This window comes from Pectobacterium artocarpous, assembly GCF_046159765.1.
Lineage (GTDB): Bacteria > Pseudomonadota > Gammaproteobacteria > Enterobacterales > Enterobacteriaceae > Pectobacterium.
The window spans coordinates 1-57,671 of sequence record NZ_JBJXVK010000006.1; the positions used below are offsets into that span (position 1 = coordinate 1).

45 protein-coding genes and 3 pseudogenes (1 of these 48 running past the window's edge) are annotated in these 57,671 nt (G+C 48.3%); 11 read left to right on the plus strand and 37 right to left on the minus strand.

Going from position 1 to position 57,671, the window contains the following annotated elements:
* Positions 1-54 precede the first annotated feature (54 nt).
* From ACKQAD_RS05125 to ACKQAD_RS05165, 9 genes and pseudogenes are all read left to right on the plus strand, one after another.
* A pseudogene (locus ACKQAD_RS05125) lies at positions 55-171 on the plus strand (phage integrase central domain-containing protein); the annotation flags it as partial.
* A 65-nt stretch (positions 172-236) separates the two neighbouring features.
* Positions 237-1,278: pseudogene (locus tag ACKQAD_RS05130) on the plus strand (IS3 family transposase).
* A gap of 248 nt (positions 1,279-1,526) precedes the next feature.
* Positions 1,527-2,222, plus strand: coding sequence for an oligogalacturonate-specific porin KdgM family protein (locus ACKQAD_RS05135; protein WP_409159158.1), 696 nt, complete (start codon positions 1,527-1,529; stop codon positions 2,220-2,222).
* Positions 2,223-2,240: 18 nt separating this feature from the next.
* The gene (locus tag ACKQAD_RS05140) at positions 2,241-3,533 is read left to right on the plus strand and encodes a histidine-type phosphatase (protein ID WP_409159159.1); all 1,293 of its coding nucleotides are present in this window, start codon (positions 2,241-2,243) and stop codon (positions 3,531-3,533) included.
* A 136-nt stretch (positions 3,534-3,669) separates the two neighbouring features.
* Complete coding sequence (locus ACKQAD_RS05145; RefSeq protein ID WP_409159160.1) at positions 3,670-5,574, plus strand: ABC transporter permease; 1,905 nt, start codon at positions 3,670-3,672, stop codon at positions 5,572-5,574.
* 1 nt (position 5,575) lies between these two features.
* Positions 5,576-6,655, plus strand: coding sequence for an ABC transporter ATP-binding protein (locus ACKQAD_RS05150; RefSeq protein WP_409159161.1), 1,080 nt, complete (start codon positions 5,576-5,578; stop codon positions 6,653-6,655).
* A gap of 27 nt (positions 6,656-6,682) precedes the next feature.
* Positions 6,683-7,786, plus strand: a complete 1,104-nt coding sequence (locus ACKQAD_RS05155) for an ABC transporter substrate-binding protein (protein ID WP_409159162.1) — start codon at positions 6,683-6,685, stop codon at positions 7,784-7,786.
* Between the two features lie 55 nt (positions 7,787-7,841).
* Positions 7,842-9,281 (plus strand): inositol monophosphatase family protein, encoded by a 1,440-nt coding sequence (locus tag ACKQAD_RS05160; RefSeq protein ID WP_409159163.1) that lies wholly within the window; start codon positions 7,842-7,844, stop codon positions 9,279-9,281.
* A complete protein-coding gene (locus ACKQAD_RS05165) occupies positions 9,271-10,311 on the plus strand; it encodes a LacI family DNA-binding transcriptional regulator (RefSeq protein WP_409159164.1) in 1,041 nt (346 codons plus the stop codon). Before ACKQAD_RS05160 ends, ACKQAD_RS05165 begins: the two co-directional genes overlap by 11 nt.
* Before the next feature lie 306 nt (positions 10,312-10,617).
* Here the strand turns inward: ACKQAD_RS05165 and iolB are convergent, their stop codons facing one another.
* The 10 genes from iolB to ACKQAD_RS05215 all read right to left on the minus strand — a co-directional run bounded on the left by iolB (position 10,618) and on the right by ACKQAD_RS05215 (position 24,901).
* On the minus strand, positions 10,618-11,454 hold the full coding sequence (gene iolB / locus ACKQAD_RS05170) for a 5-deoxy-glucuronate isomerase (RefSeq protein WP_409159165.1): 837 nt from the start codon (positions 11,452-11,454) through the stop codon (positions 10,618-10,620).
* A gap of 88 nt (positions 11,455-11,542) precedes the next feature.
* Entirely contained in the window at positions 11,543-12,433 is an 891-nt protein-coding gene (gene iolE / locus ACKQAD_RS05175; protein WP_409159166.1) for a myo-inosose-2 dehydratase, read from the minus strand.
* A 29-nt stretch (positions 12,434-12,462) separates the two neighbouring features.
* Positions 12,463-14,367 carry a bifunctional 5-dehydro-2-deoxygluconokinase/5-dehydro-2-deoxyphosphogluconate aldolase gene (locus ACKQAD_RS05180; protein WP_409159167.1) on the minus strand — a complete coding sequence of 635 codons (1,905 nt, stop codon included), beginning with the start codon at positions 14,365-14,367 and terminating at the stop codon, positions 12,463-12,465.
* Between the two features lie 45 nt (positions 14,368-14,412).
* The gene (locus ACKQAD_RS05185) at positions 14,413-15,546 is read right to left on the minus strand and encodes a Gfo/Idh/MocA family protein (RefSeq protein WP_409159168.1); all 1,134 of its coding nucleotides are present in this window, start codon (positions 15,544-15,546) and stop codon (positions 14,413-14,415) included.
* A gap of 40 nt (positions 15,547-15,586) precedes the next feature.
* Positions 15,587-16,618, minus strand: a complete 1,032-nt coding sequence (locus tag ACKQAD_RS05190; RefSeq protein WP_409159169.1) for an ABC transporter permease — start codon at positions 16,616-16,618, stop codon at positions 15,587-15,589.
* 12 nt (positions 16,619-16,630) lie between these two features.
* Positions 16,631-18,178, minus strand: coding sequence for a sugar ABC transporter ATP-binding protein (locus tag ACKQAD_RS05195; RefSeq protein ID WP_409159170.1), 1,548 nt, complete (start codon positions 18,176-18,178; stop codon positions 16,631-16,633).
* Between the two features lie 66 nt (positions 18,179-18,244).
* Complete coding sequence (locus ACKQAD_RS05200) at positions 18,245-19,183, minus strand: substrate-binding domain-containing protein (protein WP_409159171.1); 939 nt, start codon at positions 19,181-19,183, stop codon at positions 18,245-18,247.
* 74 nt (positions 19,184-19,257) lie between these two features.
* A complete protein-coding gene (iolG, locus tag ACKQAD_RS05205) occupies positions 19,258-20,244 on the minus strand; it encodes an inositol 2-dehydrogenase (RefSeq protein WP_409159172.1) in 987 nt (328 codons plus the stop codon).
* Positions 20,245-21,001: 757 nt separating this feature from the next.
* Positions 21,002-22,933, minus strand: a complete 1,932-nt coding sequence (gene iolD / locus ACKQAD_RS05210; protein ID WP_409159173.1) for a 3D-(3,5/4)-trihydroxycyclohexane-1,2-dione acylhydrolase (decyclizing) — start codon at positions 22,931-22,933, stop codon at positions 21,002-21,004.
* A gap of 456 nt (positions 22,934-23,389) precedes the next feature.
* Complete coding sequence (locus ACKQAD_RS05215) at positions 23,390-24,901, minus strand: CoA-acylating methylmalonate-semialdehyde dehydrogenase (RefSeq protein ID WP_409159174.1); 1,512 nt, start codon at positions 24,899-24,901, stop codon at positions 23,390-23,392.
* A gap of 440 nt (positions 24,902-25,341) precedes the next feature.
* Between ACKQAD_RS05215 and ACKQAD_RS05220 the strand changes: the two genes are divergently transcribed.
* Both ACKQAD_RS05220 and ACKQAD_RS05225 read left to right on the plus strand, forming a co-directional pair.
* Positions 25,342-26,199: a MurR/RpiR family transcriptional regulator gene (locus tag ACKQAD_RS05220; protein WP_409159175.1), complete on the plus strand. Its 858-nt coding sequence runs from the start codon at positions 25,342-25,344 to the stop codon at positions 26,197-26,199.
* Between the two features lie 46 nt (positions 26,200-26,245).
* Positions 26,246-26,321 (plus strand): annotated as a pseudogene (locus tag ACKQAD_RS05225) (putative quinol monooxygenase); the annotation flags it as partial.
* A gap of 376 nt (positions 26,322-26,697) precedes the next feature.
* Here ACKQAD_RS05225 and licT read toward each other — a convergent pair.
* The 27 genes from licT to ACKQAD_RS05360 form a co-directional block, all read right to left on the minus strand.
* Positions 26,698-27,531, minus strand: coding sequence for a BglG family transcription antiterminator LicT (gene licT / locus ACKQAD_RS05230; RefSeq protein ID WP_409159176.1), 834 nt, complete (start codon positions 27,529-27,531; stop codon positions 26,698-26,700).
* Positions 27,532-27,625: 94 nt separating this feature from the next.
* Complete coding sequence (locus tag ACKQAD_RS05235; protein ID WP_409159177.1) at positions 27,626-29,050, minus strand: glycoside hydrolase family 1 protein; 1,425 nt, start codon at positions 29,048-29,050, stop codon at positions 27,626-27,628.
* 289 nt (positions 29,051-29,339) lie between these two features.
* On the minus strand, positions 29,340-30,962 hold the full coding sequence (locus ACKQAD_RS05240) for a S53 family peptidase (RefSeq protein ID WP_409159178.1): 1,623 nt from the start codon (positions 30,960-30,962) through the stop codon (positions 29,340-29,342).
* A 19-nt stretch (positions 30,963-30,981) separates the two neighbouring features.
* Positions 30,982-31,539 (minus strand): chorismate mutase, encoded by a 558-nt coding sequence (locus ACKQAD_RS05245; RefSeq protein ID WP_409159179.1) that lies wholly within the window; start codon positions 31,537-31,539, stop codon positions 30,982-30,984.
* A 392-nt stretch (positions 31,540-31,931) separates the two neighbouring features.
* Positions 31,932-34,064, minus strand: a complete 2,133-nt coding sequence (locus ACKQAD_RS05250) for a YjbH domain-containing protein (RefSeq protein ID WP_409159180.1) — start codon at positions 34,062-34,064, stop codon at positions 31,932-31,934.
* Positions 34,061-34,843, minus strand: a complete 783-nt coding sequence (locus tag ACKQAD_RS05255) for a capsule biosynthesis GfcC family protein (protein ID WP_409159181.1) — start codon at positions 34,841-34,843, stop codon at positions 34,061-34,063. Before ACKQAD_RS05255 ends, ACKQAD_RS05250 begins: the two co-directional genes overlap by 4 nt.
* Positions 34,844-34,852: 9 nt before the next feature.
* Positions 34,853-35,530, minus strand: coding sequence for a YjbF family lipoprotein (locus ACKQAD_RS05260; protein WP_409159182.1), 678 nt, complete (start codon positions 35,528-35,530; stop codon positions 34,853-34,855).
* Positions 35,531-35,606: 76 nt separating this feature from the next.
* Entirely contained in the window at positions 35,607-35,885 is a 279-nt protein-coding gene (locus ACKQAD_RS05265; protein ID WP_409159183.1) for a hypothetical protein, read from the minus strand.
* Between the two features lie 428 nt (positions 35,886-36,313).
* Positions 36,314-37,720 carry an NADP-dependent phosphogluconate dehydrogenase gene (gnd, locus tag ACKQAD_RS05270; protein ID WP_409159184.1) on the minus strand — a complete coding sequence of 469 codons (1,407 nt, stop codon included), beginning with the start codon at positions 37,718-37,720 and terminating at the stop codon, positions 36,314-36,316.
* 229 nt (positions 37,721-37,949) lie between these two features.
* Entirely contained in the window at positions 37,950-38,846 is an 897-nt protein-coding gene (locus tag ACKQAD_RS05275; protein WP_409159185.1) for a sugar phosphate nucleotidyltransferase, read from the minus strand.
* Positions 38,847-38,937: 91 nt separating this feature from the next.
* The gene (locus tag ACKQAD_RS05280; protein WP_409159186.1) at positions 38,938-40,104 is read right to left on the minus strand and encodes a nucleotide sugar dehydrogenase; all 1,167 of its coding nucleotides are present in this window, start codon (positions 40,102-40,104) and stop codon (positions 38,938-38,940) included.
* 167 nt (positions 40,105-40,271) lie between these two features.
* On the minus strand, positions 40,272-41,495 hold the full coding sequence (locus tag ACKQAD_RS05285; RefSeq protein ID WP_409159187.1) for a lipopolysaccharide biosynthesis protein: 1,224 nt from the start codon (positions 41,493-41,495) through the stop codon (positions 40,272-40,274).
* Positions 41,496-41,504: 9 nt separating this feature from the next.
* A complete protein-coding gene (locus ACKQAD_RS05290) occupies positions 41,505-42,737 on the minus strand; it encodes a rhamnosyltransferase WsaF family glycosyltransferase (RefSeq protein WP_409159188.1) in 1,233 nt (410 codons plus the stop codon).
* A 45-nt stretch (positions 42,738-42,782) separates the two neighbouring features.
* Entirely contained in the window at positions 42,783-43,535 is a 753-nt protein-coding gene (locus tag ACKQAD_RS05295) for a glycosyltransferase family 2 protein (protein ID WP_409159189.1), read from the minus strand.
* Between the two features lie 329 nt (positions 43,536-43,864).
* Positions 43,865-45,055, minus strand: a complete 1,191-nt coding sequence (locus tag ACKQAD_RS05300; RefSeq protein WP_409159190.1) for an O-antigen ligase family protein — start codon at positions 45,053-45,055, stop codon at positions 43,865-43,867.
* Between the two features lie 64 nt (positions 45,056-45,119).
* Entirely contained in the window at positions 45,120-46,565 is a 1,446-nt protein-coding gene (locus tag ACKQAD_RS05305; protein ID WP_409159191.1) for a hypothetical protein, read from the minus strand.
* A 50-nt stretch (positions 46,566-46,615) separates the two neighbouring features.
* A complete protein-coding gene (locus ACKQAD_RS05310) occupies positions 46,616-47,455 on the minus strand; it encodes a glycosyltransferase (RefSeq protein ID WP_409159192.1) in 840 nt (279 codons plus the stop codon).
* A gap of 15 nt (positions 47,456-47,470) precedes the next feature.
* Entirely contained in the window at positions 47,471-48,340 is an 870-nt protein-coding gene (locus tag ACKQAD_RS05315; protein WP_409159193.1) for a glycosyltransferase, read from the minus strand.
* Between the two features lie 69 nt (positions 48,341-48,409).
* On the minus strand, positions 48,410-49,264 hold the full coding sequence (rfbD, locus tag ACKQAD_RS05320; protein ID WP_409159194.1) for a dTDP-4-dehydrorhamnose reductase: 855 nt from the start codon (positions 49,262-49,264) through the stop codon (positions 48,410-48,412).
* Positions 49,261-49,797 (minus strand): dTDP-4-dehydrorhamnose 3,5-epimerase, encoded by a 537-nt coding sequence (gene rfbC / locus ACKQAD_RS05325; protein WP_409159195.1) that lies wholly within the window; start codon positions 49,795-49,797, stop codon positions 49,261-49,263. Before rfbC ends, rfbD begins: the two co-directional genes overlap by 4 nt.
* Before the next feature lies 1 nt (position 49,798).
* The gene (gene rfbA / locus ACKQAD_RS05330; RefSeq protein ID WP_409159196.1) at positions 49,799-50,668 is read right to left on the minus strand and encodes a glucose-1-phosphate thymidylyltransferase RfbA; all 870 of its coding nucleotides are present in this window, start codon (positions 50,666-50,668) and stop codon (positions 49,799-49,801) included.
* Positions 50,669-50,687: 19 nt separating this feature from the next.
* Positions 50,688-51,752 carry a dTDP-glucose 4,6-dehydratase gene (gene rffG, locus ACKQAD_RS05335; protein ID WP_409159197.1) on the minus strand — a complete coding sequence of 355 codons (1,065 nt, stop codon included), beginning with the start codon at positions 51,750-51,752 and terminating at the stop codon, positions 50,688-50,690.
* Positions 51,753-51,788: 36 nt separating this feature from the next.
* Positions 51,789-52,694, minus strand: coding sequence for a glycosyltransferase family 2 protein (locus tag ACKQAD_RS05340; RefSeq protein WP_409159198.1), 906 nt, complete (start codon positions 52,692-52,694; stop codon positions 51,789-51,791).
* A 67-nt stretch (positions 52,695-52,761) separates the two neighbouring features.
* The gene (gene wbaP, locus ACKQAD_RS05345; RefSeq protein ID WP_409159199.1) at positions 52,762-54,198 is read right to left on the minus strand and encodes an undecaprenyl-phosphate galactose phosphotransferase WbaP; all 1,437 of its coding nucleotides are present in this window, start codon (positions 54,196-54,198) and stop codon (positions 52,762-52,764) included.
* A gap of 346 nt (positions 54,199-54,544) precedes the next feature.
* Positions 54,545-56,713, minus strand: a complete 2,169-nt coding sequence (gene wzc / locus ACKQAD_RS05350) for a tyrosine-protein kinase Wzc (RefSeq protein WP_409159200.1) — start codon at positions 56,711-56,713, stop codon at positions 54,545-54,547.
* Positions 56,714-56,728: 15 nt separating this feature from the next.
* Positions 56,729-57,163, minus strand: coding sequence for an arsenate reductase/protein-tyrosine-phosphatase family protein (locus ACKQAD_RS05355; protein WP_409159201.1), 435 nt, complete (start codon positions 57,161-57,163; stop codon positions 56,729-56,731).
* 7 nt (positions 57,164-57,170) lie between these two features.
* Positions 57,171-57,671, minus strand: partial view of a polysaccharide export protein gene (locus tag ACKQAD_RS05360; RefSeq protein WP_409159202.1) — the end only. 636 nt of this gene lie beyond the right edge of the window; 501 of the gene's 1,137 nt are visible here — the last part of the coding sequence; its start codon lies beyond the right edge, outside the window; its stop codon occupies positions 57,171-57,173.

The window sequence follows — 57,671 nt, forward strand, 5'->3', positions numbered from 1 at the left end:
TTTTTAAGTCATTTTAAATGACTCTGAGGTGTCTAACAAACCAATAGCGATTCACTGTTCCCCGACATCGGTAACAAGGACATTGCTGAACTGGATACAGGCGATCTGCTAGCTCCCATCAAAAAGATAGAGAAGCTGGGTTATCATGAAATTATCATGAGGGTGAAGCAGTGATCTTACCCGCCAATAGTGGACACGCGACTAAGTGAGTAAACTCTCTACCAGAGGTGACTCACATGACAAAATCCGCACCAATCAGCAAGAAGCCCCGTAAACAGCATTCACCGGCGTTTCGCCATGAAGCCCTGAAATTGGCTGAGCGTATCGGCGTCGCTGCCGCTGCTCGCGAACTCAGCCTGTATGAATCACAACTTTATGCATGGCGCAGTAAACAGCAGCAGCAAATAACATCTTCAGAGCGCGAAAGCGAACTGGCCGCAGAAAATGCCCGCCTTAAGCGCCAACTAGCGAAAAGGGACGAGGAGGTGGCCATTCTCCAAAAGGCCGCGACATACTTTGCAAAGCGCCTGAAATGAAGTCTGTCTTTATCGAAAAACATCGGGCAGCGTTCAGTATTAAAGCCATGTGTCGGGTATTACGGGTCGCCCGCAGTGGCTAGTATGTCTGGCGATGTCGCCGTCATCAGGTCAACTTGCGTCAGCAGTTCCGGCTTGTCTGCGCCGTCAGGGGCTGCGGGCAAAAACCGCCCGGAAGTTCAGCCCAGTCAGCTACCGGGAGCACGGCCTGCCTGTGTCTGAAAATTTGCTGAAGCGAGACTTTATCGCCAGCGGCCCGAATCAAAAATGGGCAGGAGATATCACTTACTTACGTACAGATGAAGGCTGGCTGTATCTGACCGTGGTCATTGATCTGTGGTCGCGTGCCGTTGTCGGCTGATCGATGTCATCAAGAATGACGGCGGCTCTGGCCTGTAATGCCCTGCACATGGCACTGTGGCGACGAAAACGGCCTCAAAACGTCATTGTTCACACCGATCGCGGCGGCCAGTACTGTTCAGCAGACTATCAGTCCATGCTGAAAAGCCATAATCTGCGAGGGAGTATGAGCGCAAAGGGATGTTGTTACGACAATGCCTGTGCGGAAAGCTTTTTCCACTCACTGAAAGTGGAATATATCCACGGTGAGTGCTTTGCCAGTCGGGAAATAATGCGAACGGTGGTGTTTAATTATATCGAGTGCGATTACAATCGCTGGCGTCGCCACAGTGCATGCGGCGGTCTCAGCCCGGAACAGTTTGAAAACCAGAACCTCGCTTAGGGCTGTGTCCACATTACGTGGGTAGGATCAAAAATATCTCGCTGGCTGTATTCAGAACCACGGTGTGCAATATATTTCACCACCAGGAAACACGTAAAAAAAATCATCATCTAATTCCCTATATTCAAAATACCACGCATTTTTAGGCAAAACACCACATTCATGAAAGTTAATTAAAAATGAAACTTAAATGAAACATATCCTCCGTAAATTTCTGGCTTCCCTAGTTAACTAAAAAAAGAAACATCATGTTGAAGAAACTTATATTACCCGTTATGGCAAGTGCAGGCTTTGTTTTAACATCACACTCCGCTTTCGCCCTGGAGTTAAATTACGAACATAAATATGAGGATATCTCCAAAGAGCATACGGATGAAATTGAAATATCTCATGATTTTGAATCAGGCATCGGCATTGGTACAAAAGTTAAATTTCATCCTGTTGAGCAAGCTAATGGTAATGCAGGTAACTTCTTCGACCAAAGAAAGCTTAGCGAAAAAGAGTTTAAAATTAATTATAACCAGGACATTACCGATCGGTTCAGCATCGAACCGGGAATGTCTTTCACCATTAAAGACGATGAGAAAAAATACAAGCCATCGATTAAATTTAAGTATCGCCTGTTTGATAAAACAAAAATTTCTCTTCGCTACCGTAAGGAAATAAGCGACCGGGATGAAAAACCGACTAAGCGCGTTGATCGGGTTGAAGGGAAGATATCGCAAAAAATAGATAAATTAGAATTTAGCTATACGCTCACCTGGTATCATGGTAATGAGAATTTATATAATAAAAAACGCTATAACACCGAGCATGAAGTGGAGGTAGGCTATAAACTCACCAAACATTTCTCGCCTTATATTGGAGCAAAAAACGAGGCCGTATCGAAAAACGCCTCCGAACGGCAGACGGAATATATCCTCGGCATGACCTACGCGTTTTAATCACCACCAGGAGCTAAAATGAAAAAGTTACTGACCTTAAATTTGCTGCTGGCTAGCATGACCTTCAACCTGATTCCCACTTCCTACGCAGCATCAACCGATAGCGATCGCTACACGCTGGAAAAGGTGGTGATGCTTAGCCGTCACGGCGTTCGCCCGCAAACGAATACCGCCAGCCTGGAAGAAGCCACCGGGAAGAAATGGCCTGAATGGAACGTACCGGACGGTTTTTTAACCGGCCACGGCTACGCGGGAATGTTGACGCAAGGCGCGTATCAGTTGGCTGAATGGCGAGCTCACGGCCTGCCGATCGGCGCTGGCGCAATCTGCCAGGAATCGGGAAAAGTATGGCTCTGGGCGGCACCCGATCAGCGTACGAAAGCAACTGGCGCTGCACTACTTGACGGAATGTTCCCCGGCTGCGGAATGGTCACTCACGTCTCGGGAAATAAGTACGACCCATTATTTGATACGATTGAAATGGGCATTGCCAAACCGAATGAGCAACTCGTGTATCAGCAGGTGAGAGAAAGAACCGGTTCTTCGGAGCAGGCGCAAAAAACTCATGCAAAAGCGGTGGCGGATTTACGTCGCGCGGTGTGCGCTGACGATGGCAAAAGCTGTGAATTTTTGGATAAAGAGTGGGAGGTTAAAATAAATGAAAAAGGCAAAGCGAAATTAAGCGGTCCGGTATCAAAAGGTTCTTCGATTGGCGAAACTATTCGTCTGCAATATAGCGAAAATCTACCGCTATCTCAGGTGGCATTCGGGCATGCAAAAAATGCGCAAGAAGTGACTAATTTAATGGCGCTACATGCGGAAAAATATAATCTGGTTAGCAACACAATGGAATATGCCAGCCACGGTGGTTCGCTGTTAATGCGTCAGTTGATTGGGGCATTATCCGATAATGACAAGGGTTCAAAAAGCACCGTACTAAAACGCCCGCTGATTATTCTGGTCGGTCACGACAGTAATATTTCACAGATTCAAACCATGCTTGGATTTAACTGGCAGCTACCGGTTTATCCCCATAACGATATTCCACCAGGCGGCAGTCTGATTATGGAACGTTACCTGGATAAACAGACCGGAGAAAAAATGGTTCACCTGACCTTTAGCGCCAGAACATTAGATCAGTGGCGTCAGCTTTCACCATTAAACGAACAAAACCCGCTGCCGGTGGCCGAATTTAAATCACCTGAATGCCATGAAACCGCTATTGGCGAGCTGTGCCCGCTGAATAAGTTTATCCAGTTGGCAGAGAAAAATCTGGTCGATGATGGCAAGGATTTAGCCGTATTCCAGTAACGTACCATTCACCTGGAAAATGCATGTCCCCGCCTTTTGCCGACAGCCGTAAATTCCGCTGATGGCACGGAAAAATGGCTGAAACACTCAATCCCCCCGTCTCGTTCGGGGGGATAATATATAAATTCGAAAATATTTGCACATACGTGCAAGAAGTTCGCAAAGCTGTAACATTGCGCCGATATATTCCGCACTGTCTTTCACTGCAAGGGATAAACCCGTGGCTTACCAACCCGAAGTTCGCCGCCATACCGCATGGCCTCAATTCCGCCACAAACTGTCGCTCGTCAGCCAGGAACCCGCCAATCTGCTGGGCGTGCTGCTGCTGATTCTGTTCAGTTGGATAATCCTGGCGCCCGTCATTTCAGTGCTGCTGAACGCGGTTCTGGTGCAAAGCGGCGACGAGGGCCGTACTGGTACAACGGAAGGCACGTTTACCACCTGGTACCTGTTGCGCACGCTGACTTCACGCATGTCCGATCTGCTACTCTGGACGCCGCTGCTAAACACCCTGGCCATCGCCCTGAGTACCGTGACCGGCGCGCTGATCATCGGCATCGCTCTAGCCTGGCTCATCAACCGTACCAATATCGCCGGCAGAAAAGGGTTCTCTACCCTGCTGATCGTGCCGTTTATGCTGCCTTCCTGGACCTTCGCGCTGGCGTGGAGCACCATTTTCAAAAACCACGCCATCGGGGGACAGCCGGGATGGCTGGAAGCGATGGACGTACAGACGCCGGACTGGATGGCCTATGGTTACTTCCCGATTGTCGTCATTATGATTCTGCACTACACGCCGCTGGTTATCCTGATCGTCGGCAACGCTCTGAAGCGCATGGACAGCCAGATGGAAGAGTGCGCCCAGGTGCTTGGCGCATCGCGTAACGTTATCGCCTTTAAAATCATTATCCCGCTGGTTCGTCCGGCGTTGCTCTCCGCCGCCCTGCTGATCTTCGCCGACTGTATCGGCGAGTTCGCCCTGCCTTATATTCTCGGGCTGCCAGTACATTTCGATACGCTTTCTACCGGGCTGTACCGGGCGATTGGCACGCGCCAGTCCGGCGTGGCGGCGGTGATTGCCACGGTGATTATGCTGATGGGAATGCTGACCCTGATGCTGGATATGAAAATGCTACGCGAGGCCCGTCGTTTCGTCACGGTGGGCGGCAAGGGCACGATGGAGCGCCGCCGCAACCTGGGGCACTGGCGCATCGCCGCCGCCGCGCTGCCGCTGCTGTTCGTCCTGCTGGGCGTGGCGATTCCGCTACTGACCCTGTTCCTGTCGACGATAATGACGCTGCCCGGCCGCTTCACCGCCGAGAACTTCACTCTTGCCTATTGGATTGGCCATGACCTCGACACGGTGGCCTTGCGCAACGGCATTCTGCTCACGGCGGAGTTCTGGCACACGGTATGGAATACGCTACTGATCGTCGGCTCAGCGTCCATCGTCTGCGGCATCCTCGGCCTGTTGGTTGGTTACGCGGTGATGCGCTGCCACTTCCGCTGGGTCTCTTCCTTCCTGCGTCAGTTGACCTTTCTGCCCTATCTTGTTCCGGGCATCGCCTTTGCCACCGCGTTTCTGTCGCTGTTCGCGGTAGCCCGCGGGCCGGTTCCGGCGCTGTACGGCACGCCGCTGCTGCTGGTACTGGCGCTGATTGCAGAAAAAATGCCGTATGCCAGCCGCTCCGGTATTGCCGCGATGACCCAGCTAGGTAAGGAAGCCGAGGAAGCCGCGCGCATTGCCGGCGCCGGATGGTTCACGCGTATTCACCGCATCGTTATCCCCATTCAGGCCGCACCGCTGGCAACCGGGATACTGCTGCCGTTTATCTCAGGCATCAAGGGCGTCAGCCTCTTCGTCATCCTCGCGACCCCCGCAACGGATGTCCTGACCACCTGGTCCCTGCGCCTGATTGACTACAACTACCAGCAGGCGGCCAATGCCGTGGTGCTGATGATCGCACTGATTTCATGGGCTGGCACATTGATGATCCAGAAGATCACCGGTACCGGTCTTGCAGAGGGTCTGGAGAAATAAAATGCCGACGATTCATTTAACTAATCTGACGAAAACCTATCCGGGCAGCGATGCCCCGGCGGTAAACAATATCAACCTGACGGTACAAGACGGCGAGTTTATGTGCCTGCTGGGACCATCCGGCTGCGGCAAAACCACGATTCTGCGCATGATCGCCGGGATCGAGCACGCCAGTAGCGGGGAGATTGGTATTGGCGATAAGCTCGTTGACTCGATAGCCCGCGGTATCTACGTTCCGCCGGAAAAACGCGGGATCGGCCTGGTCTTTCAGAGCTATGCGCTCTGGCCGCACATGACCGTGGAGCAAAACGTTGATTTTGGCCTGCGTTTACAGAAAATCGCCGCCAAAGAGCGCATCGCCCGCTGTCAGGACGTGATGGAAAAATTACGCATTGCCGATTACGCCAAACGCTATCCGGCACAGCTCTCCGGAGGCCAGCAGCAGCGCGTTGCTCTCGCCCGCATGCTGGCGGTGAATCCCGGCGTACTGCTGCTGGACGAACCGCTCTCCAATCTGGACGCCGCGTTACGCCTGGAAATGCGCGCCGAGCTGCGCCGTCTGCATGAAACCTTTGGCACCACCATTGTGTTTGTCAGCCACGATCAGTGGGAAGCCATGACCCTGGCGACCACCATTGCAGTCATGAGCGCCGGACATATGCAGCAGGTCGGTACGCCGGATGAGATTTACGCAACCCCGGCGAACCGCTTTGTGGCCGAGTTTATCGGTACGCCACGCCTGAATATGATCCCGCTTCATCAGCCATCCAGCGGGCTGGCGCAGCATCTGCAGCAGCGCTTTACCCTGCACGAACAGACCCGGCACTGCGGCATTCGTCCGGAAGAGATCGTTCTCAGTCAGGAACCGGGCAACAATGGTATCCCGATGATGATCGATAACATTATGCCGACCGGCGGAAGTTGGGTGATTGAACTGATTGCCGGACAGGATCGTCTGTTCCATTCCACGCAGTTGCGGCCGCGCTGGCAGGTTCGCCAGCAGGTGCACTGTCAGCTCCCGACCGCCTCCTTGCATTTTTTTAATAGCAACGGGCTACGTCACAATTTCTCTGTGAATTAACCGCATACTGACTTTTGAGGAACGACCATGAAGCATAATCTGACCGCCATCTCGATTGCCGTCGCGCTGCTAAGCAGCCCTCTGGCCCAGGCTGAAACCTTCGATCTCCAGGCGCTGATCGCCGCAGCAAAACAGGAGCAGCCGATTACGGTTTACGCCTCCACCGGTAAGATCGTACAGCAGGCGAAGGCCTTCAGCGAGAAATATGGGCTGAAGGCCAGCGGCGTGAAGGCCGATGCCCCGCAGATTATTGAAATTATGAGCCGGGAAGCGCTGGCAAAAAATGTGCGGACCGATGTCGCCATCGTTGAGGATGCTCCTGCGGGAATGGTCCAGTTGCTGAATAAAGGCTATGTGCAAAGCTGGGTGCCGGACGATCTCAAAGGCAGCATTGCCGCCCGTTATCAAAACCCGCTGACCGTCGTACTGGCCCCGAACGTGTTCGCCTATAATACCGAACATCACGCCACCTGCCCGGTGAATAATCTCTGGCAACTGACGGAACCTAAATGGCGCGGGCGCGTGGCAATGCAGGATCCTACCAGCAAACCGGCCTACACCGACTGGTTCAGCCAGATGGAAACCCACTACGACCAGCAAGTGCGCGATGCCTATCAGCAGGAATTCGGCAAGCCGCTACAAACCGATGAAAAATCCGCCACGGCGGCCTTTGTCAAAGCGCTGGCGAGCAACGGCGTACTGCTGACTCATTCCGATAACGATGCCGCTTCCGCCATCGGCGCGCCGGACAGTAAAACCGACTTTGTCGGCCTGGTGTCCACCGCCAAATTCCGCGACAACAAACAGGGGATGAAGCTGGGCCTGTGCAACGGCCTGAAGCCGTTTATCGGCTGGAACTACCCTAGCCTCGGCGTGGTTGCCACCGGCAGCAAAAGCCCGAATACCGCGAAGCTGTTTATCCACTATCTGCTGAGCGCCGAAGGTATCGCGCCTCAAGGCGTAGACGGCAAAATGTCCACCAACCAGCAGGTAAAACTGCCGGGCGATGAGGCATCCGGCATTGAAAAATATCGCGGCGAACTGATGGAGTACCTGACTGCCACGGTGCAAGAAGACTGGGATAGCCGCCAGGACTGGCAAGATCTCTGGAGTCTGAACTACAAGAAATAACGTTCAGACTCCATAACGGGACAGTACATCATTCATTTAAAACGGGCAGCACACCTTGACCACTATTGATATTGAACAGCGTGAAACGACACTCAAACGCATTATCGTCGAAGCCGGGGATACCGCCCTGCGCTTCTTTCAGACCCGCAAAGCGGGCGAGTATGAACTGAAAGGTCATCAGGATATCCTGACCGAGGCGGATACCTTCGTTGAAGGACTGATTTCAGGCGCGATTAACGAAACCTTCCCTCAGGATTTGATCCTCGGCGAAGAGACCGCCAGTCAGCCCGCCAGCGCGGAGAGTTTGTGGGTGGTGGACCCGATCGACGGCACCGCCAACTTTGCCCGCGGTATTGCCCATTTTTGCGTGTGCATCGCCTGGGTTCGCCACGGCGTCACCGAGCTGGGCGCTATTTATAACCCGGTAAGCCAGGAGCTCTACCTGGCTCGCCGCGGTCATTACGCGCTGAAAAACGACCGACCGCTGCGCTGTAACGCCATTACCGACACACAGCTAGCCTCTGTGGAGTTGGGCTGGTCTTCACGCCACAGTCAGCGCCACTACCTGGACGTCATGGCGGCAATTCTTAATCTCGGCGCCAGCGTGCGCCGCGGCGGTTCCGGCGCGCTGGCGCTGGCCTGGGTAGCCGAAGGGCGTACCGACGGCTACGCCGAAATTCATATGAACGCCTGGGATTGCCTGGCCGGGCTGCTGCTGGTACATGAAGCGGGCGGCCAGACCGGCATCCTTCCCGACAACGCAGAAGCCATTTTCCGTGGTATTCCCGTGCTGGCCGCCGCGCCGGGTATTGCCGATAAACTGGCTCGCGCGACGGGCATTCCGCTCGCCAGCGCAGCGCTGCCTTCGGCTGCCGAAAAGCCGCCAACGGCGCGCTATCCTCGCCCGCCAATCAGCCTGATCGCGGAAGATTTTCCCGGCTGGGGAATGAATATCTATATTGGCGACTCCAAAGGCGTGAGCGACACGGCACAGTTGGCGAAGCATAATATCGGCATCGTCATTAACTGTGCGGTAAACCTCGATATCGACTGGGTCACGATGCCCGAGTCTGGTAGGGCGGCACACCAGCTCTCCCACGGTTCAGGCCCGGTTCGCTACTATAAGCTGGGGCTTGTCGACGGCGACGGCAACGCGCCGGAGATGCTCCACGCGGGGTATCAGCTGATGCGTTCGGCGCTATTGCAACAGATTCCGGACAAGGCCTCTTACCGCAACCGTAAACGGGGCAATATTCTCGTCAACTGTCGCGGCGGGCGCAGCCGCTCGGTAGCGCTGGTGGCGCTATTTATGCACCTGGAATGCCCCGAACGTTTCCCGACTCTCGACGACGCTATCGCCCTGATCCGCGACAAACGTCAGCTCCATCCGGAAGAATGGTTTGAAACGCCGAAGCCGTCGCTGACCCGCCTGGCCGAGCATGCCATTATGCGCGAACACGCCATTGCTACAGCGGAACAATACCATGAGCAATAACCGCCAGAGCAAGAATACTGGTTTCGCCAGCGCCAGCGAGGTGGCGCGTCTGGCGGGCGTGTCCCGGTCAGCGGTGTCGCGCACGTTTACGCCCGGCAGAAGCGTGTCCGACGAAACCCGGAGCAAGGTGCTCGCAGCCGCAGAGGCACTGAACTATCACGTCAATCACCTGGCGCGCGGCCTCTCCAAGGAGGCCAGCCGCCCGGTTTGTATTCTCGGCGGCAACCTTTCCTCCCCTTATCAATCGCGCCTGCTCGAACATCTGACCCTGCGCCTGCACAAAGCCGGGCGCGCGGTGATGGTGATCAACACCGATGACGGTGAAGCAACCGCAAAAGAGGCATTGCAGAAAACGCTAAACTATCGCTCTACCGCCACTATCGTGCTGTCGGGCAAGCCGCCCGTCTCGCTGATTGAACGCTGCCTGCAAAGCGGACAGCAGGTCATTCTGATCAACCGCCTGGGCCAGTTTCCCCACGCGGATAATATCGATCTCGATTACAGTTCAACGATGAAGGAAGCCTTTAATCATCTGATTACGGCAGGATGTCAGCATCTGGCGATTGTCTCCTCCGCAGCCCGTTCGCCGAGTATGGTGGTCCGCGAAACCCGCTTTCTTGAGGCCGCCGAAGAAGCCGGAACTAAAGTTACGTTAATCCGCCCCGGCAACACTAGCTACCAGACGGGGGTACTCGCCGCGCGCGAACTGTTAAACCAGGAGACGCGTCCCGACGGCATATTCTGCGTCACCGATCTTATCGCCTGCGGCTTTATGGATGCCGCTCGCTACGAGTTTGGTCTGAATATTCCGGAAGATATCAGCGTCATCGGCTTTGATGATATTGAACAGGCCAGTTGGCTGGGCTATCAGCTCACTACCTTCTCGCAGCCGCTGGCCGAGATGGCCGAAGCCGCATGTGAACGGCTGCTCTCCCCCTGCGCAAACAAACCGGGGAGCCAACTGTTTGATGCACGCCTCGTGAGACGCGGAACGCTGCGCCAGGAGGTTAATAACGAGGATATGGTCTGAATACGTCATTAGTGCATAACAGATTTCCATCAAAATGCAGGCCCTGAACCTCCGGGTAACATTATGTGGTGCGACACGAGGCTGTTTCTGTGATTGTTTCAGCCAATGCGGGAACGGGACGCAGGAAGAAGCGAATGAACGGTTGTAATGACTGATATATGGTTTTTTTACCGACCTGATGAAGCTGATTAGAAATATCGAGTAGCCAACTGTTTTTCCGATAATCCATCTCCCCAAATAATAGGGCAGCAGTCTACAGGTTACCTATAATCCACTGCCCATTCTTAAGATTATTTGTCCGTATTGCTACACTTTGCTCTGCCTGTGCTTATCCGCATAGTCGGGGCTGTTGATCCATTGGTGATCCACTTCCCAGGTGAAACGCCACTGGCGCGTAGGGCCTGCCATCACATTCAGATAATAGCTGTCATAGCCTGCGATAGTGGCGACGGGGTGGTAGCCACGCGGCACCTGCACTACGTCCTTGTCGTATACCGCCATGCATTCATCTAATGAACGGTCATCGGTATAGACGCGTTGCAGACAGAACCCTTGCGCTGGGTTCAGACGATGGTAGTAAGTTTCTTCCAGATAAGTTTCCTGCGGCGGATTATCGACATCGTGCTTGTGGCTGGGGTAGGAACTGGTGCAGCCTTCATCGGTGTACACCTCGACCACCAGCAGGCTGTCTGCCGCGTTGTTCTCCGACAAAATATTATGCACATAGCGCTGATTATTGCCGGCACCACGCTGTTCAGCATCAATATCCTGTGGGGCGATAAGCCGGGTCGGGTACGTGCCGCCCCCCGGTGCGGCGCACACCGCCAGTTCCAGCGTCGTGTGCGCCGTTACCGTCACCGCCTCGCCCGCCGTGACATAAACCGCATACGGTTTTCTGCGCTCAAACGGGCTCATTCTGTCGCCAATCTGCTCGAAGCGCTCACCCGGCGTAACCACCGTCGCTTTGCCGCTCACCAGTACCAGACAGCGTTCGTTATCACTGGCGGGCAGTGATAGCACCTGCTCCGGTGCCAGTTGATACACATCAAACCCCACGTATCGCCAGCCCGCCGTTTCCGGCGTGATGTGCTGTGTCCGTCCGTGCTCGTCAGGAGTACGATGGCGTGATAAAAGTCGGGACATCTTTTGGCCTCCTTATCTCCCCCCCGCGTCAAGCTGCCAACGCGTTGGTCGGCTGGCAGCTTGAAGATGCGGGGGATATCTCCACGAATCAGATCAATTCCGCCTGCTGGGCGAAACGCTGCAAGTTATTGTAGCCCAGCGTCGCATACGTCAGCGGGTGCGCAACGACGGGATCCTGTTCCGCTTCGACGACCAGCCACCCGCTGTAACTATTATCCTTCAGGAGGCTAAATACCGCCGGATAATCGACGCAACCATCGCCCGGTACGGTAAAGACGCCGCTCAGCACCGCGTCCAAAAAGCTGGTCTTACGGTTCTTCACGTCTTTCAGCACATCAGGACGAATATCTTTGCAGTGAACATGATTGATACGGTGAATCCACCGCGTCGCCACCGCCACCGGATCGGCACCCGCAAACGTCAGATGGCCGGTATCCAGCAACAGGCCAACCTCTGGCCCGGTATGCTCCATGAGATTGTCCACGTCCTGCGCGCTTTCAATCACCGTCCCCATATGGTGATGGTAGGCAATCTGTACGCCCTGACTTTGCGTATAACGCGCAAATTCGGTCAATTTTTTTCCGTATTCCGACCAGCGCTCCTCTGGGAAACGCGGACGCAAATGGACCGGTTTCTGCTGCTCACCGTGAATCGCCCCCGTGACTTCGGCAAACACCAGCACCGTCGCGCCGAGGTCGCGCAGCAATGCCAGATGCCCCTGTACCGCTTCAATCTCTTCTTCCACTGAACGGGTGAGCAGTTCGCCGGAATACCAGCCGGAGACTAAACGCAAATCGTGCGCTTGCAGGATCGGCCCCAGCACGCTGGCCTGACGCGGGAATTTGTTGCCTAATTCAAAACCAGCGAAGCCTGCCTGCCGCCCTTCGCTCAGGCAGGTTTCCAGCGGCGTTTCCGCCCCCAGAGAAGGCAGATCGTCATTGGTCCAGGTGAGTGGATTAATACCAAGTTGAACGGTCATGTTATGTTCCTCAAACAGATAGAAACGGGTCAACCGCGCTGCCGCCACACGGCGATCAGTTGCAGATAGTTATGTTTAACTTGCTCAATCAATTCGGCGTCATCGATCTCGTTACGCAGCCACTTCTGTGCAGGCTGGGCAAACAAGGTGCGACCGACGGCAAAGCCTTTCACGATCGGGAAATTCACAGCAGCGCTGAAGCCCTGTTGCAACGTTTCCAGCGGCGCATCCAGCCCGAGAATGACCACGCCCCGACAATAGGGATCGCGCTGTGCCAGCAATGGCGTGAGCTGTTCCCAGCCTGCGGCAGACAGCGGCGGGAGTTTCCACCAGTCTGGCCGCACACCGAGGTTGTAGAAGCGTTGAATCGCGCGCAGATAAAGCGCATCGCTGTGCGGCATGCCCGCAGGCAGAATGACTTCGAGCAGCAGTTCATGGCCGGACTGGCGACAGGCCTGATAGACCTCTATCACCTTCATTTCCTGCTCGCGCCGCAGCGCGTGAGCGTCTTCCGGGTGGAAGAACACCAGACATTTCACCACGTGCTCTAGCGGCCAGCTCACCAATTGTGAACCAATATTGCCGCGCTCCATCATTAACGGGCGCGATCCCGGCAGTTCAATCGGTCGGCCAATCCACCAGCCTTTTCCAGTGATGTCGTTCAGCGCATCCTGCCCGAACGTGCCGTCACACAGCAGACCGGCTTTGCCCTCCAGCCCCGCCTGCTGCGCCGCAGCATAGCTGGCACGCAGAATCAGTTTCTTCAGCGCCGGAATACGGCTGATTTCTGTGCCGCAATTCAGCGCCATGTCTTCCAGTTGGCTGCGATGATCGAATGCAATCACGCACAGCTCGTGCCACTGCTTACGACGCGTCGTGACGCGATGCAGATGGGTAAGCTCTTCGTCCAAATCGGGACGAGGCACGCTCGCCGCCCGCGCTAAATAGTTATCCAGTTCGATCTTGCTTGGCATGGCTGGCGCACAGCCGTGGCGCGACACCACCAGCGCGCCGCAAGCATTGGCATACGCACAGGCTTTCTCCCAGCCTTCGCCGTTGAGGTAGCCCCGCAGCAGGCCGGACATAAACGCATCGCCCGCGCCCAATACGTTCAGCACATCCACGCGTACGCCTTTGATCGTGATGCCTTTATCCAGATGATCGGGGATAGTATTGCTAAACACCGAGCAGCCCAGCGCCCCACGTTTGCACACTAGCTCCGCCTGCGTGTACTGCCGCACCGTACGTAGTGCCTGTAAGGTATCCGTGCTGCCGCCCGCAATGTGGAACTCTTCCTCGGTGCCGACAATCACGTCGAACAGCGACAGCACCTGCTGCAACTGCTCGGTGACCGCCTGCGCTTCGACAAAGCGGGTTTCGCCATCGCCCAATGATGTCAGTCCCCACAACACCGGACGGTAGTCAACATCCAGTACCGTTTTCACGCCGTTGCGCCGCGCGTATTGCAGCGCCGTCAGCACCGCTTCACGCGTGTTAGGGTGAGAGAGATGCGTGCCGGTAATCGCCAGACAGCGGGACGACGCGATGTAATCTTCGGTGAAATCCTCCGGCGAAATCGCCATATCGGCGCAGTTGTCGCGGTAGAAAATCAACGGAAAGGTATCGCGATCTTTGATGCCCAACAGCACCAACGCCGTCAGACGTTCCTTATCGGTAATCAAATGGCTGGTATCGCAGCCGACCTGATTCAGCTCTTCACGCAGGAAGCGTCCCATATGCTCGTCGCCCACTCGTGCCAGCATAGAAGAACGCAACCCTTGTCGCGCCGTGCCGTAAGCCACATTGCCGGACGACCCGCCCAGATACTTGGCAAAGCTACCCATATCTTCCAGACGCGCGCCGATTTGCTGCCCATACAGATCGACAGCAACGCGCCCCATACAAATCACATCAAACGTCTTTTCCTTACTCATAGCAGCCAATCCTGTAATAAAGAAGAAGTCACGTCAGCTGGCGTATTAGCCCACCTCATCCGCATTCACCCAACGCGCCGTTTCATGTGACAGCACAATCGCATCCAGCACTCGCGAGACTTTCCAGCCCTCTTCGAAGTCCGGCCACATGGGGACGTCAGCCGCAATACCGTCGATCAGATCGCGCACCTCAACCGTTTTCTGATCGTTAAATCCAATACCGTGTCCGGCGCTGGCGCAGAAGGCCGCGTAATCAGGATGCTGTGGCCCGGTCAGCAGCGTTTTGAATCCCTGACGGTTCTCCGGTTCGTCGTGCCGATAGAGCTTCAGCTCTGCCATACGTTCCTGCGTGAAACTCAGCGTGCCTTTCGTTCCGGTCACCACATAGGTCAGCCCCATTTTGCGGCCGCAGGCAATGCGTGATGTTTCAATCACGCCGCGAGCGCCACTGGCGAAACGCACCATCGCATGCGCCTGATCTTCATTTTCGACCTGTACACGCGCGCGGCTGCCCGCGGCTGCTGGACGTTGCGCAATCACCGTTTGCAGATCGCCGCAGACGCTGGCGATATCGCCCACCAGATACTGCGCCATGTTGACGATGTGTGCCGCCAGATCCCCCAGCGCCCCTAGTCCGGCGGTTTCTTTGAAACAGTGCCAATCGGCGGGTTTGTTTGGATCGGCCAGATAGTCCTCGTTGTGCGTACCGTAAAAATGCACCACCTCGCCAATCTCGCCGCTGGCGATAATCTCTTTGGCCAACTGTGAGGTCGGGTTCTTCATGTAGTTGAAGCCCATCAGCGTTTTCACGCCCGCTCGCTGCGCGGCATCGACCATTTCTCTGGCATCACGCGCGTTCAGCGCCAGCGGTTTTTCCGAATAAACATGCTTGCCGTGCTGGATGGCGGCCATCGCCATCGTCTTATGCAGAAAGTTCGGCGCACAGATATCCACCACGTCTATCTCTGGATCGGCCACCAACTCACACCAGTCTCCCGTTGAGCGCAGGAAACCGAACGCCTGCGCCCGTTTGGCTGCCAGTTCCGGTGACACTTCCGCCAGCATCGCCTTCACCAGGTTACCTTTCAGCGGGAAAACTGTCGGCGCCTGCGCATAGGCGATAGCATGTGCACGACCGATATAGCCGGTGCCGATTAACCCAATACGTACATCCTTCATATCCACCTCAGTACGAAAAAAGAACCGGTACGGGTGCGGCTCAGATAGCGCCGCGACGGCTCTTGGCATACGTGTCGAACGCCACGGCCAGCACAATAATTAACCCGGTGATGATCTGCTGGTAGTAAGCCGATACGTTCATGAGCACCAGTCCGTTAATCAGTATCCCCATGATGATCGAGCCAATAATGGTGCCGCTGATCCGGCCATAGCCCCCCATCAGCGAGGTACCACCGATGACCACCGAGGCGATAACGCGCAGCTCGAAGGAGAGCCCTGCGACCGCTTCCGCACTGCCAAGACGGGCGCTGAGGATAAAGCCTGCCAGCCCGGCCAGACAGCCAATCACGACGTAGACGCTAACCAGTACCCGCTGCACATTGACGCCGGCCAGACGTGCCGCTTCGGTGTTGCCGCCAATGGCGTACACGAATCGGCCCCAGCGGGTTTTATGCAGTGCCAGATACCCCAGCAAGGCGACCAGCGCGAAGATCCAGATCGGCACCGAAATACCGAGAATCTCGCCCCGTCCCCACCAGCGATAGCCGGGGTCAAAGCCGGCAATCGGCGCACCGTCGTTCATCACCAGCGTTAACCCGCGCCAGATGGTCATCCCACCCAGCGTGACGATGAACGGCGGCAGGCGCAGTTTGGTCACGCCCAAACCATGCAGGAAGCCAATCAAAGTGCCCATTGCCAGACAGACGCCTAACGCAACCAGCCAGCTCAGGCCGTACCAGGCATCGGGATCGACGGTGGTGAAGTTGTCACCTTTAACTACCGACGCGGCGGTGATGGCACACACCGCCAGAATGGAGCCGACGGACAAGTCGATCCCGGCAGTCAGAATGACGAATGTCATCCCTACCGCCATGATGCCGTAGATGGAGACTTCGGTCAGAATGTTGGTGATGTTGCGTTCAGATAGAAAGTTGCTGTTCTGCGACTGAAAGAAAATCAGCAGCAAAATCATGAAAATAAATACGCCAAAGCGTTCAAAAAAGGCAATCGGGTCAAAACGTCCACGTGTCGTGGACGGCGTAATAGGCTTAGAAAGCGGCTGCTGGGACATGCGTCACCTCCGTTATGCTGCGTGTAATGCGTCATGGCAAATGGCCATCATCGTCATCAGTGTTTCTTCTGTGGCGTCATCGCCATGAATTTCCCCGCTAATCCGCCCTTCGCTGAGCGTGATAATGCGGTCTGAAATTGCCATGATTTCCGGCAGATCGGACGAAATCACAATCACGGCGACGCCTCGCTTCGCCATATCGAACAGCACCTGATGCACTTCGGACTTGGTGCCAACATCAATGCCACGCGTGGGCTCATCCACAATCAATACTTTGGGATTCAGCGCCATACAGCGAGCAAGAATCACCTTTTGCTGGTTGCCGCCCGACAGCTTGCGCACCTCCTGCTCGCTGTTCACCATCTTGATGTGCAGCGCCTGACGGTAGGTTTCAATCAAATCGTCTTCCTTGCCGGTGTTCACAAACCAGCGCCAGCGCATGAGCGACGAAAGGTTGGAGAGTGAGATGTTTTCTCTGATCGATAGCCCCAGCACCGCGCCCTCTTTCTTACGGTCTTCCGGTACCAGCGCAATACCTTGCGACAACGCATGCCGCGGCGTAGATGGATGATAAGGGGCGTCATCCAGTACAAATTCACCGGTAGAGAACGCGTCGGCGCCAAACAGGCAGCGCGCGATTTCCGTCCGCCCTGCGCCCACTAGCCCGGCAATGCCGAGCACTTCGCCCGCATGCACCTGAAAACTGATGTTCTTTAGCGCGATGCCGTGCGCATCTAACGGCGGTTTTTCCCGGCTTAAGCCCTTCACCGCCAGACGTACCGGCTTATCCTGATGATGCGTTTCTGAAGGCGGACGGCGGTTAAACACCACGTCACGGCCCACCATCAGACGAATAATCTCCTGCACATTGGTGCTGGCGACGTCGCCAGAACCGGTGTAACGACCGTCCTGAAATACGGTAAACCGATCGCACAGTTGGAAAACTTCATGCAGCCGATGCGTGACATACACCACGCTCACACCGCGCCCTTTCAGCTCGCGCACCACGCGGTGCAGGCTGTCAACTTCACTGTCGCTCAGCGCCGCCGACGGTTCATCCATCACAATCAGCTTGGCGTTCAACGTCAGCGCTCTGGCGATTTCCACCATCTGCTGCTGCGCCACGCTCAAACGCGCGACCTGCGTCATCGGCGCAATGTTTAATTTCAGATAATCCAGTACCGCTTTCGCCTCGCGATTCACCGCCATCGCGTCCACGAATACGCTGCTACGCTGCGGCTCGCGTCCCAGGAACATGTTCTCCGCCACGCTCATATTTGGCAGCAGATTAAACTCCTGATAAATGGTGATAATCCCTCGCTTTTGGCGCTCAACGGGCGATTCGAGCGGCATCAACGTCTCGCCGCCAAACCAGATGTCGCCGCTGGTCTGCGGCTGCGCCCCTGCCAGCGCTTTCAACAGCGTCGATTTACCCGCGCCGTTTTCTCCCAACAGCGCATGAATCTCTCCCGGCTGTACGGTCAGCTGTGCGTTGCTCAGCGCCCAAACACCGGAGAAGTTCTTTGTCAAACTGGTAATGTTCAGTAGGGGTTCCGTCATGTTTACCTTCCTCCCGCAAGGCCGCGCAAACGCGGCCTGCTGAATACCGTTTACATAGAAAAGGCTTTATTTACCTGCTTCGCCAATGCGTTCGGCATCGTTCAGGTTCTCTTTGGTAATCATGGTCGGTTGGTAGTCTGCCCCGGTGATCGGCCCCTGACTGCGGATGTTATTGGTCAACTGCGTCAACGCGGTGGTCACGGCGTAGCCTGGGCGCTGATCGGCGGTAACGGCCAGCCAGCCGTCGCGTACACGCGCCAGCGCTTCCGGCACGGCGTCAAAGCCGGTTACCATCACTTCACCGGGTTTCAGACCCTGCCCCTGCAAGGCTTCAATCGCGCCCAGCGCCATATCGTCATTCGCGGACAGGATGACCTGTGGGCGCTTAGGCAGCGACGGCAGGACGCTTTCTACGATGCGCATCCCTTCGGAACGCATCCAGTTCCCCGTCTGATCAGCCACAATGTGGTACTTGCTGCCGCCCGCTTTCAGGCTGTCGCGAATTCCCTGTGTCCGTTCGATGTTAGAAGAAGAGCCCGGCTGGCCAGTCAACAGAATGATCTCTGCCCCATTCGGAAATTGGGTTTTGACATAGTCAGCAATCGCCTGACCACCTTTGTAGTTGTTGGCCCCAAAGTGCGGCACCGCTTTTTCTGTTTTCACCGAACGATCCAGCGTCACCACTGGCAGTTTGGCATCTTGAATTTCTGTCACGGCACTGGAAACTGCATTAACGTCATTCGGTGACACCACGAAGCCCTGCGCGCCGCGAGTAATGGCATTTTCCAAATCGGCGGTCTGCTTCGGTGAGCTACCTTGTCCATCCAGCACTTGCAAGTTCACCCCCAGTTCTTTGGCGGCTTTGATGGCGGTGCGCTGCATATGGACTTCAAACGGCATGGCGAGATTCGGCGTACTGAAAACGATTTGTTCATTTTGGGCCTGAGCAAGACCAGACAGACCCAGTGCGATGGCGATTGCGGAAACGCTGATGATCTTTTTCATATGTCTTTTCTCTGCTTCTGTTATGAGTATGGGTGTAGGGTTGAAAGCAGGTAAAACGCGATGTGCCGATAGGGTTACACGGCGACCTCCTTGCCTTGATCCAGTGATTCAAAGGCTTTATCCGCCAGATTCAGCGCACGCTCACCGTCAAGCCCGGAGCATTCCGGCTGCGTGCGGCCATTCAGCACATCGACAAAATGCTGCCATTCAGCCGCGTAGGCGGCGTGATAGCGTTGCAGGAAGAAATATTCGGGTTTCGCCGCCAGACAGCCGTCATCGGTCCACTGCTCGACCACGTTTTCGCGGATATTGCCCGCGCTGAGCACGCCTTTCGCGCCATGTAATTCGAGGCGCTGATCGTAGCCGTAGCCCGAACGACGGCTGTTGACGATGGTCGCCATCGCGCCAGAGGCGAACTTCAGCACGATAAACGCGGTATCGATGTCGCCCGCTTCACCAATCGCCGGATCGACCAGATTACTGCCTTGTGCAAAGACTGACACTGGCTCTTCGCCCATAATGAAACGTGCCATATCGAAATCATGGATCGTCATATCGCGGAACATACCGCCGGAAACGCGGACATACTCAGCAGGCGGCGGCGACGGATCGCGGGAGATGATCAGGAGAGATTCCGGCTTGCCGATACGGCCTTCGCCCGCCAGCGTTTTGACGCGGCGGAATTGCGGGTCATAGCGGCGGTTGAAGCCCACAAACAACGGCACGTTCTGCTGTTTGACGACGGTCAGGCAGTCGCGAACACGGGCAATATCCAGATGCACCGGTTTTTCACAGAAAATGGCTTTGCCATGCTTCGCAGCCAGCTCAATCAAGTCGGCGTGCGTGTCGGTCGCGGAGGCAATCAGGACGGCATGCACTGCCGGATCGTTCATGACTTCATCCACGGTTTGTACGTTGGTATGGTAACGTTCGGCCAGCGCTGCGGCATTGGTTGGGTTGGGATCCACGACCGCATACAGATTGGTCTCTTTGTGTGCCGCGATGTTCACTGCATGGACCTGACCGATGCGGCCCGCGCCCAGTAAAGCGATGTTAAACATAGATGCTCCCTTGCTGCCTGAGTGGCGTGTAATGCCAGACTGAAAAAGTGACGGATAGCGGCTAGTCGCATTCTTCCCAGCCCCATCACCCGCTCTTTACCGCAAATCCTGATAGATAAAATAAAACATTTATTTCAGTTTTGTATAAATTGAAAATTATGTTTTTGCGCGCAAGTTAACATTTTCATGACATCTTCGCGGTTTTCTGCAACCCCAATCACACATCGCGTGAGAACGTTTGTGGGGATATACATGCGTATCAGGGGGATCGGTTAGGTGCTGGCGCACGGCGGGAGGAAAAATGAAACTGCGGTTTGAAAATGAAATGGATGTTTCAATTAAATTTCTTATTTACAGCAGAAGCGAAGTACCCGACAGAACGAAATCGCAAACACCATTTGCATATGCGATCCCTTCGTCAAATTTTTATGCAGATTCAGAGACCGTTTCGTGCGCCACAATACCGCCATCCCATGCTACCTCGTAGCACGCGCCCGACGCAGGGCGCTCAGTCGCCGCCGCCCTGCGAACCCTGGCTTCCGGCTAAATTATGTCGCTACGCGATGCCTTCGTCGGTATCAGGCTTAACGGACCGCTTGCGACACGCTCCCGGCGTAGCGCAAGCTTGAGCCGCGTCCATGCGGCTCATCCTAAGCCTGCTATCTCCTCAGCATAATTTCTTACGCCGGATTACGCCCAACCTCACTTGCACTCCTGCGTTATTTGTAGAGAAAAGACAGTGTGAAAAGGAGATCATTTAATACTGACGGGCGCGGGAGAGCGCCGCTTTCACGCTATTGGCAGCAGCCTCAATCTCTGGATTATCCGCAACCTGTGCCGTGCCGGTGCGCCACCAGGATTCATAGCCGTGGGTCATGGTCTTCGGCAGCACCTTGATGTCGAGCAGCACGGGCCCCACATGCTGGCGTGATTCCGCCAGTGCCTGCTTAAGCGAAGTTTCATCATGCACCCGCCACGCTTTGCAGCCGTAGCTTTCCGCGTTCTTGGCAAAATCGACCGGAATGAGCGCGCCGCGCAGTTGTCCCGATTCCGCATCGCGGTAGCGGTTTTCCGTACAGAAGCTGCCCATTCCCTGACTCATTTGCAGGTTGTTGATACAGCCGAAGCCCGCGTTGTCGAACAGCAGCACGGTGATTTTGATGCCTTCCTGTACCGCTGTTTGCAGTTCGGTGTGGAGCATCAGATAGGAACCGTCGCCGACCATCGCGTAGACGGGCTGTTGCGGTGCAGCAAGGCGTGCGCCAATCGCCGCCGCAATCTCGTACCCCATGCAGGAGTAGCCATATTCCAGATGGTAGCTGTCCGGCGTTTTCACCTGCCAGAGCCGCTGTAGATCGCCCGGCAACGAGCCCGCCGCGCCAACCACAACGGCGTTATCCTCCAGCTCATCATTCAGGATCCCCAGCACACGCGTTTGCGTCAGATGGGTATTCAGCGTCTGGCGATATTCATCCAGCTTGTCTTCCAGACCATCCACCACTTCCGGCACCAGTTCGCCCTTATCCTGCACGGTAAACAACCGCTGTAGCTCGCGTTCCCATTCCGCGCGAGCCTGTTCAACGGTCTGCTGCCAGTCGCTACGATACGACGCCGTCGCCAGCCGGTCGGACAGTGCTTCCAGCCCGACGCGCGCATCGGCGATCAAGGGCAGCGCATCCAGTTTTAGCGCATCAAATTCGGCCACGTTAAGCAGTAAAAATTCGACGTTCGGGTTCTGAAACAGCGACTTGGAACCGGTGGTAAAATCGGTTAAACGCGTCCCGACACCGATGACCAAATCCGCCTCGTGCGCCAGCCGATTCGCCGCCAGCCCGCCCGTCACGCCGATGCCGCCGCAGTTCAACGGATGTGAGGATACAATCGCGCCCTTGCCCGCCTGCGTTTCGCCAAACGGAATAGCAAACTGCTCGGCAAACTGCGCCAGCGCATCATGCGCGCCAGAATAACGAACACCGCCGCCGCAAATCAGCATCGGGCGACGCTTGCTCGCAATCAGCGCCGCCGCCTCATCCAACCGAGCCGCATCCGGCGGACGGCGTTCGAGGTGATGGACACGCTTGCGGAAAAACGATGCCGGATAATCCCAGACCTCTGCCTGCACATCCTGCGGTAAACACAGCGTCACCGCACCGGTATCGGCCGGATCGGTCAGCACACGCATGGCGTTAACCAGCGCGCTCATCAGTTGTTCAGGACGATTAATGCGATCCCAATAGCGGGACACCGGTTTAAAGCAGTCATTGGTACTGATCGACAGATCGTGATACTGCTCGACCTGCTGTAACACGGGATCCGGCTGGCGGCAGGCGAAGAGATCGCCGGGCAACAGCAGTACCGGAATGCGGTTGGCGGTGGCGGTTGCTGCGGCAGTCACCATATTTGCCGCTCCCGGCCCCACCGACGAGGTCACCGCATAGATTTTCCGCCGCTTGTGCTGTTTAGCAAACCCGACGGCGATGTGCGCCATTCCCTGCTCGTTGCACCCCTGATGCACAGTGAGACGGTTTGCCTCCTGCTCCAGTGCCTGGCCGATACCCAACACATTACCATGACCGAAAATGGTCATGACGCCCTGCACAAAGGGGGATTCTTCACCGTCTACGCTAATGTATTGCTGGTTGAGAAACCTGACCAGCGCCTGCGCCATGGTGATGTGACACGTATCCATTGATCTACTCCTTAAATAAGGATCTGATTTCTATAATAAACTATGCATATTCAGCGAGCATTTCGTGCGCGAAAATTTAGCCATTCTTATGCTACGTTGTAGCACGTGCCCGACTCAGGGCGCTCAATCGCCGCCGCCCTGAGAACCCAGGCTTATGGCGATAAATTATGCCGCTACGCGGCCCCTTCGGTATGTGTCACCGTCATCCGAACCACCAGTGACGTGATTACTCGCCCCATAAACGGGTCTCGCCCTTCGAGCCAGCACAAGTGCTGTTCAAAAACGTCTCTGACGTTTTATCCTCCACGGCACTGGCTTTCGCGACATCCTTGTCGCTCACCCGGCGGTCACGCCACCTCAGCGCAATTTTTTACGTGAAAGGAAATACAATAAAAATCTGCACAATTATTTATCGTAATAAGCTAGCCGGAGGTTTAGTTCTTTCATGACACATCCTCACTCCAGTGTGGGCATGACGAAGCTGCTGGTGTGGTGTTCCAGACGGACGCTGGCGGGCCAGCGGCTGGTGACGGTTTTCATGCGGGTGTAGAAGCGCACACCATCATTGCCGTGAACATTCAGCGGCCCAAAAATGGAGCGCTTCCAGCCGCCGAAGCTGTGGAACGCCATCGGCACCGGAATCGGTACGTTCACACCGACCATACCGGCCAGCACCTCTTCGCAGAACTGACGCGCCGTTTCACCATCGCGGGTAAAAATAGCGGTGCCGTTACCATATTCATGGTTGTTGATCAGCGTTACCGCCGTCTGGTAATCCGGCACGCGTACCACGGACAGCACCGGGCCAAAAATCTCTTCCTGATAGATCTTCATCTCCGGTGTGACATTATCGAACAGCGTCGGCCCAATAAAGTAGCCTTGCTGATGGCCTTGAATAGACAGCGTGCGACCATCGATACGCAGCGTCGCGCCCTGATCGACGCCACTTTGAATATAGTCGGCAATCTTCGCCCGGTGCGCTGCGCTGATCACCGGCCCCATCTCATTTTCCTGCCCGTCCACCAGACCTGGGCCAACGCGCATCGCGTTGATCTGCGCATTCAGGCGTTGATTCAGTGCTTCCGCCGTGTCATCGCCAACGGCCACCACCACCGACAGCGCCATACAGCGCTCGCCCGCTGCGCCAAACGCCGCGCCCATGATCGCGCTGGCGGCCATGTCCATGTCGGCATCCGGCATCAGAATGCAGTGGTTTTTCGCCCCGCCCAACGCCTGACAGCGCTTGCCGTGCGCCGATGCCGTCTGATAGATGTATTCCGCCACCGGTGTCGATCCCACAAAGCTCACCGCCTGCACGCGCGGATCGGTCAGCAGGACGTCCACCGCTTCTTTGTCACCCTGAACGACGTTAAACACGCCGTCCGGCAAGCCCGCGTCTTTCAGCAGTTGCGCTAATAGCAGCGAGAGCGACGGATCTTTTTCCGACGGCTTAAGCACAAAAGTATTGCCAGTCGCCAGCGCAATCGGGAACATCCACATGGGCACCATCGCCGGGAAGTTGAACGGCGTAATCCCGACGCACACGCCAAGCGGCTGCATGAGCGAATGACTATCCACACCGGTACCAACATTCGCCGAGTGCTCACCTTTTTGCAGATGCGGAATACCACAGGCAAATTCAACGACTTCAAGACCGCGCGTCACTTCCCCCACGGCATCGGAATAGACCTTGCCGTGCTCCTGTGAAATCAGCCGGGCCAGCGTATCCATTCGTTCTTCCAACAGCGCTTTGAAGCGAAACAGCACGCGCGCGCGACGCAGCGGAGAGTGTTTTGACCATGCAGGGAATGCCGCGGCCGCGCTGGCAATAGCCTGCTCAACTTCCGCCTTATCAGACATCACAACCTGGCGAATCTGCTCGCCCGTTGCTGGGTTATACACCGCAGCGTAGCGTTGGCTGTTGCTGGGGGTAATCGCCCCTTGAATGAAGTTAGATACGGTTTCCATGTTTACACCTTTGTGGGTTTTGAGGAGACAAACGGCTGATATCGGATTACAGTATATGAAACGAATATTCCATTTAACGTAAAAATAAAATAAATATTGATTATTGTGATCCGCTGCGAATTTTTATGTAAACTTGAAGACCGCTGTCCATAAAGACAGGTAAGCAGCCTAATATCGATCGAGATACACGGGGCGACCACAGGGGTGGGGCCTCCCTACGGGAACCTCCCCCTGTGTTTCCCCTAATAACGGGCTTAAGTCACCAGTATTAGGCGAGCAGCCTCTGAAAATCGCCGTATCGATAACAGGCGTGCCGTCGAAAATGTCATACAGATAAAACAGCCGTATCCAGAAATGAATTTTCTGTTCCGTTTCAGGCGCCAGTCATGAAATCGCCCTAATGGGATAGATTCTTATACGTCTTTGGGAGATAACCCGATATGTCCATGGCAACCAGCCTGAGAGAATTACAGGAACAGATCCGCGAGCGCTATGATTCGCTCAGCAAGCGGTTACAGCAGGTGGCGCACTATGTGCTGGATAATACTAACAGTATCGCTTTTGATACCGTCGCCGTGATCGCCGAACGCGCTGACGTCCCCCCCTCAACGCTGATTCGTTTCGCCAACGCCTTTGATTTCAGTGGTTTCAACGAAATGAAACAGTTGTTCCGTATGAATCTGGTGGAAGAGACGGCCAGCTATACCGACCGAGCGCGGTTATTTCGGGCGATGGAGGCTGACGCCGTGCCAGAAACGCCGTTGGATATTTTGCATGAGTTTGCCCGTTCAAACGCACAGGCGATGCAGCAGTTAGCGGCACGTACCCCGCATGAGGATCTGCAAAAAGCCGTCGATCTGCTGGCACAAGCGGAAACCATCTATATCGTAGGGCTACGGCGTTCGTTCAGCGTCGCTACTTACCTCACCTACGCGCTTAGCCATCTGGAAAGCAGCCCGATCCTGGTCAACGGGTTGGGAGGCATGTTTCGTGAACAACTCAGCCGGGTCAGCGCACGCGATGTGGTCGTTTCCATCAGCTTCTCGCCCTATTCACAGGAAACCGTGATGGTCAGTGAGATGGCCGCGAAAGCTGGCGCGCGGCAAATTGTCATTACCGACAGCCAGATCAGCCCGCTGGCAACGCTCAGCGACGTCTGTTTTGTGGTAAAGGAAGCGCAGGTTGATGCCTTCCGTTCACAGTCCGCCACGCTGTGTCTGGTGCAATCGCTGATGGTGTCGCTGGCTTACCGGCAGGGAAACGGCGCAGAGCAGAGCGAAAAACAGCAGCGCGGCTAGTCAGAACCGTTTAATCAACAGGACAGCATGTAGGGAGAGCCGTTTTATGCTTAAAGTTATCGCACAGGACTTTATTAAGCCGGAGTACATTGAGACTGTCATGCCGCTGTACCGTAAGTTGCACCGGGTGCCGCATAAAAAAACCGCCTTCTTGCGTTACAGGCGGATAAGTATCCCTATCGATGCATAGAGAATGGAAGCAGAATGGTAACATATCATACCGAAAATGAGGCTGCGTCTTGCACGTTCAGACAACCTCCGTGCGGCGGAGAGGCTGACATAGCGCCCCATACGGTTCACTAACGAATAGCGAGAAAAAGAACATGATGACTGAAAGCCTGTCAGCAACAGTGAACCGTTTTTAATTTATTTTGTTACATCACGAATGGATACCGTAAAGGCAGAATAGGTAACACAAATGTTAATTCGCAGTGGTCTTCCCCGTGACTGTCGTATCCATTATAGCCACTGGTGTACCCGCCATCATCTCCTGAGTGATTAAGAAGAAGGTTGTAACCGGTTGATATGAATCGTCAAAAACATGATCTCATCGGTGGTTAACTGGCAGCCGTAATTTTTTTCCACATAGTCATACACTTTCATCGCGCAGGCGTAGGCTCGCGGCATCAATTCGGTAATCCCTTGATAGATGGAATCATCACCGTGGTTCACGGTTTCCCGATTTAACAGGCGCAGAGCGAAGAACTTCAGATGCGTAATCAAACGCTGATAATTGAGAGAATGTTCATCAAACGTGATGTGGAGATCGTATTTCAGAATGGTCAAAATATCTTTAATGATGCTCGCGCTTTGCATCGTGCTCTGCATATCGCTGTTATTCGTCGCATTTGCCAGATGCAGTGCAATAAATCCCGCTTCATCCTCTGGTAAATCGATGTCCAGTCTGGCACGGATCAGTGCCAACGCCTCCAGCCCAACGGCAAATTCACTGTAATAGAACTGGCGAATATCCCATAGCATCAGATTCTTGATCGTCTGCCCTTTCTTATGGCGTTGAATCGCAAAGTTGATGTGGTCACTAAGCGCCAGAAACAACGTGTCCTGCACGTCAAGCTGCAGCGTTTTTTGCGCCAGCGTAATAATTTGCTGCGTCACGGCCAGACAGTCCGGTGGAATGTCCGCCAGCAATTGTGACAGCACATCCGCCATACCATCGCTTTTCTTCACGAACTGGCTTTCAATACGCTGTTGATCGATGAGGTCGCCCACTTTTTTACCAAAGCCGACACCTTTACCTATCGCCACAATTTCCCGTCGGTCATCAGCCAACACCAGAACGGCGTTATTGCTCAATATTTTTTTAATTATCATCGCATCAGCCGCCCTGTCTGATGGGAAGGTACACTGGCCTTCCCTACCGTTTAACGCCTCAACGCAATATCCACGAGGCGCCTTCTTTTATCATTTACGCTTCTGAGCTATCCAGCCCATTGTTTTTAATGACACCAGCATACCAGTATGCGCTTTTTTTACGGATACGCCGCAAATCTTTCAGGTCGAATTCTTCACGATTAACGTAAATAAAGCCATAGCGTTTCGAGCATCCCTGATGGGTGGAAATGAGATCCAGCGCCGACCACGGCGTATAGCCGAAGACATCCACACCGTCGGTGATCGCAAGCTGAATTTGCTCAATGTGGCGTTGCAGGTAGTCGATGCGGTAATCATCGTGAACCTCACCGTTTTCATCCAGCGTATCAAACGCACCCAGCCCATTTTCCGTAATGATCAGTGGTAAATGATAGCGATCGTGCAGTTCACGCAGCGTATTGCGGAAGCCTATCGGATCGATCTCCCAACCAAAGGCGTTTTTCTGTAGCCAGGGATTGGTTGCACCGCGATGCACGCCCTCTTCACCCGATTTAAGGTGCTGATCGCCTCCACGGGCGATTTCATCCGAACCGTCTCCCTTGCTGGCTTCGACTGTCTGCGAGGTATAATAGTTAAACGCAATAAAATCGGGCTTGGCCGATGCCAGAATATCCATATCGCCGGGCAGAATCTCCGGCGTATAACCTTTCTCTTCCATATAACGCCAGGCCGTAGTGTTGTAACGCCCGTATACCGCCATATCCAGATACAGCCAGTTGCGGATCGCGTTATAGTTAAACGCGGCCATCACATCTTCAGGCTTGGATGACGCCGGATAAATCAGCGCAATGTTGGGTGCCGGACCAATTTTCGCACCGGGTACTTTTTCGTGCAGCGCATTCATCGCTTTTGCCTGCGCCACCAGCATGTTGTGATTCTGCTGATAGAGATTCTGTTTCGGGTTTTCCAGCGTGGGATCTAGCGTGCCCAATGCGGAACCGTGCAAAATCATCATGTTCTGTTCGTTGATGGTCAGCCAGTACTTCACTTTTTCGCCGTATTCATCAAACAGTACGTTGGCAAAACGCGCAAACGCCTCCACCGTTTCCCGATTGTACCAACCGCCTTTTTCCTGTAACGCCTGCGGCAAATCGAAATGGTACATCGTGACGATCGGCACAATACCGTAATGCAGCAGCTCATCGATAAGGTTGTGATAAAACGCAATGCCCACTGGATTGACCTCACCGCTGCCATCGGGAATGATGCGGCTCCAGGCGATAGAAAAACGGTAGGTTTTGAAGCCGATATCGGCAAACAGCGCCACATCTTCCTTGTAGCGGTGGTAGTGGTCGCTGGCGACGGTAAAGTCCGTGGTGCCCTCAGGATAGGACGTTCTGGCATCAATCACCGACGGCCCCTTGCCATCCTCATTCCATGCCCCCTCCACCTGATAAGCCGATGTCGCTGCGCCCCACAAAAATCCCTCTGGGAAACATTTAACATGACGGTATTTCACAGTTTTTCTCCTTTCCTTAACGAGTTCATGTCAGTAAGACATCACTAATGTCATGGCGCGTGATAAGGCTGAATTCAGGCAAAAAAAAACCTGATACGAACATGTCTGAATAACATGCGTCGTATCAGGTTTCGCTCGGGCCTTGGCCCGATCACGTCCTTCTTATCGGGTTATATCCGCTATCTACCGTAGACTCAAACCGAGATCGGGCAATCTGTGATGAACATCACCGATAATCTCTTCGCCTGAGTAGGATTTGTCCCCTGCGCCGCTATGCAAGAAATGCGGGCTACTGTTCGTGCCCATCATCGCGTTCCCGTGCGCCGTTGAGCCTCACAAGGCGCTTCAGCAGGCTCAACAACTTCATGCCATCCGGCGACCCCAGCCCCGTACAGGCGTCCCACCCCACAGAGGCCACAAATGCGCCATTATTTCCCTGTACGATATCCTTGCAGCTATTACGATTACGATAAAGTAAAGGAGGGATAAACAACGATGCCGAGTGGGTCAGCGCCAGCATACGCGCCAATAATCCCGCCCACAGCGGCGCGACTGTGCTGGTTCCGCCAACAACGCCTTCTTGTCCGTTAACTTCAACCAGATAGCCAGTTTCAGGATCGGCATTGCCGCTGACATCAGGTACGCCGCGGTGTTGCAAGGGGTGATGATCACCGTATTTGTCTACCAGAGACAGCCCTAACTGCCAGCCGGGCAGCGCAAAGTACTGGCTGACGCCACCGCCTGTTGCGCTACCGTCCTGGTTATGCCAGGTGATTTCTTCCATCGCTTTTTGCAAGCGAGTGCCGCCACAGGCTAAAACATAGGGACTGGATGCAGGAAAATCGACGTGTAAACCATGGGGCTCACCATCTTTTGAACCGCGATCGCCAGAAGCGACGCATACCGTAATTCCTAGCGCGGCCGCGGTCTGAAAGGCCTGGTTGTAAACCTGTAATGATTGCGCTGTCCATTGCGACTCGCTGGCTCCCCAGCTAATCGAAATCACCGACGGCGCATTTTTCTCATCATAAATCGCAGCATTGATCGCTTCTAAAAACCCGGCATCGGTATTCGGGGCAAAATACACCACAATTTTGGCGGCTGGTGCCAGCGTACCTGCGATTTCGATATCCATCTGCACTTCAATATCCATCGGACTCACCTCTTTATCGCCCTCTGACGATGCGAGGGCATTCCTGCCGCCTCCTACACAGATATTGATGACCTGAGGAGGATTAACGCCCATGCGTTTAAAATAGTGCTCCAACTGCGGCAGACGATATCCGCCCCCCAGCTCAATAATGCCAATGCACTGCCCCGCGCCGTCATGTTGCGGAAAATGGTAAATCTCTGCCAGCTCCAGCGGTGTGTAGCCCGACAAACGCGTTGTCGCGTTGGAAAACGCGTCATTGAGACGCAGGCAACAGTTCGTTGCCAGACGTTCATCAAGGCCTAATACGGCAATCACTACGCCCTGTAGGTATTCCGGCAGGTAAATCCCTCCCGCTCGGCCACGAAATGTCCCATTTTTGTGGTCATATCGGGCTAAGCTCACGTGAAACGCCTGCTCCATTTGCCCTACCGTCCCCGTTAAGAAAAGAGTACGGCTGGCAGCATGTTCACCTTCGATAGAGAGCCGATGATGTCGTGCAAACGCACGGACATGCTCGATATCTGCCTCATCAGCGCTGAATTTTCTGGCATAGTCGGCACGCGACAGCGGTCTGTTGGCATTGATACCGCCAAATTGCGGATCGATGCTATCGTGCAGTTCGGTGTAATACTCTTCGTCTGGCGCAGTAAAACGCAGCACCAGCATGACTCTGACGCTTTCATTCACATCACAGCGTTCGCGATACGCCGCGTCAGCGATATTTCCGCGCTCACTCCCTTTCAATAATTGGTAAGTCATCGTCTTCTCTCCCACTCAGCTATTTGCCGTCTGGTTCAATGTGACTCAATGCCGCATAAATCTGGCGTTTGTCGTTCTGTGACAGATGCTCAACATTAATAGAAGAAAGAAATGCGGCCTCTTGCTGAGGCGCAAAATGCCCGCCATTCGCGAGATAACGTTTAATGCTAACCAGAAGCTGGTCATCAATCGTGAGTAACGTGGGTCTGACCGTGTCATTCAGAGAAAGGGGCGTCCAGTCGTTCTCCGGTGTCGCCAGCCAGTCCGCCATGTAACGATATTGAATGGCTTTGCTGGCATTCATTAATGAAGTAAAAAATAGTTGCGTACTCTGAGGGGATAATCCAACGACAGCGGCTTGCCCTCGCACCTTACTCAAAATACGTTCCTCTTGCTTCAGATCCTCAATCGGCAGGTGTTGACGAACCTTATACCCCACGACATCTTTCATCAGCACCATCCTCTGCTGAATCAGTTGATAGATCCCAAGAGAGCTATCCTGCACAGCCGCATGCAGAGGGAGGCACCAGAAAGAACTCATTACTAACGAGATAACAGCGAAAATAGGCAATTTCATCGGGTTACACTCTCCTATGAGCACTAGCATGAAGATCTATGGCGCTATTTTTATTTTGTCATTGCGACAGGAGATAATAGATTTCGCTCTATGAATCTTCCATGACGAAACTATTTCAATCATTACCCACAGGACACACTTCGTCTCAAAAATGTCTCGCCCCAGCGAGATAACCGCGATTAACCTGCTAAATCACAAGCAAATCAGGAATAGCAGCACAGAATCCGTCCTGCTGACTCGACAATGATTAAGATACAAATGACAACCAAATGAAATGGTTCAATTAAGTTACTAATCAGCATCATTCCGTAAAGCAAACGTGCACAAAAAAGCCCGTCGCGGCACTCGGCCATGACGGGCTTGATTCACCCTAAATGAACTGAAGTGGATGATTATTGTTCGGTGAGACCATACAGCGAGCTGCGGCGCTGTAGCATCTGTCCACCATCTCGTGTCAGCGGTACCCAACCAACGCTTCCACGTTTCACCGTCGGTTCAGTGAACAACAAGTCAAACGGTATGGAGATGTAGAAGCCTTTCGTAAAGCTCCCTTCACCATATTCAGCAGAGCTGACATCGGTCTTGGTCGCAAAGGCACCGGCAACAATCCCGCTATCAAAGCGGCGAGACAGATCGAGCGTCACCCCTTTGTCCCCCGCCAGATAACGGCCTACGCTCACTTTCGCGACCGCACCTTCCACAAACGGCAGTTCCCAATACGCGGTCAGATGGCCTGTCACCACATCGTAATCAGCCATTCTCATGATGTCGTTCCAATCGCGCTGTTTGACATAGTTAACATCCATGCCCAGTGCCCAACTTTTACCGAACGGACGATACAACACCTCAGACCCGACCCCCGCGTACATCATTTCCAAATAGCCGCCGTAAACCTGGGTATACCAGTCCTGAGCAGGATTATCTCTGCGGGTCAATTGCAGATTAGTCAATAACAGATCGGAAGAGGTGACGTACTCACGTACCCAGGTTCTGACACGCGGCAGCGCTGCGCCGTCCGCTGGAGGTGTTTTATAGTTGAACTTGTCGTAGTTATTCACCAGATTCAACGTTGCGGTTCCGCCTACGCTCCAGTGATCGCTCAGTTGGTAGTCCGCATTACCTTTCAAGGCGACTTGATACATATAAAAGGATTCAGGGCCACCGAAAGATTGTGTTAGCGTCGGATCTAATGAATACGTCAGGCGAGCAGGTTCTGCGCGCAGCACCTGCTGACCACGCACGTCGGATACCGGCTCTTTGCGGTACGTTTCAGGCTCAGGTTGACCAAGCGGAACGGCAGCTTGTTTAACCTGATGGAAGGCTTTGGCATCCACTTCCGTACTGGCAATCGGTAAACGCTGGCTGCGCTGAACAAGGTGGTATTCATCAATGTTACCCGACACATGATTCGCCAATATCGTCGCGGCACGCTGCGTTGCCTCTTCACTATCACGATACTTTGTCTGATCGGCAACAATGGTGACCTGTTTTTGGTCCGCGTAGATATCAGCGTCCTTATACCCAGCTTTATCATTCAGCTCTTTCGAGACGAGCTGCCAGTTTGTGCTTTTGCCATCCTGCACTGGCGCATAAACGGGTGGTGCATCGTCTAAATAGTTCGGCTTCAGGCTGTTAAAGTTGGTGCGCAGGGTAAAGCCCCACATCAGCGTGTTACCGCGCTGCCACGACAGCGTGGTATCCAGCACATCCCCCAAACGGTAGACTGCGCCAATGTTGAAAGGAGAGTCCTGCTTAATTCTCTCTCTACGCCCACGATCGGCGGCCTCACGGCTGTAATCGTTACCGTCGTATTCGAGCTTCAGGCGCAACGGATCCCAAGGTGTCTGGTATTCAACGCCACCAAACAGTGCCGCCGGGCCGTGAAAGAAGTTTCCTATCTCAAACTCCCCGGTTTCCGTATTTTCGGTGCGATTACAGAAGCTGGCTTTCAGGGAACAAGCAGGGTTCTTAATATTGCCACTTTCAGCCATATTGCCCCAGCCCATCCCCAGCGTGAAATCAAACGGCCCCATACGCTTACTGGCTACCAGATATTCGCTATCAAACAGCCCGGTACCCGCGATATCACGTAATCCTACAGAAACATCCGGCATCCAGTAGCTTTCCTGCCACAAGCGAGCTTTGAGATCGAAAGCCTTATCTTTATAGGTTTGATCGCCACTGAAACTGGAATCATTACTATAAAGGCGAGTGCGAATGTCAGTGTAACGCACCGTGGTTTCCAGCCAGTCAAAGAGCTGGAGGGATACAGAGTAACGCCGATACTCTTCATTATCGCGGTAGTTCAGGCTAAATTCGCCCGTTTCTGCCATACGTGCAGTCGGCATTTGCAACAGGCCGGTGCCACCAAAATCAGACTGCGATACCCCCGCAGGCTGAAAGCGCAGATTTGGGTTTGTCTCAGTACGGCTGCTTCCTGTCTCGGCCGCTATCGCCTGCGCACTCAAGATGCCGCCAATCGCCAACGACAGACAGCTTAATTTAACGTTTCTGATCTTTGTCATTCGAGTGGAGTCCGGTTAGCAAGGTAGTCAGCAAGCTGATCGTTAAGTGATGACATATCCTGTGGTAAATCCGAGGGATTAAAACCGATAAAGATCGTTTCGCCCGCAGCGGGTTCAATATGCTGACGATTCCACAGCGCCAGCGGTACTTTACGCCACTGACCGTTCCCCCGAATCAGGTAGCCGTAACTGTTATCCGCTCCAGCAAGAAGCCGACGTCCAGAGAGATAATTCTCGACCGACCATCCGGCACGCAGTGACACTTTCCCCGAGGTCTCCAGTTCACCCACATCAGCGGAGGTGTTGACCAGCCCGATCAGCGACACTCTGTCATCATGGGGAGCCACATACAGTGCATATTCCCCCACCAGAGGGCGATTGTTTTCTATATGAACACGTACGCGGTCAGGATCCAGATCGGTAGAGATACGGCCTGCAACGTTAATTGGAGTGAGGGTTTTTCTCAACAGCCAGGCAGAAATCGCAAGATCGCCATCACCGGAATTACGCCAGCGCGTTTCCAGCTCAGCCAGCTTTTGCAGTAAAACATCGCCCTGCGTCCGCACCTTCTGCGTCGTCGCAAAGTCAGAAATAAATGCGGTTTGCCAGTTGATATTCTGCGGCCAGGGAACCTGTTCGTAAAATTTTTCCAGACGCGTACCATCGTCCAGCTTAACGACGGCAATCGTCTCTTGCGGGGATTTCACCGTCAGTTGTGCGGCGGTCGCGACACCGGAAACCAGCAGTAATAAGGTAGCGATACGATTGAATGCCAACATTGTAGTCCCTTATTGTACGTAGGGTTTTAATACGGTGAATGTGACCAATGCCATATCCGGCCCCATGTACTGTTGGCTTTGCACCACACTTCCGTTAGCCGAGTCGAGCCAGTAGCTATTGGTATAAGATTCATCCAGAGCAGGAACCGTCACTCGCTCATCAAAGCGCAGCAACTCACGCTGGGTATCCAGAATTTTTATCGTTTCTTTGCCACGAGCCTGAAAAATCGACGTGGTGTCATAACCACCGCGGAAAACCTGAGCCCACTCGATCCGACTTTGCCATGTCATTGGCGTCGATGTCTTCAATAATCCCAGCGCTAGAGGATCCTGTTGCAGGTTGTCCACATAGGTAATGTCTTCACCAAAACCCTGCGTTTTCACTAAACGGCCATGTTGGGTCGATACCATATTTTTATCGGCACCGATCCATTTCAACTGATTCTGCTCGGCGAAAGCGAGCACAACAAACGCCTGCGGTGCTTTCCCTACCTTCAGATAGGCCGATGCATAGGGCGTATTGGCAACCTGTGTCGCTGTCACATGGGTGTCATCCTGACCGAAAAACGCCAGTTTAAACGTTTTCCCCACTTGCTCCACATTTTTGGAACAGCCAGTCAGCGCAACCGATAAAAGAGGTATGGCAATCAGCGCTCTCGCCTTCGCCATTCGTTTTATTTTTGTCATGAAATGCAGTTCTCGTTGAACAGCGCAGCCCGGAAAAAGAAAGGCCACCGAAGTGGCCTTAGCGTAAAGCACGAAATTAACGTGTACCAGTAGTCGTCGTCGTGGCAGTGCCAGTACCACCGTTGTCGTCATTTTCAGCGACAGCAACAGCAACACCGACAGCGACAGCGGCAGCAACACCGACAGCGATCAGGCCAGTAGTACCGGCAGCGAAGCCAGCAGCACCAGCACCAGCAGCACCAGCACCAGCACCAGCAGCAGGACCGGCAGCGTTGTAGCTAGGTACGCCATCAACAGCAAACGCGTTTGACGACATGGCCAGAACAGCAGCCAGCGTGATTAACGTTTTCTTCATTACGATTTCCTTTTAAACATGAAGTACTTCAGGGTGGAGTACCGTCGGGAAGACAATACTCCGTCCTTCATTCCAGCCAGTACAGCGGCAAATACATCCGATTTACCGATTACCGACCGTTACCGGGACTTTCCCAGTAATGAGATACAATCTGATGGCGATAAAACCACCTCTTATTAAGTAACGCCAGAAAGCAAAACTACAACTCAATTTTTGCAACACTGTTAAAAATAGCAAGATCTCGATGTAATAAACAGTAATGATCTCGGTAAAAAAGCAGATTTCTTTAATGAAACTTACAGTATTCCAGAAAAAAGTCATAGATATCTTAACAATATCGATGTGCTCATTCAGCAATATAAAAACGCCAGATATTTTCTAATCTGGCGTTTTATTCACAAACAACACTATATACGCATAAGAAACGGTTATTCCAGCCATTCAGTATGGAATACGCCTTCTTTATCCGTACGCTTGTAGGTATGCGCACCGAAATAGTCGCGCTGAGCCTGGATCAGGTTAGCGGGCAGCACGGCGGAACGGTAGCTGTCGTAATAAGCAATCGCCGCAGAGAACGTTGGCGTCGGGATACCTTGCTGGACAGCATAAGAAACCACGTCGCGCAGCGCCTGCTGGTATTCGTCCGCCACTTTCTTGAAGTAAGGTGCTAGCAGCAGGTTAGCAATGTCTGCTTTCTGCTCATATGCATCAGTGATTTTTTGCAGGAACTGTGCACGAATGATGCAACCCGCGCGGAAAATCTTGGCGATTTCACCGTAGTTCAGATCCCAGTTATTCTCATCGGATGCTGCTTTCAACTGTGAGAAGCCCTGCGCATAAGACACGATTTTACCCAGATACAGCGCACGACGCACCTTCTCAACAAACTCAGATTTATCGCCACCGAATGCCTGAGCCGTTGGGCCAGTCAACACTTTAGATGCTGCAACGCGCTGATCTTTCAAAGAAGAAAGGTAGCGAGCAAAAACGGATTCCGTGATCAGAGACAGCGGTTCGCCCAAATCCAGAGAGCTTTGGCTGGTCCATTTACCCGTGCCTTTGTTAGCCGCTTCATCCAGAATAACGTCAACCAAATATTTACCTTCTTCATCTTTCTTCGTGAAGATGTCGGCTGTGATTTCAATCAGGTAGCTGCTTAACTCGCCTTTATTCCACTCAGAAAACGTTGAGGCCAGTTCTTCATTGCCAAGATTCAGAGCCTGTTTGAGCAATGCATAGGCCTCAGCAATCAGCTGCATGTCGCCGTATTCAATACCGTTATGCACCATCTTGACGTAGTGACCTGCGCCATCCGCGCCAATGTAGGTCACACAGGCTTCGCCGTCAGCACGCGCGGCTATCTGTTCCAGAATCGGCGCAACCAGTTCATACGCTTCTTTCTGGCCGCCTGGCATGATGGAAGGCCCTTTCAGTGCCCCCTCTTCCCCACCAGATACGCCTGTACCGATGAAGTTAAACCCTTCAGCAGAGAGTTCGCGGTTACGGCGAATCGTATCTTTATAGAAGGTGTTACCGCCATCGATCAGAATATCGCCTTTTTCCAGGTAAGGCTTCAGCGATTCAATCGTTTTATCGGTTGCTTCACCGGCCTTCACCATCAGCAGAATACGGCGTGGTTTTTCCAGGGATTCGACAAACTCTTCAACGGTGTAAGAAGGCACCAGTTTTTTACCCGGATTTTCCGCGATCACTTCATCGGTTTTATCGGAAGAACGGTTAAAGATGGAAACGCTATAGCCACGGCTCTCAATGTTCAGCGCCAGATTGCGCCCCATCACCGCCATACCGACAACGCCAATTTGCTGTTTGGACATTAAAGCAACTCCTGTCTGAAGGATAACCTGCCTGCAACGACAACAACGATTCGCGTTGCGACCCCGCAGGCAATTAAAAACAGGTCAACATGGTAACTCAGCTTTGCGTGAGTGGATAGTGATTGGTTTGATAGTGAAAGCTCACTCAACAGGAGCGTATGGTGAGGAAAAGAAAAAACCGCAGAAAGATTCGGCGGTCTACGGTTTTACAGAGTGTTACCACTCAATATTACTTTTTCAGCAGCGCCTTAATGCTTTCTTTAAATTCGGCACCAAACTCAGGGTTGCGTAATCCATAGGAGACAAACGCCTGTGCATAGCCCAGTTTACGACCGCAGTTAAAATTCTTGCCTGACATTTGCACAGCATCAACTTGCTGAGCCGCAATCATATCGGCAATCACATCCGTTAACTGAATACGTCCCCACGCACCAGGAACTGCTTTTTCCAGTAATGGCCAGGCATCGGCCGTTAAGACATAGCGCCCGACAGCAGAAAGATCAGAGCCGGTTCCAGACGGCGCCTCGGGTTTTTCGATCATCGATGTAATCGCTGCGGCATCACCTGGATTCACCAGCGGTTGCTCACAATCAACGACAGAGTACTCTGGCAGCACCTCATAAGGACGATGTTTCACCAGCACCTGACTACGTCCTGTTTCTTCAAAACGGGAGATCAACAGCGCCAGATTTTCCTTCGTCTGATCGGCCGTGCTTTCATCCAACACCACATCGGGCAACACCACCACAAACGGGCTGTCTCCAACGATTGGTCGAGCACAGGAGACCGCATGCCCCAATCCCAGCGTTTCCCCTTGGCGAACGTTCATGATCGTCACACCTTTCGGACAAATAGACTGTACTTCAGCCAGCAGTTGACGTTTGGCACGTTCTTCAAGCAAAGATTCAAGCTCAAACGAGGTATCGAAGTGGTTTTCAATCGCATTTTTTGAGGCATGCGTCACCAGAATAATCTCTTTAATCCCCGCGTTAGCGCATTCGTTAACGATTTTCTCTATTACCGGACGGTCAACCAGCGGCAACATTTCCTTAGGAATTGCTTTGGTCACCGGTAACAAATTCATCCCTAAACCTGCTACAGGGATGATAGCTTTCAATGATGTCATGGATTGACTCTCTTTAATTTGATGGTGTTTATCTGGTTGAACGCATTAGTAGCGTAATGCCATAACGTGACTCATGACACTAAGATTACACCTAATCCGAACCAAAGAGATCCCGTGTATAGACTTTTTCTACTACATCAGATAATTCTGGTGCCATACGGTTTGAAAGAATCACATCCGCGGTCTGTTTAAATTCCGACAAATCGCGAATTACGCGCGAGCGGAAAAAAGTATCTTCTTTGAGCTCGGGCTCATAAACCACCACTTCGATTCCTTTAGCCTTAATCCTTTTCATTACGCCTTGGATAGCGGATGCTCGGAAATTATCGGACCCTATTTTCATGACTAACCGGTAGATTCCCACGATTTTAGGATTGCGCTCAATAATAGAATCGGCGATAAAATCTTTTCTCGTCCGGTTCGCCTCTACTATTGCACTAATTAAGTTATTCGGCACAGCCTCATAGTTGGCGAGTAATTGCTTTGTATCCTTAGGCAAGCAATATCCGCCGTAGCCGAATGAAGGATTATTATAATGTGTACCAATTCTTGGGTCTAAACCAACACCATCAATGATCTGCTTGCTATTGAGCCCCAGAGTTTGTGCGTAAGTGTCCAGCTCATTAAAGTAAGCCACACGCATCGCTAAATATGTGTTTGCAAAAAGTTTAATAGCTTCTGCTTCTGTCGAGTCGGTGTACAGCACTGGGACATTTTTTTTAATTGCACCTTGTAACAACAAACTAGCAAATTTCTTAGCGCGCTCAGAGTCTTCACCAACGACAATCCTTGATGGATATAAATTGTCATATAGTGCCTTCCCTTCCCTCAAGAATTCAGGAGAAAAAATAATATTTTCTGTATTGAATCGAGTTTTTGCCTGCTGAGTAAAACCGACTGGGATTGTCGATTTAATGATCATCACCGCACGCGGATTAATAGCCAAGACATCCTGAATAACCAACTCTACAGAGCTAGTATTAAAATAATTTTTTTTGGCATCGTAATCAGTTGGGGTAGCGATAATGACAAAATCAGCATCTTGATAAGCAATATTTTTATCTGTCGTCGCTAAAAAATTGAGTTCTTTTTTTTCTAAAAAGTCTTCTATCTCTTTATCAGCAATAGGTGACTTTTTATCATTAAGTAAATTCACTTTATCTTCAATAATATCTAACGCTACAACCTCGTTATTCTGAGACAATAACATTGCATTAGATAGACCAACATACCCTGTACCTGCTATTGCTATTTTCATATATTAATTTACCTAAAATCAAAATAAATCATAAGTCAACAATCAGAAAACGGTAAAACGTTAAAGTTAGGGACATTTTATTTAATCGTTCCACTATCCATAAAAATAAATTTACACCTCAAGAGAACATAATAAAACAACCTTATAAAACTCGTGACATTAATTATTTAACAAGAGCGTAACTTCAAATCTTTTACATACTTATTGTAGTAGTATAATTGCGTTAACAAACCCGCAACCTCTGCTAGAACTTCTCCCAAAAGTCCGCCCCATACACCGTAATAATAGCCTAGAATACAGATAGCTGACACACCGACTATCGCTGAAGCTATATTTGCAATTGATATCTTTTTCGACACACCCATAGCAACTAAAGCTAAGCCATATCCTCTCGATGTGCAAATTATAGCGACCACAACGCCGGCAAGGAGTGAATACTCCAGACTAATATTAATTGTATTTGAGTATATATATGGACTAATAAAATAACACGCAATAGTAAACCCTACCATACTAAATAGGCCAACACCCAAATTAATAATAATCGAAAGCTTTATTCTTTTAGCACGTGCATCTGCTGGTGCTGTTCCGATCCAACTCTGCAATCGACTAGGGAATCCACTTAAAACTGACAGTGCCATTCTGAAGAGTCGCTCAATACCGGTAAAAGTAGCCACAGCAGCAGGATTTACAAATCCGATTAACGTAATAGGTAGAGCTGTATAAAAAGTACTAATTACACGACCAAAAACCAACTGATAGTGATCTTTAAACAACAATGTCAACTCATTAAAGTCTTTCTTACCTGGTATCAATGGTACTTTTAAAAAATATGATAAAAGCATCATTGAAATAAAAAAAGAAAACAACATTGCGAGACTATAAAAAATCAAACCACCGTAGAATTTAATAAGAAAAATACTAATACCACACAATATAAGCTTCGGTATAACAATGTAATAGAGAATGTACTCTGGCTTATTTAAGCCGATCAAATACCAATTGGGTAAAAGGCCCCCACAAGTAATAGCGATAGCCATTACAATCGCAGAAAGCAAAAAATCGTCAACCAAAAGAAAGCAAACTAATGTGGCAATAAAGATACAAAAAACACTCGAAATTAGTCGGGATGATAAAGATTTTCCATACCACAACTTTCTCTCATTATCATTTAACCCAGCAACCAATTGAGGGCCTATCACCCCCCAGCCTAGTTCACCTATCACTGCTCCCGCGGTACCAATAGATTGAGCAATACCAATCGCAATAATAACCTTATTTCCATATAAGGCTGTTATTGTCGGGTAAACAATAAAGGGTATAATCGCCGACAACAATGGGAGGACAAAATATAAAAACATTTTCCATATGTTTTGTTTAGTAAATAACATGATCTTATCTCAGTTATGGATATAATTAGAAATAGTCTCAATCACGTCACTCATTGGTCTTCCATAGGATTGTACTAAACTCTCATCATATTCATAACAACCATTTTTATGTAGATCCTGAATAGCGCAAAGCAGTTTATCCGCCAACTTATCAGGAGATGCAGCAGCTACATACATTCGAGGGTGTAGCCCGGTCCTCGTTCCATTAAGATCATTTGTGACGGCATATGCACCACTTGTTATCGCATCCAGAGGGGGATGAGATGGATGCGGGCTATACTGAAGAGAAAAAACAATATCTGTTTCACTAAGTCGGCTAAAATATCCATCCCATGATAACTTACCTAATGAGCGTAATGTAACTTTGTCAGACAAAACTATATCACTGTGTTTTTCACCAGCACTTAAAATCTCTAATTCATAATCAGTGTTATCAATTCTCTTGGCCAGAAGAGTCAGTGCGCCAATACCAATGTCAAATAAATTTCGAGATTTACTCGGTCTTCCATAAAATAACACGCGAATTTTTTTTGACGGCTCCCTATTCGCAGATGATTTTTTCAACATATGTAAATCAATTTCAGGAAAAAACACTAATTCTTCGGAGCAAGGTATATTAGCTTTTTTTAATGCATTAAAGAGTGGATATGAATTTACCACATGATTAAATCCTGTTAAATATGTCTCTTCCGTGAGAGCAAACGCTGTTGACCACGGATGAAATCCAGATTCATAATCCTGAATCAGATAAATGACATTTTGTGGCTTAATGACCCCCAAATGAGCTGCCACAGTTAAAGAATGTGCTGTTGTCCAGTAAGTGGCCACCCATATGTCATCAGCATTTATACTAAGGTTTACGATATCAATATCACTTACAAACTCAACGCGGCTATTAGGGAAAATATTCTTCTCTATCCATGAGCGGGTCGAATTATCTGGTGATTTACCAAAAGTAATAATTCTAATATCTAAGGATAAACTTAATGATAAACGAGAAGAGAATTCTAACGCTGTTTTAATCCCTGCAAAAATTCCATTTGATGGTAATCCTGGTAGAGTTAAGTTTATTTTTTTTTCTACAGCTAAATCTACATTAACACATGATAAGGCTAAACTATAAGTGGTTAATCGCGAATAAGCTGCCGCATTCTCGTATTTAGCACAATTGCTAGTATATAAAGCCTTCAGTTTTTTTTCTTTTATTTTACGAAGGATTTTAGATTGAATTTCCCTTAACACATTAACCTCATCTATTTATAAAACACATCAAGTAAATTTTAAAAATCAATACTTTTTTAAGCACCGTGGATGGCGGCCTAAGAGATATACCTTTACGATATTGTATGCATTATTCCAATTCATTCTCATGGATTCAGCAACAAATTTACGAATAAGTAAATAGTGCAAATGAAACGTTGGATAGCGTCTGGCAGTAATAGCCACATCTAGTGCACGCTCTATATTCCTAAATTTGTTTTTCTTTAGGCTATCATCTAATCGAGAAAGTGAATGTACTAAAAAAGAAGATGTTCTGATTTTTATACTTTCCCCTTCCCCTGAAATTTGGTGAATACGCCGAAAAAGACTATAGTCTACGCCATATAATGCGTAGTTCTCATCAAAAAGCTTTAAATTATGTCTATTAAACTTTTCTATCAAAGTTCTATTTATTATTAAACCAGAACCAATAGACAACACTGATATAGGATCTAAATCTTTATCACATGTAACAACTGCGTCCTCACATATAGGATAATATATTTGTCTATCACTGGATGATATTATCTTGGGAACTTCCAAATCCGCATAACCACTTTTTATCGTTTGTACAAATGAAACTGAAATTTCAGTGTCATCATCCAAGAGAATGAATTTTTCAGCAGATTCATATTTTAGAAAAAGATTGTTGTATATGATACTAAGTGGCATGTTGTTAACGGAGTTAATTAATTCAACTTGATTATTGAAACACTGATTCAGTTGGACAGAAAGTTCACAATCATAGTCTATTTCGTGAGGACCGTTATTTTGAATCACGAGCTTGGTATTACTAAAATGGTGACAGGATAGCGTAGTCAGAGTCGTGGACTCTTGCAGGGTCTTGTTATACATAACTACCAATATGATATTAGTCCACATACTTGCTTACCTCTGTTAAACTTCATGATTCGTGACTAAAGGAAAAAATCCTCAATACAACCTACTAATTATGATTGTTTCATTATTTTTAAGTTAAAATATATTACTACTACTCTTGCTTAAGTGGAAACGTATATGTCATATAAAATAGTGCATTAGTGACTTATAGTCATGTGATAGTCAGTTATAATAAATACACTTATACATTCTTATATAAGATATATAATTTAGCCCCATCCTGGCTTCCTAGAGAGATCATGAAATCTAGCAATAAAAAAAATAATTAATCCTCCCGAAGCACCAAATAACAAAGGATTAACAGAGCCAGAAAAAATCCAAAAAGAAATAAAAATCAGAGGAACAAAAAATCTCATACCTCCATTTGAATCTTTGCAAATAGAATCAAAACATAATTTAATGTATAAAATTAGTAATAATCCCGAACCTAATAACCCCAGTGTCATTAACATAGATAAAGACTGGCTTTCATATAAATATGGCGTATCTTCTGATCTTATTGCGTTAGGTATAAAATACCCTATACCATGACCTAAAATTGGACTTTGCCAGAATGAATTTAATAACATTCTATTTTGCCATATACGCTCAACGTCTGACGATAGATTTGAGGTATTATCTCCCCCAAACCTAGTTTCTATGACTTTCAAAACAATTTCGCCGACGGGTGTTAACGTTAGCAATAAAAAAACACCTGTTAGACCTAACATGACAATTTTAAATATCTTTATTGTATTTGCCTCAATAAAAATTGCTAATGCAATAAAAAAAATAGTCTCAACCCAAAAAGCGCGAGAAAGAGTCAGCAACATTGATATAATAAGCAGGACAAAAACAAAGTATATTGATAGTTTTTTATTTTTTTTCAAAATTATTTCTGTAGTGACAAAATACATAAAAAATGGTACAGCAGAATCAAGAGGTATCTGTAATCTAGCAATAAAAGTTCCTTGTACACCCAGGGACATCATTTGAATATTCCATACATCCCTTATCCAAGTTATGATATCGCCCATGGCAATACCTGATAATAATGAAAATATAAGTATTCCGATCTTTATAATAGCTATCGTTACAAACATCCTCTTAATTGCTTCATATATTAATGCATTATTATTTCTGGAGTATTCACTAGAGCAGATAAGAAAAACAGCAACAATTATTGATAAAAGTATATCTCTTAGTTGCCCAAAAACATTCGAATTAACATTTCCTTGAAAAACAGAATATAGTGTAGCCAATGATAAGAAAATAAAAAAAGGCAAGAGTTTTAGTATCATCCTTTTTATTAAAATAGGATGACATAGAATATATCCACCCATGCTTAAAATAATTAATGGACTTCGAAGAGCCATTAAAAAAACAGATAAACTTATAAATATATTATTTTTTATTTTCATTACAGCATCTCACGTAGCTTGTCTCTAGTATTGCATCTTATTGAAATTACGGTTTTTCTTAATATTAATCAAAAGGCATCGGTGCATGGCTCATTATTTTTTCATCAATGCTTTTCTTGTTATCGAAATGCCAATTGGGGAGATGGCTAGTGTATATAGCGATCGGCTTGTCATCTAGCTCAATACCTTTATCTGCAACTATATCGTGAGTAATATCAAGATTCCATTTTTCTATTGTTACTTTCCCTTTTATACCGTTCAAGAAATTTGTTTTTTTTCCAGGCTGATTACTCCATGCTAGAATAGAATAATTATTCTCTTTTCCTTTCAGGACATATGCTTCTATACCATCTTTAGACAGATATCTTCCAACTAATGACATTCCTTTCATAGAATCAACGGCCATTGCATAAGCCAATAGTCTTAGCTTTGGATTCCAATTGATATCAAATAGTCCTGAAGAATAAAGTTTATTATTTAAAAATCTATCTTGAGCTAAAAAATAATCAACTCGTTTTAAATCATAGAAATAAAAAGCACGAGCGAATATTTTTATTAAATCATATGGATTAGAATCTTTTTGGTAGACAATTGATGTGTCTAATTGTTCAGTATCTAATATTGGTTTAGGTCTTAATGAAAACTTTTTTTGTTCCTGACGAATGAATTCTGGTAAATCATCTTTTGGGTAGACAAAGTGATGTATAGAGTATGAATCAGAATATTTATCTATTCCTAGTCTAAATGCCTCATCAACAAATCTTCGTCCTCCTCTAATTCCTCCCAAAACATCATTTCTAGAATAAGTTGCTGAAAATGCAGTGGTTTTTATATTCTCCCCACTTCTATAGATCGCCTCTTTGAGCATTTTCATTTCTTGAACATATTGACTCGGAGTAGAATTAATCCACCATACTGATGGTGCATCTACCTCATTTGCTAGTTCAGCAAATTCGACGTTATGACCTTTGAGTTTAGCTAAAGTCACATCAAGATAATGATTATATTCACTATAAAATCTCTCACTCACTGCTGATAATTTATTATTAGCCACAGTGAATCTCGCGGGAGGGTATCCAAAGACAAACAGAAGAGAAAACTGATATTCTTTAGCTTTTTGAAGTTGAAAATCTAACTGCTTAAAATTAGTAGGTCTACCGTATTTATCACTCACTCGATGCCAACATGTTTCAAAACTTCGTAATGAATCTACCCCTGCATGTGCTAATAAAGAATATACTTCATCTAATTTTTCAACATTATCATCAACATTTACAGCTGGTATCTCCATCCCGTGTAAACCAAATTGTGTATCTGGATTTCTTCTAGCTCGTAGTTCAGCTAAATCTCTATTCATTATTTTATTGTATACATATTTAGATACATTCTCACTCACATCCTCTTTCGTATTTTTTATTTCCTCGTAATAATTTTGTTCCGATAATGCAGAACAAGAAAATAGAAAAAACATCAAAAAAAAGCACACCGGAGAAAAATAAAGTTTTTTCATAAAATCACCATAATCGATTCTAAAAAGCATCATTGGCGATAGTGGGTTAGCTATTTTCTCTCTAAGAATTTAACCCATATATATTTAGCCAACGCATACGGCAATGCTCTGATTTTATATCTCCAAGCGACATCTACATCATTAATTGCAGAATGATATCTAGCCCAATATGGTATTTCAGATCTATTATTTTTCCATCCTCTACAATGAAATGCACTTATTTCATTTATGACTTTTACATTCCAGCCTTTCTTTTTAACACGGAGCGATAATTCAATGTCTTCTTTATACATATGATAGCTTCGCTCAAAACCAACATTATTTTTTCTGTCAAGGCACTGCTCTAAAGTATGTTTTCGGACTAGCATGAAAGCACCACATACTGCATCAACATCAGAAAAATTTTTCTTATCATGATTATCGTCAACAGGTTCATTAGTCGATAAATCAGACCACTTCCCTACTAGATTGCATGCAATACCTAAAGAATCATATACGTTTAGTGATTTTTTCTGCTCGATATCGTACCTAATTAGAGGTACAGAAAATATCCCAGTATCGCTGAATTGCTCCATAGAAACAGTATCTAATAGTGTATCAAGGTGCTTTCCTTCGACTCTTGCATCTGGATTCAAAAAAAGTATCCAATCATATTCAGATATATTTGTTAGTGCTTTATTATTAGCAGCTACGAATCCAATATTTCCATATTCTTTAATATTAAAATCATGTTTTGTTTTCAACTCATATAAATAATTGGTATCTGTTGAACCTGAGTCAATAATTCTAATTGATAAATTGCTATTTGAAGATTCTAACCCTTCAATAACCCAATTGATATAGTTATTACTATTATGCGTAACAATGATAATTAAGCATTTTTTTGCCACAATCACACCATTAATTCAATCATAACGATTAAAAGGTAAAAACTGCAAAGCGTATTTAGCAATATACTTTGGCGTTCTCTTAGAAAAACTCCAAAAAATACTATCAAGTAATCTTGCCCGTCGCTCCACTGTCAATATTAGAAAATTCATGAAGTCCAAATCATTTCCCTGATATAACTCTTTGTTTCTATCTTTCAAATCGACCAATGCGCTGCTGAAAGGATAGCTTTTAGAAACTCTATGTTCATTTTCTTTATGATCATGGTGCATAATATAAGTTGGAACTTTGAAACGCCTAAAGCAGCCATATTTAAAAGACAATCTTAGCCACGTATCCCAATCTTGTAACCTTTTTACTCTAATATCAAAGCCACCAATTTCTCTTAAATTTCTAGTTTTAGTGAAAATTTGATTTGAAGCTATATTACAAAACAAAAGATCATTGTATTTTTTTTCTATATATAATTCATCGTCCTTGTAATATATTTTTTCTTTTCCATTAGAAAATTTTTCTATAAAATTACAACAAATAAATGATAAATTTTCACTCCAGTTATTTACAAAAAAGCTAATTCTATTCGATGTAAATTCATCATCATCATCAAGTCCTGTAATGAACTCTCCTGTTGCATTGAATATCCCCATATTTCTGACAACACAAGCACCTTCATTCTTTTCATTCCTTAAATATACAACCCTTGGTTCTTTATTAACGAGAGACTCAACATATTCTCTCGTTCCATCAATCGATGCATCATCACATACTAATAGTTCAAAGTTTGGATAATCCTGTTTGAAAACAGAGTCTATCGCTCTTTTTAGTTTATCCATTCTATTGTGTGTTGTTATATAGATGCTAACTTTGGGATTGCTTTTATCTCTCATTCTATATCTCATTATGAAAGAGAAACTAGTAGATATACCAGCTTAGAAAGCTGGTATAAATCACAATAATTATATTTTCTTGATAACAACACTCAGAGCTTGCTGCCAATCAGACAATTCAATATTCAATACCTTTATCTTGTTACCATTCAAACTTGAATATCGAGGACGTCTTGCTGGCGTTGGGTAATTCTCCGTCTTAATTTTGATAACACTAGGCCGTTTAATGATTAAATCTTGCCCACCTGCAATATTAAATATTGAATCAGCAAAATCAGCCCAAGAAACCTCTTCGTCACCACAATAATGATAAAGTCCACCATCCGCTTTCTTCTGTAAAAGCTGAATAATCGCCTGAGCAATATCCCCTGCGTAAGTCGGGCATCCTCGCTGGTCAGAAACGATACTCAACTCATCACGTTCTTTTGCTAAACGCAGCATAGTTTTCACGAAGTTATTACCATATTCACTAAATACCCATGCGGTACGCATAATAATCGCTTCAGGAAGAACATGAGAAACGGCAATCTCGCCGTCCAGTTTGGTTTTACCATACACACCCAGTGGGTTGGTTTTGTCGGTTTCAACATAAGGAACCGTGGCGTTGCCATCAAAAACATAATCCGTTGACACATGAACCAGACGCGCGCCGACCTCTTTCGCCGCCAGCGCCAAATTCTCGGGACCAGTTTTATTCACCAATTCTGCCAGTTCCGGTTCGCTTTCTGCTTTATCCACCGCAGTGTAAGCGGCCGCATTGACAATGGCATCAGGCTGAAACGATTTTACCGCCGTCAGTACCTTCTCATAGTCGGTAATATCCAGATCGGCAGTGTCCGTTGCCCATACCTGCCAGTTAATAGGTAGACGATCCTGAAAACAACGGCCAAGCTGCCCGTTTGCACCGGTAAGTAAAATCTTCATACCACCAACTCCTTAAAGCGTTTACCCAACTTATCTTTTTCAGAAAGCAGAGGATCGGTTACAGGCCATTCAATACCGACGTCTGGATCGTTCCATAACAAGCAACCTTCATTTGCCGGGTTGTAATAGTCCGTGCATTTATATTCAAAATCAGCCACGTCAGACAACACGACAAAACCATGCGCCAAACCAGGTGGAATCCAGAATTGGATTTTATTTTCTTCAGAAAGAAGAACCCCTTCCCATGCACCGTACGTGGGTGAATTTGGCCGAATATCGACTGCAACATCAAATACTTCCCCACGAACGACTCGCACCAGTTTTCCTTGCGGGTTTGATCTCTGGAAATGCAACCCGCGCAATACGTCTTTTGAGGAGCGGGAGTGGTTATCTTGCACAAAATCCAGATCAATATTTAACATTTCCTGATAACGACGCTTTTCAAACGTCTCCAGGAAAAAACCCCTTTCATCACCAAAAACCCTCGGCTGAACAATTTTTACTCCCTCAATACGGGTATCCTTAACTTGCATCTTATTTATCCCCAATCAAGCGTGCTAAATATTGCCCATAATTCGTTTTACTCAACGCTTTTGCCTCTTCAGCAATCTGTTCTCTACTCAGCCACCCCTTACGAAATGCAATTTCTTCCAGACAGGCAACTTTAAATCCTTGTCTTTTCTCAATGGTATGAACAAACTGCGATGCTTCCATCAGGCTGTCATGAGTTCCCGTATCTAGCCATGCAAAACCTCGACCTAATTGCTCCACATTCAGCAAGCCCTTTTCCAGATACATTTCGTTCAGCGTGGTAATTTCCAGCTCGCCGCGAGCAGAGGGTTTTACTTGTTTAGCCATATCGACAATCTGATCGTCGTAAAAATAGAGGCCGGTTACCGCCCAGTTGGATTTAGGCTTCAGTGGTTTCTCTTCCAAAGAAATCGCTCGATTATTTTCATCAAATTCAACCACACCAAAACGTTCGGCATCTACAACTTGATAACCGAATACTGTCGCACCTTCCGTTCGTGCCGATGCAGCTTCCAGTTTTTTACCAAAACTTTGACCAAAATAGATATTATCCCCTAGAACTAAAGCGCAACGATCACCATTAATAAATTCCTCACCCAAGATAAATGCCTGAGCCAGTCCATCAGGACTCGGCTGAATGGTATAACTAAAATTGACACCAAAACGGCTACCATCACCTAAAAGACGTTTAAACGAAGGCATATCTTCCGGTGTAGAAATAATCAAAATATCTTTGATGCCGGCTAACATCAGAATAGAAATAGGGTAATATACCATTGGCTTATCATAAATCGGCAATAGCTGTTTAGATACACCGCGGGTAATGGGGTGCAAACGTGTTCCAGAGCCACCTGCTAATACAATACCTTTCATATTCTTTATATCCCCTAATTTAATGTGTTATGCCTAAGCGTTCACCAGCATAGGAACCATCTTTAACACGACGCCACCATTTTTCATTTTCTAAATACCACTGCACCGTTTTTCGGATACCACTTTCAAAGGTTTGCTGTGGTTTCCAACCCAATTCGCGGTATATCTTTCCAGCATCTATCGCATAACGCATATCATGGCCAGGACGATCAGCAACGTAACTAATGAGCTCTTCATATTTATCAATACCTGTAGGTCTATTTGGCACCATTTCATCCAACAAGCGGCAAATAGTTTGCACTACTTCAATATTTTTCCGCTCATTATGTCCACCAATATTGTAGGTCTGCCCTACTTCCCCTTCAGTTACTACTTTATACAATGCACAAGCGTGATCTTCTACATACAGCCAATCACGAATCTGAGCGCCATTGCCATATACTGGCAATGGTTTACCTTCCAGCGCATTGAGAATAATTAATGGAATCAATTTTTCTGGAAAATGATAAGGACCATAATTGTTAGAGCAATTAGTCACAATCGTAGGTAACCCATAGGTACGCAACCAAGCTCGTACCAAATGATCGCTAGATGCTTTTGATGCAGAATATGGACTGCTAGGTGCATAAGGCGTGGTTTCAGTAAAGAGATCATCAGTGCCATGAAGATCGCCATACACTTCATCTGTAGAAATATGATGGAAGCGAAATGCCTTTTTAGCATTAGTACTCAATGTATTCCAATATTGACGGGTAGCTTCTAGTAAAGTATAGGTACCGACAATGTTGGTTTCAATGAATGCGGCAGGACCATCAATAGAGCGATCAACGTGACTTTCTGCTGCTAAATGCATAATAGCATCTGGTTGATACTCATCAAATATCTGTTCTAAACGCTCGCGTTCACAGATATTGATACGTTCAAATGTGAAACGTTCGTCACCGGATATAGATTTTAATGACTCAAGATTGCCCGCATAGGTTAGGCTATCAATAACTAATACTTCATCATTTGTGTTATTAATAATATGACGAACAACAGCAGATCCAATAAATCCAGCGCCACCTGTTACAATAATTCTCATTCAAACCTCTTATAATATTCAAACCTGTAAACATCATCAATTCCAGTAGCGTTTATGCATACTGAAAAATTTAACTAGTGAACGAGGAATACGTTTATAATTTTGTCCTAATTTATACCCAGTAATCTTCAAGAGGTTATTTATAAAAGCCACTGGTATATACAAAGGATTTTTCTTGAAAAGGAAATGTAATTCTGAAAATATAAATCTCTTACCTTCTCCACCAGCCCCACCAAAACTTTCTCTAATCCAGGGCTCATCGGCATGAAAAACGCCAATATCGAAGTAGCGCTTAAATTCCTCTAGCGGACTATAATTATGAGAATGTCTAGCTATCGCATCTGAAACATAAGCCACTTTATATCCAGCCAAAACGGATTTGGCTGTAAAATACATATCTTCGCATAGAATAGTATTTGAGGGAAACCCCCCCAATTTTCTAAACACACTGATGCGATAAGCAGAGAAAGAGTTGGACATAAAAACAGTTTTCAGCCCTATATCTTTAGCATCATTAAAACTGTAAACACTACTTTTTTCTGGATAATTGAAATATCTGGCATGTTGAGCGACTGGATTTGCATCGTGATGGGGTAACTGTCGACCATAGGCACACCCGACATTAGGGTCATCGAAAGCGGAGAGAATGCGGTCAATATATCCTGGTTCAGGGATTGCGTCTTGAGTTAAAAAAATAACCACATCATAATCACCATTAGCATCAACAAATTGATTACGCGTTCCGCCATGATTAAATTCTTTAGCATCGATATGAATAATATCAAAGTCCAGGTTATGCGCTATATCAACCGTCGCATCCTGGCTACCAGAATCTATAACCTGAACATGCAGTTCATCAGGCCCATAGCGTTTTAGACTTTCAGCGGCTCTCTTCCAAAGAGAACCACCATTATAAGTTGGAACCGCTATAAAGTATTTCATTTTTTACTGACCAATAAATATAAGATCACGAAAATAAATTATAAAAAACTTATTTTAAGAATAAAAATTAATAAGCTCCATCTCTTTTTAATACAACGCTAACCGTTTTAAAAAGAATGGCAATATCATTCCACAATGACCAATTTTTAACATACCATGAGTCAAAATATACTCTGGTATCGTAGTCTACATCATTTCGACCGCTCACTTGCCATAAACCTGTCATACCCGGCTTAGCCATCAAATAATAATCTACATCACCGGCATATTTATCCAATTCATCTTCGATAATTGGTCTTGGACCAACCAAGCTCATTTCCCCTTTGAGGACATTAAAGAGTTGTGGTAACTCATCCAGACTGCTTTTTCTTATAAATTGACCTACTTTTGTTATTCTAGGATCATCTTTAAGCTTAAAATCCTTTTCCCACTCAGCTCTTGCCTCTGCGCTATTTTCTAACAATTCATTGAGCACTTCTTGAGAGTTTATTACCATTGATCGGAACTTAAGACACTTAAATTTTTTCCCATTCCTTCCCACTCGCTCATGCCCGTATATTGCATTACCGCCATCTTTTGAGACTAAATAAAATAGAGAGATAAGAATGGGGGAAAGTATAGTGATAATAGCTAACGCACCAAAAATATCAAAAGTACGTTTAATAAATCTTGAAGTTCTTTTTGCTAAATTATTACTAACCCGAAGAATCATGACTTCATGGCTAAATATAAAAGACATATCAGTTCCATATAAAGGAACGCCACGCAGTGTTGGAATAACAGAGATAGAACGGCAATTATGCTTGGCGAGATTTTTCAACCAATAATCTCTCAAAGCATGCTCTTCAAACTCTAAAGCGACAATAAATTGCGTATCATTAGGACAACTTTGTAGCCACAGTTCTTCTTCGTTATTAATAATTGGCACACCAGAAATATAGCCGACATTATCAATGTCAGCAGTAGAGTAGAAGGCACCGATAGAAAAACCTAAAACTTCTTCACTCTGGAGAGCTGCGTGTGCATCTCTAGCATTTTTCCCTGCACCAATAATAATAGTATGTTTCTTCCAAAGATTAAGTTTATCTAAAATTCTTTTTGCTATCACGCGACCAACGGGGACTAAAATAATTGCCAGAATCCACGTGATACACCAGACATAACGTGAGAATTGCCACTTAGAAAATGCAACCAGAGCTAAGTCAAAAATTGCAAAAATGATGAGTGTTCTGATACTTTCTTTTAATTCAAACCAGAAAGGTTTTCTGTATGTATAGTGCCGTAATCTGATCCAGAACCAACCGACACATAAAAATGATAACGTTATATGTGATAAGAATCTTGCTGGTAGCTCAGATGCAGGTATAAATGAATAAATATCATAACCAAGGAAATAAATTATACATAATGTGAATAACAATGAGAAATTAAAAAACAAAAAATCTGATAATGCCAAAAAAACTTTTACAAAATTATTTTTTCTAAAAACAGTTTGTGAAATCATGAAATTAACACCCCGAATGGATTTATAAAAACCATAAACCACATAATCAATATGAGGTATACGTTCTTATTAAATGGCATAGATAATTTGACTGATTATGTTTAGAATATTTTTAAACATATGCCATGGAAAGGTTAGTGAAAATAGATCATGTGATAAATATACTCAAAAAACCTCAAGGTGTATATTTAACTAACAATCATCATATTAAATATAAAGATATTTGCATTGTTCGTTCAAAGTACTTTTAAGCTTATTAGACTTATATTTTTACATTCAGTTCTAAATTTACCGTAATACATATGCCGGTTTGAATTTTATAATAACAAACCGGCATGTAAAGATATTACTTCGACTTATATTCATAGGTATAATAATCGTAATTACCATACCCATAATAACTTGCTGCTCGTTTCATTACTGCATTCAGAATAACTCCCTTAATTTCTGAACCATTTTGCTCAAAACGACGAATGGCCACTTCTACTTCTTTCAGCGTATTCATTTCAAAACGCGCAACTAACAAAGAAGTCCCTGCGTGGCGACTAATAATTGCAGCATCGGTTACAGCAAGAATAGGCGGCGTATCTAATAACACCAAGTCATAATGCCCTCCTGCCCATTTCAAAAACTCGATAAAACGGTTATGCATAAGTAATTCAGAGGGATTCGGTGGCACTTGTCCACGGGGAATAAAGTCCATATTTTCTATCGCTGTTTTACGGACACTTTTTTCTATTCCACATTGGCCGGATAGAATATCTGACAAACCATCCGTCCCATGCGTCCCCATCAGTTCATGGGCGTATCCTTTACGCATATCACAGTCAACAATAAGCACTCGCTGGCCAGACTGTGCGATAACTGCGCCAAGATTAGCGCTAACGAATGTTTTCCCTATTGCCGGGCTAGCACCTGATATCATTAACACATTATTTTTCGCTTCCATCATGGCGAAATGCAGGCTGGTCCGTAGACTTCTTATGGCTTCAATTGCCAAATCGGTAGGATTGCCAACTGCAAGTAGATCTGTTGCTCGCGTATTAACTTTTCTACTTTTATTGCCCAAGAGCGCTCTGTCTTTTTTCTGTTGCCATTCAGAAAGTGGCACGCTTGCGTAGACATTGATACCTAACTCTTCCAACTGTTCTGGACTTTCTATACCTTTATGTAACAAAGCCTTGAGTATGACAAAGGCTGTTGAAATCATCCCCCCCAGGATCATTGAGATTAATACAATCAGTGTCTTTTTCGGCTTCACCGGTTTAGGCTGAATCACGGCGTTGTCGACAATACGCACGTTACCAACGGTGCTCGCTTTGTTAATACTAAGTTCCTGCTGTTTATTCAGCAGTTGCATATATACTTCCTGCCCTGCCTGCACATCGCGTGTTAAACGCAAAATTTCCTGCTGGGTTTTGGGCATAGCCCCTACACGCTTATTCAGTTTATCCCGTTCTTGTTCCAGCGTTTTGCGCTTTTCCATTAGAGCACGATAGGCTGGGTGCTCACGGGTATATAACTTAGATATTTCCGCTTCTTTAAACGTCAACTCATTTAACTGAGATTCAACCGAAACGGTAGTATCCAATACCGCCTTAGCCTCTAAAGAAAGATCAACCGATTCGTTCTGCTGGCGGAATTGGTTGAGCTTGTTTTCTGCCTCATTCAGTGAACTACGTACATGTGGAAGTTGTTCTTTGAGGAATTCCAGGCTTTTACCAGCCTCTTCAGATTTACGTTCAACGTTTTGTTGCAGATAATTTTGACTAATGCTATTTAATATCTTAGCTGTCAGCATCGGATCTTCACCTTCCAGACTAAGCTCCAGAATCCCGGTGTCCTTCCCTTTATCCGCCACAGTGAAATCATCCAGTAAACTATTAATCGCGGTTAATTGATTCAGCTTTTGAATGCGAAAGATGGTGCCCGGTTCAGCAACAATGTCACTGACCAATAAAGTAATACCGCTGTGGTTTTCTAGCTGGCCGATGCTACCAGTGAATTTCACGGCATCACCTGCTTCCACGGTATATTGCTGGTTTGGCAACACGTTGAGTAACAATATTTCATCCTGCAAGGACGCTGGTACGTCAAGACGGGATACCGCTATTTTCCCCGTTTCATTGCCCGTTAACCGAGCAATACCTTTACCGACTAACGGGAAAAATTTTTGCTGAACGCTGATATCCAATGCTAAATCATTTACCGTTTTGCCAATGACCATTCTGGATTTAATCAGTTCTACTTCAGCATCGGATTTCGGCTTAGAGTCCGGCAACATGCTAGAAATGTCATTCAGTAGAGAATTTCCAGAGCTTTGCTCAACCTGAATTAACGCGTCAGCCTTATAAACTGGCGTGGCTAACATGGCATACATTATGCCCAAAACAGTAAAAACTGCCGTCACACCAATAATCAACCAGCGGTTATCCAGCAACGTCCCTAATAAACGTCCTAAATCGATCTCATCTGAATGGGTTTCAGATACTTTTATTGAAGTTTTCTCTGTCATCGGATTCTCTGATGATTAACGATTCAACGCCTGCGCCCATTTTTGCGCAGACTGCTCAAGTTGTGAGTAAACGAATTCAAATGCTTCGCGACTTTTTCGGTAGGGATCAGCAATTTCCTGCTGATTTAACCAATGCCCAAACAACATCGTTTTACCCCGAACCTCTGGCGCGATGCGGCTGACCCCATCAATATGCCCTTTCTCCATCACTAGGATCAGATCGTACTGGCGGCATAATGCTGAAGTCAGTTGTTGCGCTTCATGCCCTTCAAGAGAAAGATGATGCTGATTTGCAACCTCAGTAGCTGTTGAATCAGCAGGTTTCCCTACTAATGCACCTAGTCCCGCGGAAGCTATTTTTTTAGTTGGCAATACTTGTTTTAACAATCGCTCCCCCGTTGGGGAACGACAGATATTGCCCACACAAACCACTAAGATGGAATTAAACATAATGTATCTACGGCCAGTTACGAATACGTAACGTCCCCTCAGTTAATTCGTTAAATCCAGAAATGGTTGGAACAATCTGACTAATTACGCGATTCCAACGTACCATCGGCGCTGTAGTTACATAAACGATATCGTAGGGTTGAAGCTGGAATTCAGTTCCCATCACCATTGCAGTCGCATCCGACATATTTAACTGGTAGATATTCGCCAACTTAGGCCCTTCGGTGCCACGCAGAGAGCGAATGACAAATACTCCAGTTGCATCAGATGCAGCCTGATCAACACCTTCAGCATTTCCCAACGCTTCCGTCAGCGTCATCCCACTACGATCCATTTTGAGAGTGCTTTGCTTTTTCACTTCACCCATAACGAATACTTTCAGATCGTCATTACGTGGAATGTAGAGGATATCACCGGGGTAAAGCAGGCGGTTTTGCGAAAGGTCGCCGTTTTGCATCAGCGCCTGAAGAGAGAGACGTTTTTCCTGCCCATTGTGAGTCAACACAAT

Excerpts from the sequence above, each read along its gene's own strand:
- iolD (WP_409159173.1), bottom strand. The coding sequence starts at position 22,933 with ATGGATACGTGTCACATCACCATGGCGCAGGCGCTGGTCAGGTTTCTC.
- ACKQAD_RS05275 (WP_409159185.1), bottom strand. The coding sequence starts at position 38,846 with ATGACATCATTGAAAGCTATCATCCCTGTAGCAGGTTTAGGGATGAAT.
- ACKQAD_RS05340 (WP_409159198.1), bottom strand. The coding sequence starts at position 52,694 with ATGAAATACTTTATAGCGGTTCCAACTTATAATGGTGGTTCTCTTTGG.
- iolB (WP_409159165.1), bottom strand. The coding sequence starts at position 11,454 with ATGTCCCGACTTTTATCACGCCATCGTACTCCTGACGAGCACGGACGG.
- iolE (WP_409159166.1), bottom strand. The coding sequence starts at position 12,433 with ATGACCGTTCAACTTGGTATTAATCCACTCACCTGGACCAATGACGAT.
- ACKQAD_RS05305 (WP_409159191.1), bottom strand. The coding sequence starts at position 46,565 with ATGAAAAAACTTTATTTTTCTCCGGTGTGCTTTTTTTTGATGTTTTTT.
- ACKQAD_RS05200 (WP_409159171.1), bottom strand. The coding sequence starts at position 19,183 with ATGAAAAAGATCATCAGCGTTTCCGCAATCGCCATCGCACTGGGTCTG.
- ACKQAD_RS05300 (WP_409159190.1), bottom strand. The coding sequence starts at position 45,055 with ATGAAAATAAAAAATAATATATTTATAAGTTTATCTGTTTTTTTAATG.
- ACKQAD_RS05220 (WP_409159175.1), top strand. The coding sequence starts at position 25,342 with ATGTCCATGGCAACCAGCCTGAGAGAATTACAGGAACAGATCCGCGAG.
- ACKQAD_RS05285 (WP_409159187.1), bottom strand. The coding sequence starts at position 41,495 with ATGTTATTTACTAAACAAAACATATGGAAAATGTTTTTATATTTTGTC.
- ACKQAD_RS05260 (WP_409159182.1), bottom strand. The coding sequence starts at position 35,530 with ATGACAAAAATAAAACGAATGGCGAAGGCGAGAGCGCTGATTGCCATA.
- ACKQAD_RS05355 (WP_409159201.1), bottom strand. The coding sequence starts at position 57,163 with ATGTTTAATTCCATCTTAGTGGTTTGTGTGGGCAATATCTGTCGTTCC.
- licT (WP_409159176.1), bottom strand. The coding sequence starts at position 27,531 with ATGATAATTAAAAAAATATTGAGCAATAACGCCGTTCTGGTGTTGGCT.
- ACKQAD_RS05215 (WP_409159174.1), bottom strand. The coding sequence starts at position 24,901 with ATGGAAACCGTATCTAACTTCATTCAAGGGGCGATTACCCCCAGCAAC.
- ACKQAD_RS05190 (WP_409159169.1), bottom strand. The coding sequence starts at position 16,618 with ATGTCCCAGCAGCCGCTTTCTAAGCCTATTACGCCGTCCACGACACGT.
- ACKQAD_RS05280 (WP_409159186.1), bottom strand. The coding sequence starts at position 40,104 with ATGAAAATAGCAATAGCAGGTACAGGGTATGTTGGTCTATCTAATGCA.
- ACKQAD_RS05195 (WP_409159170.1), bottom strand. The coding sequence starts at position 18,178 with ATGACGGAACCCCTACTGAACATTACCAGTTTGACAAAGAACTTCTCC.
- ACKQAD_RS05140 (WP_409159159.1), top strand. The coding sequence starts at position 2,241 with ATGAAAAAGTTACTGACCTTAAATTTGCTGCTGGCTAGCATGACCTTC.
- ACKQAD_RS05245 (WP_409159179.1), bottom strand. The coding sequence starts at position 31,539 with ATGAAATTGCCTATTTTCGCTGTTATCTCGTTAGTAATGAGTTCTTTC.
- gnd (WP_409159184.1), bottom strand. The coding sequence starts at position 37,720 with ATGTCCAAACAGCAAATTGGCGTTGTCGGTATGGCGGTGATGGGGCGC.
- ACKQAD_RS05180 (WP_409159167.1), bottom strand. The coding sequence starts at position 14,367 with ATGAGTAAGGAAAAGACGTTTGATGTGATTTGTATGGGGCGCGTTGCT.
- ACKQAD_RS05315 (WP_409159193.1), bottom strand. The coding sequence starts at position 48,340 with ATGAGAGATAAAAGCAATCCCAAAGTTAGCATCTATATAACAACACAC.
- ACKQAD_RS05240 (WP_409159178.1), bottom strand. The coding sequence starts at position 30,962 with ATGACTTACCAATTATTGAAAGGGAGTGAGCGCGGAAATATCGCTGAC.
- ACKQAD_RS05150 (WP_409159161.1), top strand. The coding sequence starts at position 5,576 with ATGCCGACGATTCATTTAACTAATCTGACGAAAACCTATCCGGGCAGC.
- ACKQAD_RS05255 (WP_409159181.1), bottom strand. The coding sequence starts at position 34,843 with ATGTTGGCATTCAATCGTATCGCTACCTTATTACTGCTGGTTTCCGGT.
- rffG (WP_409159197.1), bottom strand. The coding sequence starts at position 51,752 with ATGAGAATTATTGTAACAGGTGGCGCTGGATTTATTGGATCTGCTGTT.
- rfbA (WP_409159196.1), bottom strand. The coding sequence starts at position 50,668 with ATGAAAGGTATTGTATTAGCAGGTGGCTCTGGAACACGTTTGCACCCC.
- ACKQAD_RS05155 (WP_409159162.1), top strand. The coding sequence starts at position 6,683 with ATGAAGCATAATCTGACCGCCATCTCGATTGCCGTCGCGCTGCTAAGC.
- iolG (WP_409159172.1), bottom strand. The coding sequence starts at position 20,244 with ATGTTTAACATCGCTTTACTGGGCGCGGGCCGCATCGGTCAGGTCCAT.
- ACKQAD_RS05265 (WP_409159183.1), bottom strand. The coding sequence starts at position 35,885 with ATGAAGAAAACGTTAATCACGCTGGCTGCTGTTCTGGCCATGTCGTCA.
- ACKQAD_RS05250 (WP_409159180.1), bottom strand. The coding sequence starts at position 34,064 with ATGACAAAGATCAGAAACGTTAAATTAAGCTGTCTGTCGTTGGCGATT.
- wzc (WP_409159200.1), bottom strand. The coding sequence starts at position 56,713 with ATGACAGAGAAAACTTCAATAAAAGTATCTGAAACCCATTCAGATGAG.
- ACKQAD_RS05165 (WP_409159164.1), top strand. The coding sequence starts at position 9,271 with ATGAGCAATAACCGCCAGAGCAAGAATACTGGTTTCGCCAGCGCCAGC.
- ACKQAD_RS05135 (WP_409159158.1), top strand. The coding sequence starts at position 1,527 with ATGTTGAAGAAACTTATATTACCCGTTATGGCAAGTGCAGGCTTTGTT.
- wbaP (WP_409159199.1), bottom strand. The coding sequence starts at position 54,198 with ATGATTTCACAAACTGTTTTTAGAAAAAATAATTTTGTAAAAGTTTTT.
- rfbD (WP_409159194.1), bottom strand. The coding sequence starts at position 49,264 with ATGAAGATTTTACTTACCGGTGCAAACGGGCAGCTTGGCCGTTGTTTT.
- ACKQAD_RS05185 (WP_409159168.1), bottom strand. The coding sequence starts at position 15,546 with ATGAAGGATGTACGTATTGGGTTAATCGGCACCGGCTATATCGGTCGT.
- rfbC (WP_409159195.1), bottom strand. The coding sequence starts at position 49,797 with ATGCAAGTTAAGGATACCCGTATTGAGGGAGTAAAAATTGTTCAGCCG.